This is a genomic window from Mesorhizobium sp. WSM4829, from assembly GCF_055811475.1.
Window position 1 is genome coordinate 4,187 of sequence record NZ_JBVVQJ010000008.1, and the last position, 57,073, is coordinate 61,259.

Sequence of the window (57,073 nt, forward strand, 5' to 3'; positions counted from 1 at the left end):
CGGGGGGGGGGCCCCCCCCCCCGGGGGGGGGGGGCCCCCCCCCCCCCCCCGCCCCAACCCCCCCCCCCCCCCCCCCCCCCCCCCCCCCCCCCCGCCCCCCCCCCCCCCGCCCCCCCCCCCCCAGGGGGGTGAGCGCCGACACCCATGAGACCTTCCCTCCTCGATCCGCTGTTTGTCCCGATCACCTCGCTTGCCGGCGTCGGGCCGAAGGTCGGCGCACTGATCGAGAAAATCGTGCCGGCCGATCTTGGTGATCGCCGCCCCGCACGTGCCGGCGATCTTCTGTTCGTGCTGCCGCATTCGGTGATCGACCGCCGCAACCGGCCGGGCATCGCCGGTTCGGCTGAAGGCGCGATCGTCACCCTGGAAGTGCGCATCGATCGCCACCAGCCGCCGCCGCGCGGCAACAGATCGGTGCCGTACCGGGTTTACGCCCATGACGACACCGGCGAGATCGCGCTGACCTTCTTCCATGCGCACGCTGCCTATCTCGAAAAAGCAATGCCCGAGGGCGAGCATGTCGTGGTCTCCGGCCGCATGGAATGGTTCAACGGCCGCCCGACCATGGTTCATCCCGACCACATCGCGCTGGCCAGCGAAGCGGAAAACCTGCCGCTGGTCGAGCCGGTCTATCCGCTCACCGCCGGGCTCTCGGGAAAAGTGCTGCGCCGGGCAATCGGCCAGGCGCTCGCTCGCTTGCCGGTGCTGCCGGAATGGCAGGAGGATGAGTTTCTGCGCCGCCGCAGCTTTCCCGCCTTCGGCGACGCGCTTGCCCGCATCCACAATCCCGCCGACCCGATCGACGTGTCCGTCGACGGCGCGGCCTGGCGGCGTCTCGCCTATGACGAGTTTCTGGCAGGCCAGGTGTCGCTGGCGCTGGTGCGCGCAAAAGTCCGCCGCCTGTCCGGCCGACCGCTGGTCGGCGACGGCCGCTTCGTCGAAAAGCTGCGCGCCGCCCTTCCCTATTCGCTGACCAATTCGCAGGAAATGGCGCTTGCCGAAATCAATGCCGATCTCGGTGACCCCGAACGCATGCTGCGCCTGCTGCAGGGTGATGTCGGCTCAGGCAAGACAGTTGTCGCGCTGCTCGCCATGGCGCGCGCTGTCGAGGCCGGCGGCCAGGCGGCATTGATGGCGCCGACCGAAATCCTGGCGCGCCAGCATCTTGCGACGATTGCGCCGTTGGCCGAACAAGCCGGCCTGCGCATCGCCATCCTCACCGGCCGCGAAAAGGGCCGCGAGCGCGCCGAGACGCTGACCGGCCTGGCCAGTGGCGATATCGACATCGTCGTCGGCACCCACGCGCTGTTCCAGCAAACGGTGACGTTCCACGACCTGGTCCTTGCCGTCATCGACGAGCAGCACCGGTTTGGCGTCCACCAGCGGCTGGCGATCACCGCGAAGGGCGACGCGCCCGACATGTTGGTGATGACGGCGACGCCGATCCCGCGCACGCTGGTGCTGACTGCTTTCGGCGACATGGATGTGTCGAAGCTGACGGAAAAGCCGGCCGGGCGCCAGCCGATCCGCACCGTCACCCTGCCGCTCGAGCGGCTCGACGAACTGGTCGGCCGCATGCGCGACGCCGTCGCCGACGGCCAGAAGATCTATTGGATCTGTCCGCTGGTCGAGGAATCCGAAGAGATCAAGCTGATGTCGGCGGAGGACCGTTTTGCCTCCTTGAAGCCGCTGTTCGGCGACCGGATCGGCCTGGTGCACGGCCGCATGAAGGGCGCCGAAAAAGACGAGGCTATGCGCGCCTTCAAGGCCGGCGAGACACGCATCCTGATCGCCACCACGGTCATCGAGGTCGGCGTCGATGTGCCGAATGCGACGATCATGGTCATCGAGCATGCCGAGCGCTTCGGCCTCGCTCAGTTGCACCAGTTGCGCGGCCGGGTCGGTCGCGGCGAAAAACCGTCGTCCTGCGTGCTGCTCTACAAGGATCCGCTCGGCGAGACGGCAACGCGCCGGCTGTCAGTGATGCGCGAGACCGAGGACGGGTTTCGCATCGCCGAGGAGGATCTGAAACTGCGTGGCGAAGGCGAGTTGCTCGGCACCCGCCAGTCCGGCACACCTGGCTTCCAGGTGGCGCGCATCGAGGCGCATGCCGACCTGCTCGAAGCCGCCCGCGACGACGCGCGGCTGATCCTGTCGCGCGATCCGGAACTGCAATCCGAACGCGGCGCGGCCCTTCGCATGCTGCTTTATTTGTTCGGCCGCGACGAGGCGGTGCGGCTCTTGCGCGCCGGCTGAGGCTCGGCGTCGACCGGCGGATTGCCGACCTGAACGCCGATCGGCTTGCCGTTCAACGTCACCATTTTCGTCTTGACCGCCGGTGCCACCAGGCCTGCCGAAACGATCAGCTTGGCGCCGTCCTCGATCGTCATGTCGAGCAGCACGATATCGGATTTCGGCACATACATCAGGAAGCCGGTGGTCGGGTTGGGCGTGCACGGCATGAACACCGCGATCAGCGGATCACCCTCCTGGTCGAGCTTCTGGTTGATCTCGGTCTCCTTCTCGCCGGCGACGAACACCAGCGACCAGACGCCCTTGCGCGGGTATTCGACCAGCCCGACCTGGCGAAACATGTCGCCCTTGTTCGACAGCACGGTCTCGAAGATCTGCTTCAGCGACCCATAGATGCCGCGCACCAGCGGCATGCGGCCGAGCAGCCGCTCACCGAACAAGACGATAGCCCGGCCAACGATATTGGCGGTCAGGAACCCGATCAGGGTGATCAGGATCAAGGCGACGATCAGCCCGAATCCCGGAACCGGCGCCGGCAGATAGCTATCGGGGTTGTAACGCGCCGGAATATAGGGTTTCACCCAGGAATCGACCCAGCCGATGAACGACCAGGCGATGTAGGCGGTGATCGCCAGCGGCGCGCAGACGACAAAGCCTGTCAGAAAGTAATTCCGCAGCCGGGTCATGCCTGAGGTCTTGGAAGCATCGGACATGGTTCACCGCAGCGCTGATTGCGGCGCGACATTAATGAACCGCATCCGGCTTTGGAACTGCGAATTTTTTAAATGATCAACTATGCCGCGACTTCCAGCGGCTCGATCTTCTCGAGCTCAGGCGCGAGTTTCCGTGCCTCGGTTTCGAGCTCATAGGCCTGCTGAAAATTCATCCAGAATTCCGGCGTGGTGTTGAAGAACCTGGCGAGGCGAAGCGCGGTATCGGGAGTCAAGCCGATCTCTTCCTTGGCAATGCGTTCGATACGAGTGCGCGGAAGATTAAGCTTCTTCGCCAGCGCGCCAGCGCTCATGCCAAGCGGGAGGAGATATTCCTCGCGCAGGAATTCTCCGGGGTGAATTGGACGTGCGAACTTGAGCATGGTTCAGGAACCTCGAAGGATTAGGGCAAGTGCCCACTCAATGGTAGTCGACGATCTCCACATCCTCGGCGCCAGCATCAGTCCATCTGAAGCAGATGCGCCATTGGTCGTTGATACGGATAGAATGCTGCCCAGCTCTACTCCCTTTCAGGGCTTCAAGGTGGTTTCCGGGTGGCGATCTAAGGTCATTCAATTGGGCGGCATTGGCGATAGCACGAAGACGACGTTCGCCACGGGCAACCAGATCGGGTGGAAAACCCTTCGGGCCTTCCCCTCGGCAACCGCTTCCACCGCCTTGCCTTTGAACGAAACGATCAATTTCTGCCCCTCGTCACGTATCATAAATTGATACACGAGGGCGTGCAAGAAATATGTATCAATAACTGATACTAACCGTCACCGGACCTATCGGCAGCTGGTCGAAACTTGCCAGCCCTTACTCCACCGTCACCGATTTCGCCAGGTTGCGCGGCTGGTCGACGTCGGTACCCATGAACACCGCGGTGAAATAGGCCAGCATCTGGATTGGCAGCGCGTAGATGATCGGCGAGATGATTTCCGGCACGTCCGGCAGCACGATCGTCTCCATCGTCTTCACCGTGGCGTGCGCGGCACCCTTGCTGTCGGTGATCAGGATGATCTTGCCGCCGCGCGCCGCCACTTCCTGCATGTTCGACACGGTTTTTTCAAAAATCCGGTCATGCGGGGCAATGACGATCACCGGCATGTTCTCGTCGATCAGCGCGATCGGCCCGTGCTTCAGCTCGCCGGCAGCATAGCCCTCGGCATGGATATAGGAGATTTCCTTGAGCTTCAGCGCGCCTTCCATGGCCAGCGGGAAATTGGTATCGCGGCCAAGATAGAGCACGTTCTTGTAGTGCGAGAGGTCGCGCGCGACCTTTTCGATCTGGCCGTCGAGTTTCAGGACCTGGTTGGCATAGCGCGGCGCTTCCGACAGTTGGCGGACCAGCGTCGTTTCCTGTTCCTGCGAAATCGTACCGCGCGCCACGCCGGCCCGCACGGCAAGCGAGGCCAGCACCGACAATTGACAGGTGAAGGCCTTGGTCGAGGCGACGCCGATCTCCGGCCCGGCCAGCGTCGGCAGGATGACGTCGGATTCGCGCGCCATCGTCGATTCGCGGACATTGACGACCGCGCCGATCTTCATGCCGGCTTTGCGGCAATAGCGCAGCGAGGCCAGCGTGTCGGCGGTCTCGCCCGATTGCGAGATGAAGAAGGCGGCGTCTGTCTTCGACAGCGGCATTTCACGGTAACGGAATTCCGAAGCGACATCGATGTCGACCGGCAGCAGCGCATAGCGCTCGAACCAGTATTTGCTGATCAGGCCGGCCAGATAGGCAGTGCCGCAGGCCGAAATCGCCAGCCGGTCGATTTTGGCGAAATCGAACGGCAGGTCGAGCGGCTTCGAGACGCCGCCAACGAAATCCACATAATGCGCCAGCGTGTGCGAGATCACCTCGGGCTGTTCATGGATTTCCTTCTCCATGAAATGGCGCCGGTTGCCCTTGTCGACCATGAAGCTGGTGCTAAGCGACTGCTGGCGCTTGCGGTCGACCTTGTTGCCGTCCATGTCGAAGATGGCGACGTCGTTACGGCGCACCACCGCCCAGTCGCCGTCCTCCAGATAGGTGATCGAATTGGTGAAGGGGGCAAGCGCGATGGCGTCGGAGCCCAAAAACATCTCGCCATCGCCATGGCCTACGGCCAGCGGCGGGCCGTTGCGCGCGCCAACGATGAGATCCTCGTCTCCCCTGAACATGATGGCCAGCGCAAAGGCGCCTTCCAGCCGCTTCAGCGCCTGGTGCGCGGCCTCGACCGGCTGCAGGCCCCTGGCCAGTTCGCGCCCCACCAGATGTGCGACGACCTCGGTATCGGTCTGCGATGAAAATGTGTAGCCGTCGCGCATCAGCTCGTCGCGCAATTCGGCGAAATTCTCGATGATCCCGTTGTGGACGATGGCGACGCCATCGGAAAAATGCGGATGCGCATTGGTCTCGTTGGGCACGCCATGCGTCGCCCAGCGCGTGTGGCCGATGCCGATCATGCCGTCGAGCGGTTCGTCCTTCAGCCGGCGTTCGAGATTAATCAGCTTGCCCTCGGCGCGGCGACGCGCCAGCTGGCCGTGCTCGACGGTGGCGACGCCGGCCGAATCATAGCCGCGATACTCGAGCCTTTTCAGCGCATCGACGATGAGCGGCGCGACCGGCGAGTGACTGACAATTCCGACGATACCGCACATAGACGTTGCCCCCGATTCCGGCTGAAAACCCGGCGCCATTTAGGGTTGGCCGGGCAGCCGCGAAAATCACTTTGCGTTTCGTTCCGTATCAGCCGGAACGGTTCTGCACAGATGCACCATGACCGAGTGCGCTTGCAATCCGATTACCGCAGCCAGGCTAGCCTTTTTTCCGGGCAGCCGCAGCCGAAGCAAAACGCTCGCGCAATTCCTTGCCTTTGCCGGGCAGCGTCCTCTGGCGGGCGCGGCCGAAGGCGAGCGCATCGTCGGGCACGCTTTCGGTGATCACGCTGCCCGAAGCGACGTAGCCGCCCTTGCCGATTGTGACAGGCGCCACCAGCGACGAATTCGAGCCGACGAAGGCGCCTTCGCCGATGTCGGTGAAGAATTTCGAGTAGCCGTCATAATTGCAGGTGATGGTTCCAGCGCCAATATTGGCGCCGGCGCCGACGCGGGCATCGCCGATATAGGTCAGGTGATTGACCTTGGCGCCCTCCTCGACCGTCGCCTGCTTGACCTCGCAGAAATTGCCGACCTTGGCTTTTTGCTTGAGATCGGAACCCGGCCGCAGCCGCGCAAACGGACCGACAGCGCAATTCGAAGCGATCGTGGCGCCTTCAATATGGCTGAAGGCATGGATCCTGGCACCGGTGGCGATTGTCACGCTCGGCCCGAACCAGACATTGGGCTCGACGATCGTGTCGGCGCCGATCTCGGTATCGTATGAAAAGAAGACGGTTTCGGGCGCGATCAGGGAAACCCCGGAGAGCATGGCCTCGCGCCGCCGGCGCGCCTGCCAGATGCCTTCGGCCGCAGCGAGTTCGGCACGGTTGTTGATGCCGAGCACATTCTCGAAGCCGGCTTCTGCCGCGATGACATTAAGGCCTTGCCCGCCCGCGATCTCGACGATGTCGGTGAGATAGTATTCGCCCTTGGCGTTGTCGTTGCCGACCTGGTCGAGCAGCTGCAGCGCGTGCTTGCCGGCAACCGCCATCAGACCGCCATTGCAGAAGGTGATTTTCTTCTCCTCGTCGGTGCAGTCCTTTTCCTCGCGGATGGCGATGAGCTTGCCGCCTTTTTCGATCAGCCGGCCATAGCCGGACGGATTTGACGTGCGGAAGCCGACCACAACGACGGCAGCGCCTTCGGCCAGTTTCAGACGCGCAGCACTCAGCACCTCCGGGTCGATCAGCGGCGTGTCGCCGAACATGACGAGGATGTCGTCGTAACCGTTTGAGATCGCGTCGCGAGCCGCCAGAACGGCATGCGCCGTGCCGAGCCGCTTGTCCTGGACGAAGGTCTCCGCCTTCGGCGCGAATTTTTGCGTGGCCTTGCGCATCTCGTCGGCGCCATGGCCGATCACCAGCGCCAGATCACCGCTGCCTGCGGCTTCCGCAGCCTTGACGACATGGGCGACCATCGGCAGGCCGGCGATCGGGTGCAGCACTTTTGGCACAGCGCTTTTCATGCGCGTGCCCTCGCCGGCGGCGAGGATGACGGACAGGCAGGTTCTCTGGCTCATGGAATGCGACCATATGAAAAGGGTTGGGAATCAAGGCATGGATTGGCGCCATGCTGCACCAATGCGGTTAAATTCCGGTGAGACTTGCGGCAGTCCAATTTTCGAACTCGGCGCTGCCCCTCATCCGCCTGCCGGCACCTTCTCCCCGTATAGTGACGGGGAGAAGAGGGCTGGCCGCAACCTTGGCGCTCTTTCTGCAGCGTTGGAGATTGGCGAAATCCTCTGCGAAGGCGTCCCTTCTCCCCGTCACTATACGTCACTATACGGGGAGAAGTGCCCGGCAGGGCGATGAGGGGCAGCGCAGACCTGAAGCGATTGCGGGCCGGCAACACCAATTTGCGACAGCATTGATCCAATTTCACCCCAACTGCCCCAGCACCGGGAAATTCTCCAGCAGCCAGTAGGACGCGGCCTGCACGCCTCCGGTCAGGAAAAACACGCCGGCGACGACCAGCAGCCCGCCCATCGCCTTTTCGACGCGGCCGAGATGGACGCGGAATTTTGCGAGAAAGCGCATGAAAGCGCCGGAAAACAGCGCCGCGATCAAGAACGGTATGCCGAGGCCGAGCGAATAGGCGGCAAGCAGAGCCGCTCCCTCGCCCACCGTCTCGCGGCCGCCGGCCAGCGTCAGGATCGGCCCCAGCACCGGTCCGATACAGGGTGTCCAGCCGAAGGCGAAGGCCAGTCCCATGACATAAGCGGCAACGATACTGGCCGGCTTGCCCTGTGACTGGAAGCGCGCCTCACGCGACAGCAGCGGGATGCGCAATATGCCGAGAAAATTCAGCCCCATCAGGATGATGAGCACGCCAGCCGCCATCGCCAGCGGCTCCTGCCAGACGCGCAGCAGCCGGCCGATGGTCGAGGCGCCGGCGCCCAGCGCCACGAAGACGGTCGAGAAGCCGAGAACGAAGGCGATCGAGGCAAAAAGCAGCGCGCCGCGTGCGTCGGCCCTGGCGGTGACGCCGGCATTGCCGCGGAAATCATCGACCGACACGCCGGCCATATAGCAGAGATAGGGCGGCACCAGCGGCAGCACGCAAGGCGACAGGAACGAGATCGCCCCCGCCCCGACTGCGCTGACATAGCCGATATCCAACGCCATTCCCGAACTCCTGATGGTTTGCGCTGCCATATAGCCGCGACCGCGCCGATCCGCCAATCACCATCGCGTGGCAAGTCGCACGGCCGCTTGCCACGCCTGTCTCGCCCGTCAACGTCGCATCATGCCTGCCGTCTCTTCAAACCAGGGCTGGCGCGTGATCGATGTTTCTCTTATATCGGCGGAAGTATTTGTCCCGTTCTCCCGGATTCATTGCCGGTTTGTCCAACGATCAGGGCAGCCGCTCTCACTATCCAGGATTGCGGATATCACATGACGCACCCCTCAATGCAGGACTGCATTTTGGGCGCTTGCCCTTGACCGGATGCAAAAGCACGGCCATGTGAGCGACAATTATACGAGATTTCGTCGCGCGCAGCGGAATTCTTCTGCCGCACCACAGCTGATATGAGACCTCATGGACGTCGTCGTCGTCGAATCGCCGGCCAAAGCGAAGACAATCAACAAGTATCTCGGAAAGAACTACAAGGTCCTGGCCTCGTTCGGCCACGTCCGCGATCTGCCGGCCAAGGATGGCTCGGTGCGTCCGGACGAGGATTTTGCCATGTCCTGGGCTGTCGACACCGCCTCGAGCAAACGTCTTGCCGACATCGCCAAGGCGGTCAAGGACGCCGACGGCCTGATCCTCGCCACCGATCCGGACCGTGAGGGCGAAGCCATTTCCTGGCACGTTCTGGAAGTGCTGAAGCAGAAGCGCGCGCTGAAGGACAAGCCGGTCAGCCGCGTCGTCTTCAACGCCATCACCAAATCGTCGGTGCTGGAAGCGATGGCCAATCCGCGCCAGATCGATGCGCCGCTGGTCGACGCCTATCTCGCCCGCCGCGCGCTCGACTATCTCGTCGGCTTCACGCTGTCGCCCGTGCTGTGGCGCAAGCTGCCGGGCGCCCGCTCCGCCGGCCGCGTCCAGTCGGTGGCGCTGCGCCTCGTCTGCGACCGCGAATTGGAAATCGAGCGCTTCATCCGCGAGGAATACTGGCAGATCGCCGCCATTCTCGGCACGCCGCGCAAGGATAATTTCGAGGCGCGGCTGACTGCCTTCGATCGCAAGAAACTGCAAAAGCTCGACATTTCGAACAAGGCGCAGGCCGACGACATCAAGGCGATGCTGGATGGCGCGACCTTCAAGGCGCTGTCGGTCGAAGCCAAGCCGACCAGGCGCAATCCAGGCCCGCCCTTCACCACCTCGACGCTGCAGCAGGCCGCCTCCTCGCGCCTCGGTTTTTCGGCAAGCCGCACCATGCAGGTGGCGCAGCGGCTCTATGAAGGCATGGACATCGGCGGCGAGACCACCGGCCTGATCACCTATATGCGAACCGACGGCGTGCAGATGGCGCCCGAGGCGATATCAGCCGCGCGCGATGCGATCGCAAAAGAGTTCGGCCCAAAATACCTGCCCGAAAAGCCGCGCAACTACACCACCAAGGCCAAGAACGCCCAGGAAGCGCACGAAGCGATCCGCCCGACCGATTTCATGCGCACGCCGGCTTCGGTCAGGCAATATCTCGATGCCGACCAGGCGCGGCTTTACGAGATTGTCTGGAAACGCGCCATCGCCAGCCAGATGCAGCCAGCCGAGATCGAGCGCACCACGGTCGAGATCGAGGCGGTCAACGGCGCCCGCAGCGCGGAGCTTCGCGCCGTCGGTTCGGTCGTTCGCTTCGATGGCTTCATTGCCGCCTACACCGACCAGAAGGACGAGGATGCGGAAGACGAGGAAGACCGCCGTCTGCCCGAGATCCGTGCCGGCGAACAACTCGAGCGCGAGGCGATCAACGCCACCCAGCACACCACAGAACCGCCGCCGCGCTATTCGGAAGCCTCGCTGATCAAGAAGCTGGAAGAGCTCGGCATCGGCCGGCCGTCGACCTACACGGCGATTCTGAAGACGCTGGAGGACCGCGACTACGTCAGTATGGACAAGCGCAAGCTGTTGCCGCAGGCCAAGGGCCGGTTGTTGTCGGCCTTCCTCGAAAGCTTCTTCGAGCGCTATGTCGAATATGATTTTACCGCCTCGCTCGAGGAAAAACTCGACGAGATTTCCGACGGCAAGCTCGCCTGGAAGGATGTGCTGCGCGATTTCTGGAAGGATTTTTCAGGCGCCGTCGCCGATATCAAGGAATTGCGCGTCACCGATGTGCTCGACGCCCTCAACGAGGAACTGGCGCCGCTGGTGTTTCCGGCGCGGGAAGACGGTTCGAACCCGCGCATCTGCCCGAAATGCGGCACCGGCAACCTGTCGCTGAAGCTCGGCAAATTCGGCGCCTTTGTCGGCTGCTCGAACTATCCCGAATGCTCCTTCACCCGCCAGCTCGGCGACGCCGCCAACCCGAATGCCGAAAACGGCAATGGCGAGGACGGCACCAAGGTGCTGGGCAAGGACCCCTACACGGCGGAGGAAATCACGCTGCGCAGCGGTCGTTTCGGGCCCTATGTCCAGCGCGGCGACGGCAAGGAAGCCAAGCGCTCCAGCCTGCCCAAGGGCTGGACCGTCGATTCGATCGACCACGAAAAAGCCCTCGCCCTGCTGTCGCTGCCGCGCGACGTCGGCAAGCATCCGGAATCCGGCAAGATGATCTCGGCCGGGCTGGGGCGCTACGGTCCGTTCGTGTTGCACGACGGCACCTACGCCAATCTCGACAATATCGAGGACGTGTTCTCGATCGGTCTCAACCGCGCCGTGTCGGTGATCGCCGAGAAGCAATTGAAGGGCCCCGGCGGTCGCAATGGCGGCACGCCCGCCGCCTTGAAGGAACTTGGCGAGCATCCGGCGGGCGGCGGCAAGATCGTCGTGCGTGACGGCAAATACGGGCCCTATGTCAATTTCGGCAAGGTCAATGCGACGCTGCCGAAGGGCAAGGACCCGCAGTCGGTGACGATCGAGGAGGCGGTGGCGCTGATTGCCGAGAAGGAAGCCAAGGGCGGCAACGGCAGAAAGCCCTTCCGCAAAGCGGCCGCACCTGCCAAAAAGCCTGCGGCCAAGAAACCGGCGGCCAAGAAAGTGGCCAACAGAAAGGGATAGTGCATCGTGGCGCGCAGGGTATCCGGAAGAAGTCATGGCGATCTGCGCACCGCCGACACCCGGGCCAAGGTCAAGGATGATTACCGGCCGTCCCGCGACGAAATCCTGCGCTATATCGCCGAAAATCCGGATCGCTCAGGCAAACGCGACATCGCCAAGGCGTTTGCGCTGCGCGGCGAAGACCGTATCTGGCTGAAGGATGTTTTGCGCGACTTGCAGGATGAGGGCCTGCTGACCAAGGAGCGCAAGCGGCTCGCCCGCGTCGGCGCCCTCGCCCATGTTGCCGTGCTCGACATCTTTGGCCGCGACGCCGACGGCTTGCTTTTGGCGCACCCGACCGAAGCCGTGGGCAACGGCGAGCCTCCTGTCATAGCGATCCGCGTGTCGCGCGGCGGTGGCAGCCCGACACCGGGCATTGGCGACCGCGTGCTGGCCAAGACCTTTCCAACCGATGACCCGACCGGCCCTGCCTATACCGGGCGGGTGATGAAGATCTTCGAGAAGCGCACCGATGCCGTTCTCGGCGTTTTTCGCGTGCTGCAGGACGGTACCTTCCGCATCGAGCCTGTCGAACGACGCCAGCCGGAGCTGGTCGTCGACAAGGAATTCCAGAACGGCGCCAAGAACGGCGATCTGGTCGAGGTCGAGCCGGCGCGGGCCTCCCGCTACGGGCTGCCCAGGGCCAAGGTGCTGGCGGTGCTGGGTTCGCTGACCAGCGAAAAGGCGGTCTCGATGATCGCCATCCACGCGCACGACATTCCGCATATTTTCCCGGCAGACGTCATCGCCGAGGCGGAGGCGGTCAAACCGGCGACGTTGGCCGGCCGTGAAGACTGGCGCGAGCTGCCGCTGGTCACCATCGATCCGGCCGACGCCAAGGACCATGACGACGCCGTGTTCGCGACAGCAGATCCGGACGAGAAGAACCCCGGCGGCGTGGTCGTTACCGTGGCGATTGCCGATGTCGCCGCTTATGTGCGCTATGGCACCGCGCTCGACCGCGAGGCGCTGAAGCGCGGCAACTCGGTCTATTTCCCGGATCGCGTCGTGCCGATGCTGCCGGAGCGCATCTCCAACGACCTTTGTTCGCTGCGCGAAGGCCAGGACCGCCCGGCGCTGGCGGTCCGCATGACCTTTTCGGCCGATGGCCGCAAGCTCAGGCATTCGTTCCACCGCATCATGATGAAATCGGCGGCAAAACTCGCCTATCGCCAGGCGCAGGCCGCGATCGACGGCGCGCCGGACGACAAGACCGGCCCGATTCTCGACACGGTGATGAAGCCGCTGTGGGATGCTTATGCCGTGGTGAAGCGCGGTCGTGAGACGCGCCAGCCGCTCGAGCTCGAACTGCCGGAGCGGAAAATCCTGCTCAAGGAGGACGGCACCGTCGACCGCGTCGTCGTGCCGGAGCGGCTCGACGCGCACAAGCTGATCGAAGAATTCATGATCCAGGCCAATGTCGCGGCGGCCGAGACGCTGGAGGCGAAACGACAGGCGCTGGTCTACCGCATCCATGACGCACCTTCGCTCGCCAAGCAGGAATCGCTGCGTGAATTCCTGCAAACGCTTGGCCTGTCGCTGGCGCGCGGCGCCCAGATGCGGCCCAACCAGTTCAACGGCATTCTGGATCGCGTCCGCGGTGCCGACCATGAGGGGCTGGTCAACGAGGTGGTGCTGCGCACGCAGATGCAGGCCGAATATTCGCCAAGCAATATCGGCCATTTCGGCCTCAACCTGAAACGCTATGCGCACTTCACCTCGCCGATCCGCAGATATGCCGACTTGATCGTGCATCGCGGGCTGATTGCCGCGCTCGGCTTCGGTGCAGGCGGACTGACGCAGGATGAAGCGGAGCGGCTGGAAGAAGTTTCTGCGCTGATCTCAGCCACCGAGCGCCGCGCCATGGCGGCCGAGCGCGACACGATCGACCGGCTGATCGCCGCGTATCTGGCAGAGCGTGTCGACGATCGCTTCGATGCACGCATTTCGGGCGTCACCAAATCGGGACTATTTGTCCAATTGCCGCAGTATGGCGCAGATGGTTTCATTCCGGTGTCAAGTCTGGGCGGCGATTACTATATATACGACGAAACTGCCCGATCGCTTTTCGGAGAACGCACCGGCAAGGGCTATCAGCTTGCCGACCGCGTCGAGGTTCGCCTGATCGAGGTGGCGCCTATGGCCGGCGCGATGCGTTTCGAGATGCTGACCGACCCAAAGCCGCTGCCCGGCTCCAAACGGTCGTTTCACAAGGCCAAGGGCCGCGCCCGTGCGTCGCAATCGCGTCCAGGCTCGCGCGGCAGGAGACGGTAATGCCAAGCGATCTGAAAATGAACGAACAGGTTTTCGGCGGCGAACAGCACTCGGGCCGGATCGCCCGCCCGCTATGGACGGCGATGAAGCGTGGCGCGTTTGGCCGCTGCCCGCATTGCGGCGAGGGAAAGCTGTTTCGTGCCTTCGTCAAGACCGTCGATACATGCGACCATTGCGGTGAGGCGCTTCATCACCACCGCGCCGACGACCTGCCGGCCTATCTGGTGGTGGCCATCGTCGGCCACGTCGTGCTCGGCGCCTTCATGGGTGTCGAAGCGACCTCCACTCTGTCCACATGGCAGCACGTTGCCATCTGGGTGCCGCTGACCATCCTCATGGCGATCGTCTTGCTGCAACCGGTCAAGGGCGCCGTCATCGGCCTGCAATGGGCGTTCTATATGCACGGCTTCGGCGGGGAAGAAGATCTGATCGAGTCGCATCCCGAGGCTTGAAACCGAGGCTGGCGCAAATCGGCATGGCTGGACGCCACTTTCGCATCGAAGAAGATTCCGCTAGGTCGTGCGCATGGACGTTATGATCAAGGCGGAAGTCGACAAGGTTGAGCCGATCGCGCTCGACGCCAGTCCTATACGCCCGCGCGACGCCGCGACGCTGATCCTGCTCGACCGCAAGGGCGCCGAGTTCCTGGTGCTGATGGGCAGGCGCCACGCCCGTCACGCCTTCATGCCGGGGAAATTCGTCTTTCCCGGTGGCCGTACCGATCCGGCCGACAGCCGAATTCCCGTTGCCACAGCGCTGCACCCTGAGGAGCAGGCGAGGCTGACCGCCGGCGTCGGCCGCACCAGCCCGGCCCGCGCCCGCGCCATCGCGCTGTCGGCGATTCGCGAGACCTATGAAGAAGCCGGCCTGCTGATCGGCCAGAAGGGCGCCTTCGCCACGGCCTGCCGCGATTGGCAGGGTTTTGCCGAGCACGGCGTAAGGCCGTCGCTGGAAGCGCTGCGCTTCATCGCGCGCGCCATCACCCCGCCGAACCGGGTGCGGCGCTTCGACACGCGCTTCTTCAGCGCCTGGCGTGAAGACGTTGCGGTGGAGCTGCCGGACGGCGGTCCGACCAACGAGCTGGAGGAACTGGTCTGGCTGCCGCTCGCCAAGGCCAGAGAAGCTGATGTGCCCGACATCACCAGGGCCATCCTGGGGGAGCTGGAAAAGCGGCTCGTCGACGATCCGCTGCTGCGCCCCGGTGGTTCCGTGCCATTCTACCGGCTTGTCGGCAATCGCTTCGTTCGCGAAATTCTGTAGAACATAGAGCATTCACATCCCATGACAGTCGATACCCAGCAAGAGGTCGAAGAACGCGTCCATTGGCTGCCAATGATCGCGGCGATCTCGTCGATCAGCGTCGTCGGCATCGCCATCGGCCTCGGCATGCCGCTGCTCAGCGTCATTCTCGAAACGCGTGGCCATTCGGCGTCGATGATCGGCTTCAACACCGCAGTCGCCGGCCTCGCCTCGATCGCCGGCGCACCGCTCGCCACCCCGCTGGCGATGCGGTTCGGCGTAGCCAGGACGATGCTCGCCATGATCGCCACGGGAGTGCTGGCCTTTGTCGGCTTTCATTTCGCACCGGACTTCTGGATGTGGTTTCCGCTGCGCGTCCTGCTGCACATCGCGCTGACGGTGCTTTTCATCCTGTCGGAATTCTGGATCAGCACGTCGGCGCCGCCGCACCGGCGCGGTCTCGTCCTCGGCATCTACGCCACCGTGCTGTCGCTCGGCTTTGCCGCCGGGCCGTGGCTGTTCGCCCAACTCGGCAGCGCTGGCTTCCTGCCCTTCGGCGTCATCATGGCGCTGGTGACGCTGGCCGCCATTCCAGTTCTGGCGGCCCGCAACGAGAGCCCGACGATCGTATCCAACGGCGAAACCAGCAACTTCCTGCGCTACATCTGGTTGGTGCCAACGGCGACCGCTGCGGTGCTGGTGTTCGGCGCGGTCGAGACCGGTGGCTTTGCGCTGTTTCCCGTCTATGGCAACCGCATCGGCTACTCCGAGGCCGATGCCGCCCTGCTGCTCACCATGATCGGCCTCGGCAACGTGCTGTTGCAGATCCCGCTCGGCATGATCAGCGACCGGGTCAGCGACCGCCGTTATCTGCTTCTGGCCTGTGCAACCATCGGGCTTGCCGGCACCATCTTCATGCCGCACTTTGCGCAGAACTGGCATCTAATGGCGGCGCTTCTGTTCGTCTGGGGCGGCGTCGTCGCGGCCATGTACACGATCGGCCTGGCCCATCTCGGCTCGCAACTTTCCGGCCACGACCTGGCCTCGGCCAACGCTGCCTTCGTGCTCTGCTACGGTGTCGGCATGGTGCTCGGCCCGCAGGCGATCGGCATCGGCATGGACCTTTTCGGCCCCTCCGGTTTCGGCTGGGCGCTCGGCTTGTTCTTCGCCTTCTATATCGCGCTGGTCGGCGCCAGGCTCATCCGAAAAATCCTGTAAAAGACCCGATCGATGCCTCAGGTGGCGCAAAGCTGCTGACATAACCGTGTCAGCAGCACCTGGGTAGATTGTCAGCAACACGCCACGAGTTTGAGGATGCCGCCATGATCGACTCCGGGTTTGAAACGAAATCGCTGCGGATGGAATTGCTGCTGCTTGTGACCTTCCAGGCGCCGGCTTCCGATGTCGACCGTATCATGGAAGCGGTGGTCGCGATCGCCCCGCTCACCACGGGCAAATACGACAGCAATGCCTACCAGTCGGCGCACGGCATCGAGCGCTACCGGGCGCTCGAAGGTGCTGCCGCCGGCGGCGAGACCGAATTGCGCAGACGGCATGGCACGGTGGAAGTGTCGTTCGAGCTGCCCGACGACCAGGCGTTGGCCGCCCGCATCGTCGAGGCGATCTTCCAGGTCCACAGCTATCAGGAGCCGGTGATCCGCATCCAGCCGATCCTCGCCAGCCGCTCCAAGGGATTGGACGACCGCTCGAACCCGAACCGCTGGTGGAACACCACGGGAGACTGGAAGAAGGCCGCTCCAGTTAAAGAAGATGCGTAGAATCGGAACGCGGCCGGATGAGGGGTGCTCCGGTTTGGCACCGACAGCACTCCGTCCAACACCCCTCTTCCGTCTCGGCGCTACGCGCCGATCCACCTTCTCCCACAAGGGGAGAAGGAAGAGGTCGCCTCACAGGGTTGACTTTCCGGGCGCGTTGTTTATGTGTCGCGCCAAGTTTCCCGCGTCCGGGTGGTTTTCCCGTGCTCCAGCGGCCAAGACTCCACGAACATAATGGACTGATACAATGGCCAAAGCCGCAAACATCAAGATCAAGCTTCTGTCGACCGCCGACACCGGTTTCTTCTACGTGACCAGCAAGAACAGCCGCACCAAGACCGACAAGCTGTCGTTCCGCAAATACGATCCGGTCGCCAAGAAGCACGTCGAGTTCAAGGAAACCAAGATCAAGTAATCTGCTTTCCTGCCTAGACAAAAACGCCGCCCCGTGGGCGGCTTTTTTGTTTTCAAAGCTCGAAAAGTCCAGAATTTCCAATGCTTGGCGCAGAGACTTGATGTCATTTTGAGAATGGGGGCCGGCCGGCGTTTGGCAGCGGTACGAGGAGGCCACTATGTGCCAGCGCCGGCCGGCCGACCCCACGGACCCAGGAGATGCGGCGGACCTGAATCATGGGGTATTCTTCGGATCGATCCGGCGATCTACCCTGGCGCCGGTCCCGTCATCGGCCTGCACATTTGCGCAACAGCCTGCGAAAATCAACAATTTCTTAACCAAGCCCGCCGAATCGCTTGCGTTAAGGTAAATTCGTAACCCTGTCACATTGACAGGATAATCGGACTTTACGCCGCCTTGGCGACGACCCGGTTGCGGCCGGCGCTCTTGGCTTCGTAGAGCGCGAGGTCGGCCCGCTTCATCAGCCCGGCAACCGAGTCGACACCCTTCAGCACCGACGACACGCCGACGCTGACGGTAACCTCGATCGTCTTGCCGTCCTGACCGACGGCAAACGGCATCTGGGCGATTTCGGCGCGAATACGCTCCGCGACCTTTTCGGCGACCGCGCCGTCCGTGTCCGGCATCACCACGACGAACTCCTCGCCACCGAAGCGGCAGGCGAGATCGATGCCGCGCACATTCTTGCGCAGCCGCCGCGCGAATTCGCGCAGCACCTCGTCGCCGCCGTCATGGCCATGCGTGTCGTTGACGGTCTTGAAGCGGTCGAGATCGGTGATCATCACCGACAGCGGCCGCCGCCGCGCCACGGCGCGGTCGAACAGTGTCTGCAGATGGCTGTCGAGGTAACGGCGATTGTGCAATCCCGTCAGCGGGTCGGTCACCGCCATCTCGATGGTCTGGGTGACGCTGGCGCGCAACTGGTCGTTGTAGCGCTTGCGGCGCACCTGCGTGCGCAGCCGCGCGGTCAATTCATGCTGGTCGATCGGACGCATCAGATAATCGTTGATGCCAAGCTCGAGGCCGCGGACGATGCGTCCCTCCTCACCCTGCTCCGCCAGAAGGATGATCGGCACGAAACGGGTGCGATCGAGCGAACGCAGTTGCGAGCAGAGCCTGAGCGGATCGAAATCGGCAAAACCCGTCGAGATCATCACGCATTCATAGGGCGTCTCGGCGGCCTGGAAGAAGCCGGCATGCGGATCGGTGGCGATGTCCAGGTCGGCACTGCTGCGCAGCATCTTCTGGACGCGCTCAATGGAGGATTTGCGCTCGTCGATCAGCAGAACCTTCGGCGTGGTGTCCGCGGACGCGAAGTTGCGGCTCAACAGCTCCTCGATGCCGATATTGCGCGTGGTCGAGGCGCGCAGGCGCAGCTCATCGGTCAAAGTCTTCAGCCGGACCAGGCTTTTGACGCGGGTCATCAATTGCAGATCGTTGACCGGCTTGGTCAGAAAATCGTCCGCACCGGCCTCGAGGCCGCGCACCCGGTCCGAAACCTGGTCGAGCGCGGTGATCATGACAACCGGGATGTGCGACGTCGCCGGATCGCTCTTCAGCCGGCGGCAGACTTCGAACCCGTCCATGTCAGGCATCATCACGTCGAGCAATACGACATCGACCTTGCCGTTTTCACAGGTCTCGATCGCGTCCGGCCCGTTGGTGGCGGTCAGCACCTCGAAATATTCGGCAAGCAGCCGGATCTCGAGCAGCCTGACATTGGCAGGGATGTCGTCGACGACGAGGATCCGTGCAGTCATCTCATAAAGCTCCGGCTCGGCTGGAAGGGCGCATCAGGCGTCGCCCAGGTAGGATTTGATGGTTTCGATGAAACGCGGCACCGAGATCGGCTTGGAAATATAGGCTTCGCAGCCACCCTGGCGGATACGCTCCTCATCGCCTTTCATCGCGAATGCGGTGACGGCAATGACCGGGATGACATGGAGGTCGTCGTCCTCCTTCAGCCATTTGGTCACTTCCAGCCCCGACACTTCGGGCAGCTGGATGTCCATCAAAATGAGGTCCGGCTTGTGCAGTCGCGCCAGATCCAGCGCTTCCAGACCGTTGCGCGTGCGTACCGTCTCGTAACCGCTCGCTTCAATGAGGTCGCGAAAGAGCTTCATGTTGAGCTCGTTGTCCTCGACGATCATGACCTTCTTAGGCATCAAATTCCCGTCCCGGCCTGCCTTCCGCTCGAAGGATGCCGCCATGCGCCCTCGCCGGTACGCACCAAACCCTGCTCAACTCTACCGCGAGATAATTGACGAAACGGAAACCGGCTGCCGGAAAAGCTTCGGATTTCACCGCGAACTCCGCATTGCAGAGACAGATGGCTTGCCGCAGGCGACGCTTGCGATTACTGCCAAAAACAGACTCATTCAACCCACAAGAAGGTAGTGATGGCAAACCCAGGGTCAATGCGCGAGGAAGCGGAAACCATTGCCGTGAAGGCATTGGGCTTCGTCGCCGCCGATCCGGAACTTCTGCCCCGCTTCCTGGCGATCACCGGCATCGAGGCGCATTCGATCCGCCAGGCCGCCGGCGAGCCGGGATTCCTGGCCGGCGTGCTGCAATTCATCCTCGCCCACGAGCCGACGCTCATGCGGTTCGCGGCGGAAACCGGCACGCCGCCGGCTTCCGTCGGCAAGGCGCTGCGGGCGCTGCCGCTGGGCGACGACGACCATGAGCATTCGATATAAGCGACGATCGGATCGCGAAAACGCCTACGGCGTCGCTTCTTCTTCGCCGTCGTCGCCTTCATCATTCCCAACCGGATCGGCCGGCTTCACCATGACACCATTGACGGTGACCGAACCGTCCGGCTTGCCGTTGACGACCCATTCGATGCGGCCGTCCGGCAGCGTCTTGCCGAATCCCTTGATCGCAAGCGCCACCGGCACATATTGCGCGGCTTCCGGCTCCGACTTCGCTGCCGCCTGCAGGCTTTCCACGATCCTGTCATAGCCTGCGATATCGATGGTCACATTGGCCTCCGGCTTCATGCCGGCGAACGTCATCTCGCCTTCCATCGCGATTTCCATATCGCCGTTTTTCACCGTGCTGTGGCCGATGACAAATTTCGGCATCTTGGCCATGAAATCAGCGGTCAAGGTATCGCCGAAGTCGGCCGGCAGCGGTGGATTCTTGTTCAGATCAAAGGCTTCGATCGCCTTCTTCGCCATGCTGTCGAGATCGATATTGGCGCCGCCGAAACTCAGATTGACATCGGTCGGCAGCAGCGCCGTGCTCCAGGCGGGCGCGAGATTGTTAGGGATCTTCAGTCCCGCGGCCCTGATCGAGTAGTTGATTGCTCCGTTCTGGGCGATGCCGTCGGTCCCGAAGCCTGTGTCCAGCTCAGTCGCCCCGAAAAGCCCGACCGGGCTTTCGACGGTGAGATCCTTGAACCCGTAGGTTCCGTCGATCCGCTCCCACAGAGGCAGCGCGGCGAGCAGGAGCGATTTGAGCTGCGCCTGGTTGGCCTTCAGTCTGGCCTCGTCTTCATTGGCGACGGCAAATGCCAGCAGATCGAGAAGCGGCCTGGTCCGCACGCCTTTGCCGGTCGCGTTCACCGACAGGTTTGGCGATTTGATCGTGAGCGGGAATTTCAGCCCGCTCTTGGGATCGTCAAAGTCGAGCGCTTCGGCGAAATCGGCGAGCGTCTGCGTCGCGGTGAAATCGACGCCGCCATTCGCAGCTTTGCTTGCGTTCATGGTGGCCGTACCGGCGCCGGTGCTCACCTTGGCGCGCTGCACGGCGTCCCGGGAATTCATCGTCATCCCGGCTATCGACTGTGTGGCGCTGGTGAAAGCCGCCAGTTCGGGATCGTAGACGCCGGAAAACTTGCCGTCTGTAATCGAGAACTGCATGCTTTGCGGGCCCTCTGGCCCCTTGAACTCGAAGGACCCGCTTTGCGACACGTCCGCCGAGACGCTCCATGTCCCGTTGCTGCCTGGCTTGACGAGCAATGCGTAGGGGCTGAAGTCGAACTTGAAGGAATTCTGCGCCGCCAGCAGGTCCACGACAGGTTTGAAATCGACGGCGAGTTTGTAGGCGTCGCCTTCCACCGAAACCTTCAGGAAACCGCTGTCGATCGCCTTGCTGCCGAAATAGCGGGACAGATTTTCGGAGAGCTGCTTGGCACCCTCGCCGTCGACGGTCTGGCCGAAGGCAGGCGCGCTGAGCGCGAGGACAAAGACGGCCGGCAGAACACGATTCACGCAGAATCTCCGTTGCTGTTTCTGTGGTAAAAACTCCAGCCGCAACCGTAATCGGAAACCGTCGGGGTGCAATCCCCTCGTTGGGGCTGGAAGCCGGTCTATAACCAGCCTTCGCCCTCCGCGCTATCCTCCGGCATCGACAGTGGAGCTTCAGGTCGCCTTCTTCGACGTGACGAGGCAAGCGGCACTGGCATTGAGCAGGCCCCAGCCGAAGACGTCGTCCTTGCCCGGCGCGCCGAGATCTTCCGCCGACTTGCCGAGCGCGTCTTGAATGTCGGCTGCGGTGGCGTTGCCGTTTGCAGATTTCATCAAGGCAGCGGCTGCGGTGACGAAGGGCGCCGCGAAGGAGGTGCCGGTCTTCGGCCGTGCGCCGCTGACCGACGCGGCCGTCCACACTTGGACGCCGGGAGCGGCCAGATCGATATGCTCGCCGCGGCCGGCGCGCCTGTAGGGGCGTTTCATGCGGTCGACCGCCGTCACCGCGATCACTTCAGCATAGGCCGCCGGATAGGCAGGCCCGGCTTTTGGGCCGCCATTGCCGGCGGCGGCGACGATCACCATGCCGCGTTCGGAGAGTCTTCGGACAACCTGCTCGAGAAGCGCATTCGCAGGACCCGACAGGCTCATATTCGTCACCTGCACGCCGCGCGCCGAAAGAAGATCGAGCGCGCGAAGCAGATCGTAGGCGTCCGAGCGGTCATCCTGGCGATCGCCCCGATGAAACGCATCGACCGCGATGAGCCTGGCATGCGGCAGCAGGCCGGGAGTACGGCTGTCGGCGCCGCCGACAAGCAGGGCCGCGACGGCGGTGCCGTGCTGGCGGCCGGACTCGGGAACGCCGTCGTCCGACAGGCGAAGAACTTCGACCCGGCCTTTCGAGAAGGCGTCATGCGCAGGATTGATCGCGGTGTCGATAAGGCCGATCGTGACATTGCCACCGCAGCCGGCTGGCAGTCCGCTACCGGCCGGCCAGCCGATCAGGCCCGCGGCGGCACAGTGCGGCCCGGCACATTCAGCTTCCTGTCCGGGCCGGTAGTAATGCACGAAATCTGCCGTCGACTGCGGAGCGGCATCGATGACAAGATCGCGCGCAGCCTCCAGCGGCATGTTGGGTGGAATGCGCAGCCGAACCAGCTCCGATCCAAGAAGCTGAATGTCGGCACGGTCCAGTACGGTGAAGCCGGTTGCCTGAAGCCGACCGATCTCAGCCGAACTCAGCCCGGTCGCCACGATCTGGTCCGGCGCCCGAGACGGCAAAGGGACGGCTGGCCGTTGCACACGCCTGCCGCTGCGCCTTGGCGGGCGCGGACGAAACCGATCCGTCAGCGCGCGAAACAGGTTCGGTCCGGTCGATCGGCCCGACGACGTTCTCGATCCACCAGACGAAGCGCCGGACTGACCGCCGTCATCACCACCGCCATCGTCGCCACCATCGTCACCGCCACCGTCGTGATCGGCCAACGCTGATCTTGGTCCGAACTCGCCGAGCGCCAGCTGGCCGCCCGGCGCCTGAGGATCGACGAGCAATGCGACGGCGACCCAGAAAAGCAGCAGGGCTTTTGGTCTCAACCAGGAGGTGGCGCGCATGGTCTCCCTCACATTTCCGGCCGTCGCCGATTATCAACATCGCAAGGCTAGCGGAGCTGTCCGGCAATAAGCTAGCCTTGCGAGGAACGGGCGCGGGGCCGCTTTATTCCAGAACCTGGAGCAACATGCCGGAAAAAGCCGACCGCGTCCAAGATCAGCTTGTCGCTTTTCTGCCGAATCTGCGCCGGTTCGCGATTGCGCTGTGCCGGTCCCGCGACATCGCGGACGATCTTGTCCAGCGTGCCTGCGAACGGGCGCTCGCCAACGAGCAGCGTTTCGAGCCAGGGACGCGCTTCGACGCGTGGATGTTCAAGATCCTGAGAAATCTGTGGATCGACGACATCCGCAAGCGCAAGGTCGCCGGCCCGCAGGACGATATCGACGGGCGCCATGACATCGCCGGCGTTTCCGGTGAGCGCGAGATGGAGGCGCGGCTGGCGCTGAACAGCGTGGCGCAAGCCATAGGCGATCTCGCCGCCGACCAGCGCGACGTGCTGCTTCTGGTCTGTGTCGAAGAGCTTTCCTACAAGGAGGCCGCGGAAGTCCTTGCCGTGCCGATCGGGACGGTGATGAGCAGGCTGGCCCGAGCGAGGAGGAATCTGGCGGAGGCGACTGGAATATCTTCGGCGCCCACCCGTTCTCCGGTCACAAAAGGGGCTGCAAAATGACCGAAGAGACTTTTTCGGACGAAATCCTGATGCGGTTCGCCGACGGTGAGCTTGATCCGGACATGGTCGCCAGGATCGAGCAGGCGATGGAAACGGACGACCGTCTGGTGGCCAGGATTGCTGTGTTCATCGAAACCAGAGCGCAGGCGCAGGCCGCGCTGAAGCCGCTGCTCGACGAGCCGGTTCCCGAAAAACTTGTCGCGGCCGTCGAGCAGATGATCGAGGCCAGGCGTGCCGGCGAGAAAGCGGCGACGGCATCGATACTGCCCTTCGGCAACAGGCGCTTGGCAGGGCCTTCTTCGAGGTCTCGATGGATGCTGCCAATTGCCGCCTCTCTCGCGGCGGCAATTGGCGGCGGGCTCGCCGGCTATTGGGCAGCAGGCAGCAACGAACGCACGCAGGGCGGCTTGTGGGTTGCCGGCGTCATCAGGCCGGGCCTGGCCCAGGCCCTTGAAACGGTCGAGTCCGGCAAGGAGATCAAGCTCGCCGGGATCAGCGACCGGTTCCGGGCCATCGCTACGTTCCGTAACGATTCGCAGGATTTGTGCCGCGAGTTCGAGGTTGACTCGCAGGACCGCTCCACGGTGATGTCGGTCGCCTGCCGTTCCGGCGACGAATGGCGCGTCAGCTTCGCGGTCGTGGCGCCGGGCGACGCCGGAGGCTATGCCCCGGCCTCGTCGACCGAAGCCCTCGACGCCTATCTTTCGGCGATCGAAGCAGGCGCTCCGATGTCAGCCGAGGAGGAAGTCAAGGCGCTGGACGAGATCCGTCAGAAGGACCGGAAGTGAAACTGCGACGGCCCGGCCCGCTCTGACCCGGCTTGCTCTGGCCCGGCTTGCCCTGAAATGGAATCCAACTTTCTTTGAATGGAATAAAGCCGGCGATCGCCCGTTACTCCGCCGGGCCGCAACTGCCGGTCCAGTCTGAAACAAGGAGTAACTACAATGACAAGACACTGGAAGCTCAAGTCAACACTGGTCGCAGGAATGGCAGCGCTCGCAAGCACCACGGCGCAGGCGAAGGAGTCTCCCGCGGGGGCGCCGGAAACCGAGCGTCCGCCGGCGGCAATGTCCAGCCAAAGCGACGGTTCCTTCATCGTCGCTGGCAACAGCTCTTCAAATTCGAGCTCCAATTCGTCGTCCAACGGTTCGTCGAATTCCAGCTCTAATTCGTCGAGCAATTCGAATTCGAACTCGTCTTCGAACTCCAGCTCCAATTCCTCGAGCAACTCGAATTCGAACTCATCGTCGAACAGTTCCTCCAACTCGAACTCGAACGGTTCGGATCGCGGCTGGTCGCGCAACTGGCGGCGTTGACATCGGCCGGACGATAGAGCGCGCAATCCACCGAGAAACGGGGGCCAGTTGGCCCCCGTTTCGCATTCGCTGGCGATTGGCGCAGAACCTGTGATGGCGGAGCGAGGCGCCCCCCTCTGTCCTGCCGGACATCTCCCCCACTTTGGGGGGAGATTGGCTTGTCCCCTCGGCTTTCGCCAATTTTCAACGTTGAAAAAAGGGCGCCGTCGTCGAAGCTGCCGATCTCCCCCCTTGTGGGGGAGATGTCCGGCAGGACAGAGGGGGGCGCGAAGGATCGCTACAGATCAGCATTAGGGGTCTGCGCCGCGTCGCTTCGCGCCGCTGGCAACCCATGCGAAACGGGGCCTAGCGGCCCCGTTTCGCATTGTTCTCCGGGAAAAGTCTAGCGGGCCGCGCGGGCCCATTTGCGATACCAGCCTTCGCTGGCAATCGTGTTGCGGTAGACCGCTTCGCGCTCGGTCGCCTCGGCTCCGGTCTCCGCCTGGATCTCGGCCTTGAGCGCCGCATCTTCGCGGCGAAACGGTATGACCTGGACCAGCGGCGTTCCCTTTTCGATGACGTAGAGGCCATCCGGCGCCGTCGCAAAGAACGGAAAATGGATGTGGGCTGCGTAGGTGTCGGTATCGACGATGCCGGCGACGCATTCAAAAGGCTGAGCCGGCCGATTGAGCGGCGGCAGGAACAGGCAACTCCAGCCCGGCGGGGTACGGATCGACCAGTAATTGTGAAACTTGCATGGCGGTGCCGGTTCCTTCGGATTGCCGGCGACCTGATGCGCGCCATGATTGCTCACCATCACCCTGTCGAACTCCCAGCCGGCATCGACGGCGCTGCCGCCATCCTTGATCTCAAGGCGGACGGTCGCCGCGAGCGGCAGGATCCAGCCGGTTGTCATCGCGTCGAGAAACGGCATGCAGCGCTTGACGGTCAGGCCATTGTTGGTGGCCGAGGCTTGCTGCGCATCGACCGGCGGCAGTTTGCGGAACCAGTCCGGCAGGACCGTCTTGGCCGCCACTGGCGGCGCGATGACGCCATGATCTTCCGGCCGACAGGCAAACCGGATCGAGCGAGAGGTCTTCTGAGAAGTCTGGGAAAAATGAAACATCGATGGCCTCCATGGAAAAATCCGAGGAGGAACGGGCCGCAGCCGGATTTATTCCCGGATGGGCGTCTGATATGCAAACCGACGACGATAGTTCGGCCACCGCGGCGCGCACAGCAGCGTTGGCTAAAGCACCAATCGCATCAGCGGCCGGCCCGCCTTGCGCTCGACCAGCCTCTCGAAGCCGGCTTTCTCGAAGACCCGCGACGAGCCGACGAACAGCCCGATCGAACGCGAATCTCTCGACAGGTCGATCGGACATGCCTCGACCAGCCGCGCGCCATTCTGGCGAGCAAATTCGATCCCGCCTTCGACCAGCCGGTGCGTCACGCCCCTGCCGCGCGCCTTGACGCGGATGAAGAAGCAGGAAATCGCCCAGACGCCCGGATCGGTGGCGTCGGCGGGATCGACCGGCGCCGACCCCCTGCCCTTGTTGTTCCATTCGGGCACGTCGGCGCGCGGGCCGATCTGCATCCAGCCGACCGCCTTGCCATCCTCGAACGCCAGCACGCCCGGTGGCGGCCCGGCCTCGATCCGCGCCTTGATGTGGTCCTTGTTGCGTTCCCGGTTGCTGGCGCGGCGCGCGGCCGGCGACAGCCGGAAATGCGTGCACCAACAGCCGTAGCAGGCACCCTGCTTACCGAAAAGATCTTCAAAATCCGCCCAAAGCTCGGGCACCAGCGGCGCTATGGTCGTATTCACGAACTCTCTCCCGGCCCACCGCCTTGTCGTGGCGTCCGTCCTGACGTACCATTGCTTTTGTTCTCTTTATGTTCGCAGCGATGGCGGTTCCTGTCAACAATCCCGATCACGGTTTTTGCCGCGACTGCCTGACCTTTCAGCGCGGTGAGGCACGGCGCTGTGAGCGCTGCGGCAGTCCACGGCTGGCCCGCCATCCGGAGCTCTACCGGCTGCATCTCGCCCACATCGACTGCGACGCGTTTTATGCGGCGGTCGAAAAGCGCGACAACCCGGCGCTGAAGGACCGGCCGTTGATCATCGGCGGCGGCAAGCGCGGCGTCGTCTCCACCGCTTGCTACATCGCCCGCGTCCACGGGGTCCGCTCGGCGATGCCGATGTTCAAGGCGCTCGAAGCCTGTCCGGAAGCGGTCGTCATCCCGCCGGACATGGAAAAATATGGGCGCGTCGGCCGCGAGGTGCGCGCCATGATGCAGGCGCTGACGCCGCTGGTCGAGCCGATCTCCATCGACGAAGCGTTTCTGGACCTTGCCGGCACCGAGCGCCTGCATGGCTTGCCGCCGGCGGTGGTGCTGGCACGCTTCGCGCTCGAGGTGGAGAAGGAGATCGGCATCACCGTTTCATCAGGCCTTTCCTACTGCAAGTTCCTGGCCAAGGTGGCGTCGGACTTTCGCAAGCCGCGCGGCTTTTCGGTGATCGGCCAAGCCGAGGCGACCGGCTTTCTGGCCGAGCAGCCGGTGACGCTGATCTGGGGTGTGGGAAAAGCCTTCGCCGCCACGCTTGAGCGCGACGGCATCCGCACTATCGGCCAGTTGCAGCGCATGGAGCGCGGTGACCTGATGCGCCGCTACGGCGTGATGGGCGACCGGCTGTACTATCTTTCACGCGGCGAGGACGACCGCCGCGTTCACCCCGACCAGGATGCGAAAAGCGTCTCGGCAGAGACCACTTTCGACACCGACATCGCCTCCCCCGAGCAACTGGTTTCGGTGCTGAGAGCGCTGTCGGAAAAAGTCTCGGGGCGGCTGAAGAAGTCCGGCATTGCCGGGCGCACCGTCGTGCTGAAGCTGAAGACGCAGGATTTCAAGACCCGCACGCGCAACCGGCAGCTCGGCGACCCGACACGGCTGGCCGACCGCATATTCTCGACCGGGCTCGAGTTGCTGCGCAAGGAGGCGGACGGCACCAGATACCGGCTGCTCGGCATCGGCGTCAGCGACCTCTCGAATGACGAAAAGGCCGATCCGCCCGACCTGGTCGATATCCAGTCACGCAAGCGTGCCATGGCCGAAGGCGCCATCGACAGGTTGCGCGACAAGTTCGGCCGCAAGGCGGTGGAGACCGGCTACACCTTCGGCAAGGGCCGCAACGCCCACCCGCCAGAGCCGATCGAGGATTAGTTTAAGCATGACCCCGAACCGAATGTCCGCGCAAGCGAAAAGCGGATCCAGTTCTCGGAAAGATCACGCTCAAACAAGACAAGGTAAAGCGGGCCGCTTCAGGTGCGTCGCAAATCGATCCGGCTGGTCATCACGCGCTCGCCGGTTTTCGGGTCGACGTCGATAACGGTCAGCCGCATGCCGTCCTCGCCGTTCTTCTCGACGGTCATTTGCGCCGTGCGATCGCCGTTGACCTCCTTCGCCCAGCGGATGCCGAGATTGATCGCATTGCCCGAGCGCCTGCCGCTGAGCTGCGCCGGCCCGGTGCGGGATCCGACATAGGTGCCGGTGTACTTCGTCCCGCTGGACTTCAGGTCGGCACTGATGGCGCGCGTCACCACGACGAGACCGCGGCAGGTGCCGTCCAGCGACAGTGAACTCGATGTCGCGTCGGAATTGAAGCGGCAGGAGACGTTCACCGTCGGCGCCTCGGTGGTTACCTTGACGGTGCCCTTGCCGGCAAAATTCCCCTCGAACGAGCGAAGAAAATCGGCCTCATCGGCATGAGCCGCGCCGGCGGCAGCCGCCAGGCAGCCGGCAAGTGCAAATCGTGCACATGATTTCATTGGATCTCTCCCCTTGATCTGGCTGTTGGACCAACGCTCGCCGTGACGGCAGGTTCCGCCCTCAACATGACCGTTTTGCAACGTGCCGCTCTGGCCCAGCCGAATGCGTCGACTAGCGGTTGCGGTGAAAGTCCCGACTTGCGACATAGCGCGCATGGCACCCTCGCCCTCGATCCCCAAGGCCGCGTTCTGGATGGCGCTGTCGATCGCATCGTTTCTGACGATGTCGGTCGCCGGCCGCGCCACGACCGCCGAGCTCAACGTCTTCCAGGTGCTGGAGCTGCGCTCGGTGATCGGCCTGTTCATCCTCCTGCCGCTGGTGATGATGTCAGGCGGTTTTGCGGCAATGCGCAGCAAACGCCCCGCCGCCCATATCGCCCGAAACGTCGTCCATTTTGTCGGCCAGGCGGCATGGCTCTACGCCTTGACATTGATCCCGCTGGCCGTGCTGATCTCCATCGAATTCACGACGCCGATCTGGACGGCCATTCTGGCGGTCGGCTTTCTTGGTGAAAGACTAAGCCGGCCCAGACTTGCAGCGATCGTGCTCGGGCTGATCGGTGTGCTGATCATCGTCCGTCCGGGCGTCGGCTCGGTCGATCCGGGACATGTTGTCGTGCTGGGTGCCGCGGTCTGCTTCGGCATATCCGTGGTCCTGGTCAAATCGTTGACGCGGACGGACAGCGTCGTGTCCATCATCTTCTGGATGCTGGTCATCCAGTCGGTGCTCGGGCTGATCCCGGCGCTCTACGAATGGCGCAACCCGCCGCTCGAACTGTGGCCGTGGATCCTGCTGATCGCCTTCACCGGCATGTCGTCGCATTTCTGCATGGCGCGTGCACTCGCCTATGCCGACGCCACCGTCATCTCGCCGATGGACTTTTTGCGCGTGCCGCTGTCGGCGCTGATCGGCTGGCTGCTGTATCAGGAGCAGATCGACGCCTTCACCGCCGGGGGCGCCTTGCTGATCCTGCTGAGCAATCTGCTTAATCTGCAGAAAAAGGCGACCAAACCAGCGGAAGTGGCAGCGTCTTAGCATTTTGCAGCCAAACGTCTTCGTTTGGCGTCCGACAAAATGCGTCAAAGCAAAGAGCTACCGCGCGGTTTTGTTTCCACAAAACCGCGCTTAGCCTCGCATTTCAGTCGCCTTCGTCGGGTATGTTGAGGAGATGCCCGCAGGCCTTGCAGTGGACGGCGTCGGCTTCATGCCGCTGAAGGCCACATTGCGGGCACGGGAAGAAGACCTTGTTGGGACGGAAGAGCGCCTGTGCCAGCCTGACGAACAGCGATATGCCGATGATCATGGTAACGATGGCGGTGAGCTTGCCGGCTATCCCCGGCAGGACGATGTCGCCGAAGCCGGTCGTGGTCACCGTGGCGACGGTGAAATACAGCGCATCGACATAGCCTTCGAGGCCGGCCCCGGTGCGGAAGAAGAAGGTGTAGACGAAACCGGTGACGACAAACAGGAATGTCAGGAGATTGATGACTGCGTGGCTCGCCTCGCGCCATTTTTTGAGGCCGCGCATCTCGAAAAACCGCCACAGCGCGCCGCTGCGCGACAGCGACCACAGCCGCAATATGCGCAGAAAACCCAGATTGGCCAGCGCCGAAGGCATCAGCAGCGTCAGCAGGATGAAGCCGTCGACCCACGACGTCGGCTGCTTCATCAGGCGCAGCATGTTGTTTGACGCCAGCAGCCGGGCAATCATGTCGGCGGCGACAAGCGCTGCCACTGAATAATCGAGCCACAGGAACGAGGACGATTCCTGGATCACCGGTGTGGCGATGAAGAAGGCGATGATGGCAAGGTCGATGATTACAGCCGCCAGCTGAAACCGGAAAGCCGCAGGCGTGCGCCCGTGATAGAGTTTGCGCAATGTGTCGCGCAGCCGCGCCAAGGCTGAAAAATCCTGCACTCCGTCCCTTTTCGGCGCCTTCATGACAATTGCGATAACGCTCGCTGCGACAGCCGTCCAGTGGGCAGAGCAGAGGCAAGCCGCTGCGGCTTGAGAACATCCGCAGCGTTCCAGGCCCGGAAAGCAATCAGACCGGTTCCGCCTCGATAATGCTGATACGAGGTCCGGCTTCAACGATATTGGCGACCCGAAAATCCGACGCCGCAAGCAGCAACCTGAATTCTTCCGCCGTGCGCTCCTGCCCGCCCGGCATGACCAGCATGTTCAGATCGCCGAATTTTGCGACGGCGCCTTCATTGGGCGGCGCCAGAATGCTCTCGAGCACCAGCAGTTTGCCTTCCGGGCGAATCGCCCGGCGGCAGGTTTTCAGGATCCGGATGTTTGTGTCGTCGTCCCAGTCATGCAAGATCCATTTAAGCACAATCGCATCGGCTCCTTCGGGCACCGAGACGAAGAAATCGCCGGCGACGATGTCGCAGCGATCAGCCACAGCCGCAGCGTCAAAGACCGGGCCGGCCTTCGCCACGACCTGCGGCTGATCGAATAGAATGCCGCGCTGGCCGGGATTGCGGCGGAGGATTTCGGCAAGCAGCGCGCCCTGCCCGCCGCCTACATCCATAACGACAGAGAACCGCCGGAAGTCATAGGCCGCGAGCACCGCAGCGGCGACGCCACGCGACATCGCCGTCATCGCCCGGTCGAAAACGACGGACTCTTCCGGATGCTCCGCCCGGTATTCCCAAACGCCCTTGCCATAAGCATGGCGAAAGGCGTTTTCGCCGGTGCTGACACTGTGCAGCAGATCGCTCCATGCCTGACGGAAATACGGCCGTCCGGCCAGAATTGCCCACGACGCGACCGAATGCTGAACGTCGGATCGCAACGCGCCGCCAACCGGGGTCAGCGAGAAGGATCGGTCTTCCGCTTCATGGAACACGCCGACCGACGCAAGGGCGCGCAGCAGCCGGTAGAGCGCCTGCGGATGGGTATTGGTCAGCACGGCCAGTTCGCCGCTGGTGCGTTTTCCGTCCTTGAGATGGTCTGCAATGCCCAGCGTGGCGGCGACGCATATCGCCTGAGATACCTGGAAGCCATTGACCATTTTCTGGAGTTCGGCAGCGGCATCCCGCTCATCCATGACGCGCTCCCCCCGGGCCGCCGAAAGACCCAGGCCGCCGAGCCCACAATACCAGCGGCATCGTCACCGGGCAATGCGACCTGGCGGAATACGGTCGTTAGCTCACACCAACTCCACCTCCACCACGCCCGGCACCGCCCGCATGGCCGAGGCGATCTGTGGCGAGACGCGGTAACGGTTGGGCAGTTCGATCTCGACCTCGCCCTGCGCCTCGTCCTTGATGACGATAATGCTCACCAGGCTGTCGCCGCGCTGGGTAAGCTGCGATTGAATCGCCGACGCCGGCCGGTCATCCCTGACAAAGATGCGCAAGGCTTTTTGGATGCGGCTTGCCTCGTCCTCCAGCGACTGCACCGTCTGGATGCGCAGATTGACGCCTTCGGGCCTGTCCTCGGCCGAAACTGTGACCACCACCGAACGGCCGGGCTCGAGCAGGTCGCGATATTGCGCCAGACCTTCGGAAAACAGCACTGCTTCATACTGGCCCGACGTGTCGGAGAACTGCACGACGCCCATCTTGTTGCCGGTGCGCGTCTTGCGCTCCTGCTTGGTGGTGACGGTGCCGGCAAGCCGCCCGGCGGCAGCGCCGCGTTTGACGGCGCCCGAGAACTCGGCCCAGGTCTGCACCCGCATCTTCTGCAGCGCCGCCTTGTATTCGTCCAGCGGGTGCGCCGAGAGATAGAAGCCGACCACCTGGAATTCACGGTGCAGGCGGTCGGCGGCAAGCCACGGGTCGGTCGCCGGCAGGTTGAGCGCCTGCGACTGCGCCCCGAGCGAGGCGCCGAAAATGTCGTGCTGGCCCGACATTGCATTCTGCTGCGCAAGCGACGCCAGCCCCATCATCCGCTCGACGCCCGCCATCATCGCGGCGCGGTCGTGACCGAAGCAGTCGAGCGCACCGGCCATGATCAGGCTTTCGAAGACGCGCTTGCCGACGATCTTCGGGTCGACCCTTTCGCAAAAATCGGCGAGGTTCTTGAACGGTTTTTCGCCGCGCATGGCGACGATATGCTCGACCGCCGCGTCGCCGACGCCCTTGAGCGCGGCCAGCGAATAGAAGATCCGGTTCTCGGCGACTTCGAAGGCGCGGAAGCTTGATATCACCGACGGCGCCACGACATCGATGCCGAGGCGCAGCGCATCCTGGCGGAAATCGGCGAGTTTATCGGTGTTGCCCATGTCGAGCGTCATCGACGCGGCCAGGAATTCGACCGGGTAGTGCGCTTTCAGATAGGCCGTCTGGTAGGAGACGACCGCATAGGCGGCGGCATGCGACTTGTTGAAACCATAGTCGGCGAACTTTGCCAGCAGGTCGAAGATGAAGTCGGCTTGCGGCTTGCCGACGCCGCGCTCGATCGCGCCCGAGACGAAGCGCTCGCGCTGCTTGTCCATTTCGGCACGGATCTTCTTGCCCATGGCGCGGCGCAGCAGGTCGGCTTCGCCCAGCGAATAGCCGGCAAGCTCCTGCGCGATCTGCATCACCTGTTCCTGGTAGACGATGACGCCTTGCGTCTCCTTCACCAGATGGTCGATCTTCGGATGGATCGATGCCATCTCCTCCTCGCCGTGCTTTCTGGCGTTGTAGGTCGGGATGTTCTCCATCGGGCCCGGCCGGTAAAGCGCGACCAGCGCAATGATGTCCTCGATGCAGTCGGGCCGCATGCCGATCAGCGCCTTGCGCATGCCGGCACTTTCCACCTGGAACACGCCGACCACTTCGCCGCGTGACAGCATGGCATAGGTGTCGGGGTCGTCGAGCGGAATGTGGGCAAGATCGATCTCGATGCCGCGGCGGCGGATCAGCTTGACCGCGGTCTCCAGCACCGTCAGCGTCTTCAGGCCGAGGAAGTCGAACTTCACCAGGCCGGCCTGCTCGACATACTTCATGTTGAACTGGGTGACCGGCATGTCCGAGCGCGGATCGCGGTACATCGGCACCAGCTCCCACAGCGGCCGGTCGCCGATGACGATGCCGGCGGCATGCGTCGAGGCGTGGCGGTAGAGCCCTTCCAGCTTCTGCGCCATGTCGAGCAGCGTCTGCACGATCGGCTCGCGCTCCGCCTCCTCGGCGAAGCGCGGCTCGTTGGCGATGGCGTCGGCGAGCTTGACGGGATTGGCCGGGTTCGACGGCACCATTTTGCTGAGCTTGTCGACCTGGCCATAGGGCATCTGCAGCACGCGGCCGACATCGCGCAGCACCGCGCGGGCCTGCAGCGTGCCGAAGGTGATGATCTGGCCGACCTGGTCGCGTCCGTATTTCTGCTGGACGTAGCGGATGACCTCCTCGCGCCGGTCCTGGCAGAAATCGATGTCGAAGTCGGGCATCGACACGCGGTCGGGATTGAGGAAGCGCTCGAACAGCAGCGAGAAGCGCAGCGGGTCGATGTCGGTGATGGTCGTCGAATATGCGACCAGCGAGCCGGCGCCCGAGCCGCGCCCCGGCCCGACCGGAATGCCCTGCGCCTTCGCCCATTTGATGAAGTCGGCGACGATCAGGAAGTAGCCGGGGAATTTCATCTTCTCGATAATGCCGAGCTCGAATTCCAGCCGTTCGCGATATTGCTCGACCGTATAGCCAGGGGCCAGGCCGTGCGCGGCGAGCCGCGCCTCCAGCCCTTCATGCGCCTGCCTGGAAAGCTCCTGCGCCTCCGCCTTCACCGCCGCGTCGGCGTCGGCGACATCGCCGCCGGCAAAGCGCGGCAGGATCGGGTTGCGGGTCTTGGGATAGTAGGAGCAGCGCAGCGCGATCTCGACGGTGTTGTCGATCGCCTCCGGCAGATCGGCGAACAGCCTCGCCATCTCGGCCTGGCTTCTCAGAAAATTGTCGGGCGACAGCCGCCGGCGATTGTCGACGGCGACGACCGACCCTTCGGCGATGGCGATCAGCGCATCATGCGCCTCATAGTCGTCGCGCGAGGAGAAAAACGCCTCGTTGGTGGCAACCAGCGGCAAGTCATTGATATAGGCGAGGTCGACTGACGATTTCTCGATGGCCCGGTCATAGCCGGAAACCCGTTCCAGCTCGACATAGAGCCGGTCGCCGAACAGCGCCTTGAGCGCTAGAAGCCGCGTCTCGGCGAGGTCGCGGCGGTCCTCTTTCAGCGCGTTGCCGATCGGGCCGCGCGGGCCGCCGCTGAGACAGATCAGGCCGTCGCAATGGCCTTGCAGCATGTCGGTCGTCAGATGCACGGCCTCGCCGGGCGGCGTTTCCAGATAGACCCGGCTGACCAGCCTGACCAGATTGCTGTAGCCGGCCTCGGTCGCCGCGATCAAAACCACCGGCCGCATCTCCGGACCTTGCCGCCTGCGGTCGCGCTGGCTGTCGCTGGCTTCACCGGAAAAAGCGAGAGCGGTCTGGCAGCCGATGATCGGCTGGATGCCCTCCTTCACCGCCTTTTGCGCAAATTCGAGCGCGCCGAACAGATTGTTGGTGTCGGTGACGGCAATGGCCGGGGCGTCATCTTTGACCGCATGGCCGACAACCGTGCCGAGCTGCAAGGCGCCTTCGAGCAGCGAATAGGCCGAATGCACGCGCAGATGAATGAACGGCCGCGCCGGCGCTTCCGGCCGCGACGCCTTCACAAAGGCCTCGCGCCGCAACGGATCGCGGGGAAGTGTCTCATTCGCCATTTTTTTATCGCCGTTTGAGAGGACTCAGTCGATGAGGATGTATTGTCCGGCACCGGACGATGCGAGTCCAGCAATTGAGGAAGTTGCGAGCTCGCGATCAGTGCTAATGACGGTGCAGGGCAGATCGCTTCGGGTCTCCGCTGCTCATCGCCACGGCAGGCGCCGTCGACGAAGCTGCCAATCTCCCCCGCAAGGGGGGAGATTGGCCGTCATCGCGGCTTTCACCAATCTCCAAACTCCCAGACCGGCGTCGAGCATGATTTTTCAGCCTCACGCAAATTCCATGATCACCGCGTCGACGGCAAGACTGTCGCCCGGTTTTGCCTTGAGTTTCGACACGGTGAGATCGCGCTCGGCGCGCAGCACGTTTTCCATCTTCATCGCCTCGACGACCGCCAGCGTCTCGCCGGCCTTGACCTCCTGCCCTTCGGCAACGGCGATCGACACGACAAGGCCGGGCATCGGGCAGAGCAGCATCTTCGACGTATCCGGCGCCACTTTTTCCGGCATCAGCCTTTCGAGTTCGGCGGTGCGCGGCAGCATGGCGCGGGCGCTCACCGACATGCCTTTCCAGGCGACGCGAAGCCCGTTCAGCACCGGCCTGACCTGCGCAGCGATCCTTCGGCCGCCGACCGTGCCGCGCCAGACGAGATCGCCCGGACGCCAGTCGGAGGCTACCGTCAGCGCCTTGCCGCCGTCGATCGACAGACCGAACTCCATCGGAATGGAGATCATGCCTTCGAGCACCGAGGCTGAAAGATAGTCCTTGCCGATCTTGACCACCCAGTCGCGTTTCAGGACACCCGAATGCGGCGCCAGCCGCCCGCCGAGCCGGTCGAGCCGGTCGCGGCGCAGCAGTTCGACCGCGGCGGCGATCGCTGCGAGAACGGCCTTTTCCTCGCTATCAGGCACGATCGGCGCGAAACCGTCGGGATATTCCTCTGATATGAAGGCGGTCGATATCCGCCCTTCCCGCCAGCGCGGATGCTGCATAAGTGCTGCCAGAAACGGCATGTTGTGCTCGATGCCGTCGACGACAAAACTGTCGAGCGCTTCGGACATGGCGTCTATCGCTGCGAGCCGCGTCGGCGCCCAGGTGCACAGCTTGGCGACCATCGGGTCATAGAACATCGAGATTTCCGAACCCTCGGTAACCCCGGTATCGTTGCGGACGACGACGTCGCCGAACTGTCCCTCTTGCGGCGGCCGGTATCTCGTCAGCCGGCCGATCGACGGCAGGAAATTGCGATACGGGTCCTCGGCGTAGAGCCGGCTTTCCACCGCCCAGCCGTTCAGCTTGACGTCGCTTTGTTTGATGGCGAGCTTTTCGCCGGCTGCTATGCGGATCATCTGCTCGACCAGGTCAATGCCGGTGACGAGCTCGGTCACCGGGTGCTCGACCTGCAATCGTGTATTCATTTCAAGGAAATAGAAGTTCTTTTCACTATCTACGATGAACTCGACCGTGCCGGCGCTCTGGTAGTCGACCGCGCTGGCCAGCGCCACCGCCTGCTCGCCCATGGCTTTCCGGGTCCTGGCGTCGAGGAAAGGTGAAGGCGCCTCTTCGACGACCTTCTGGTTGCGGCGCTGGATCGAGCATTCGCGCTCGCCGAGATAAAGCGCATTGCCATGCGCGTCGGCCAGCACCTGGATCTCGATGTGGCGCGGATCGACCACGAACTTTTCGATGAAGACGCGGTCGTCACCGAACGAGCTTTTGGCCTCCGACCGCGCCCGGTCGAACCCGTCGCGCACCTCGGCCTTGCTCCAGGCGATGCGCATGCCCTTGCCGCCGCCGCCGGCCGAGGCCTTGATCATCACGGGATAGCCGATCTCGCCGGCTATTTTCTCGGCATGACCGGCATTCTCGATGACGCCGAGCCAGCCGGGCACCGTGCTGACCCTGGCTGCATTGGCGAATTTCTTCGATTCGATCTTGTCGCCCATCGCCCTGATCGCTCCGGGTTTCGGGCCGATGAAGACGATGCCTTCGTTCTCCAGCGCTTCACAGAAGGAGGCGCGTTCGGATAAAAACCCGTAGCCGGGGTGCACGGCTTCAGCACCCGTCGCCTTGCAGGCGGCAATGATCTTCTCCGGCACCAGATAGCTCTCAGACGCCGGGGAAGGCCCGATATGGACAGCCTCGTCAGCCATCTCGACATGCACGGCGTCACGATCGGCGTCCGAATAGACCGCGACGGTGGCGATGCCCATCTTGCGCGCCGTCTTGATGACGCGGCAGGCGATCTCGCCACGATTGGCGATCAGGATTTTTGTGAACATACGGGTTTTGTTCCCTCGGCTGCCTTTCTTTTATGGGCTTGGCCCGGCCGGTCAAGGCACGTAGGCGCATATCCGGGCGTAAGTCGCCTGGTGCCGACCAAAACCCGGCACCGAACTGTCAATTCGTCCCATAGTCCAGAACCTGCAGATACGCTAAAGCTCGCCTCGATTGCCGATTTGGCTTGAGAGGAGAGCCCCGATGAAAACCCGTGCCGCTGTCGCTGTCGCCGCCGGAAAGCCGCTGGAAATCCTGGAGGTCGACCTCGACGGCCCGCGAGCCGGCGAGGTGCTGGTCGAGATCAAGGCGACCGGCATCTGCCACACCGACGAGTTCACGCTGTCGGGCGCCGATCCCGAAGGCATTTTTCCGGCGATCCTCGGCCATGAGGGCGCCGGCATCGTCGTCGATGTCGGCAAGGGCGTCACCTCGGTCAAGAAGGGTGACCACGTCATCCCGCTCTACACGCCGGAATGCCGGCAATGCCCGTCCTGCCTGTCCAGAAAGACCAATCTGTGCACCGCGATCCGTGCCACGCAGGGGCAAGGGCTGATGCCGGACGGTTCGTCGCGCTTCTCGATCGGCAAGGACAAGATCTTCCACTATATGGGCTGCTCGACCTTCTCCAACTTCACCGTGCTGCCCGAGATTGCGGTGGCCAAGGTCAATCCCGACGCGCCCTTCGACAAGATCTGCTACATCGGCTGCGGCGTCACCACCGGCATCGGCGCGGTGATCAACACAGCCAAGGTCGAGATCGGCGCCACGGCCGCCGTCTTCGGCCTCGGCGGCATCGGCCTCAACGTCATCCAGGGGCTGCGCCTGGCCGGCGCCGACATGATCATCGGCGTCGACCTGAACAACGACAAGAAGGAATGGGGCGAGAAATTCGGCATGACGCATTTCGTCAATCCGAAGGAGATCGACGGCGATATCGTGCCCTATCTCGTCAACATGACAAAACGCGGCGCCGACCAGATCGGCGGCGCCGACTATACGTTCGACTGCACCGGCAGCACCAAGGTGATGCGCCAGGCCCTAGAAGCATCGCACCGCGGCTGGGGCAAGTCGGTGGTCATCGGCGTTGCCGGCGCCGGCCAGGAGATCTCGACGCGGCCGTTCCAGCTGGTCACCGGCCGCACCTGGATGGGCACCGCCTTCGGCGGAGCGCGCGGCCGCACCGACGTGCCGAAGATCGTCGACTGGTACATGGACGGCAAGATCGAGATCGACCCGATGATCACCCACACGCTGAAGCTGGAGGACATCAACAAGGGTTTTGACCTGATGCATGAGGGCAAGAGCATCAGGAGCGTGGTGGTCTATTGAGAATTTGCGACGTGGCCGGGAGGAAGCAAGGCAATCGCTTTAGGTCTGCGCCGCCCCTCATTGCCCTGCCGGGCATTTCTCCCCGTACAGTGACGGGGAGAAAGACGCCTTCGCAAAGGGATTTCGCCAATCTGCAGCGTGGCGGAAAGCGTGCCTAGGTTGCGGCCAGCCCCTTCGCCCCGTCACTATACGGGGAGAAGGTGCCGGCAGGCGGATGAGGGGCAGCGCCGACCTTTGACCGCTCGAACATCAATCCAGGCACATTCGCCCGGCTTCATACGCTTGGAACGAACCATGCCCGCACCCGCCATTTACGTCGATGCCGATGCCTGTCCGGTGAAGGCCGAGGTCGAGAAGGTCGCCGAGCGCCATGGCGTCGTCGTCACCTTTGTCTCCAATGGCGGGCTGCGCCCGTCGCGCGACCCGATGATCCGCAACGTCGTCGTGTCCAAGGGCGCCGACGCGGCGGACGACTGGATCGTCGACAATGCCAAGCCCAACGACATCGTCGTGACATCAGACATCCCGCTTGCCGCCCGCACGGTGGCGCTCGGCGCCTATGTGCTTGGGCCGACCGGACGCCCGTTCACGCCGGAAACGATCGGCATGGCGGTAGCGATGCGCGACCTCAAGCAGCATCTGCGCGAGACCGGCGAAAGCAAGGGCTACAATGCCAGTTTCGCGCCGCAGGACCGCTCGCGATTTCTCGGCGAGCTCGACCGCATCTTGCGGCGTGCGCTGAAATCCGCCGCGCCGGGCTAGCGCTTTCACCTCTGATCGGAGGTCAACGCAGCAAAACCGGAATATCATGCGCACAATCAAAAGTGTTATAATGTCCGAGTCTTAAAAGACGAGCGGCGGTGTAGAAGACGGACCGCCATCAGAGGCCGGGCCATGACGACCGAGACGCCCCTGAAGACACCACTGCACCGCCACATGCAGTTCGCGGTGTCGGCCTGCATCGGTGTAGTGGCACTGGCGATCGCGCTGGTCTTGCGCACTTCGCTCGCCTTTTCGATCGGCGCCAATGCGTTTTTCGCCGCCTACACCGTCATCGTCCTCGTCCAGATGCCGCTGCTCACCGGCCGCTTTTTGAGCAAGAACGCGCGGGCCACCGACCAGCCGGTGCTGGTCATCTTTGCGGTGACGCTGATTGTCGTCACCGTTGCCATCATCTCGCTGTTCCAATTGATTAATCGCGAGGGCAGCGCGCATCCTGTCGAACTCACCTTCGCGCTGCTGTCGATCCCCCTCGGCTGGTTCACCATCCACGCCATGACGGCGCTGCACTACGCCCATGTTTACTGGGTCAACGATGAAGAGACCGAACCCGGCAGCAAAGCGAAACAGAAAAAGCCGGTCGGCGGCCTCGTATTTGCCGGTAAGGAACGGCCGGACGGCTGGGATTTTCTCTATTTCTCGACCACCGTCGGCATGACCTCACAGACCTCCGATACCGCGGTCTCGACCACGCAAATGCGTCACATCGTGCTTTTGCATTCGATCCTGTCGTTCTTTTTCAATACGGTGATCGTCGCCGCCGCGGTCAACCTCGCCGTCAGTCTCGGGAGCCGGTAGCACCGGGCAGTCTGTAATAATTCTGTGATCGGATGAAACATCGCTTTGGCTGGCAACGTATTGGGAGGAGAACGATCGGAAAGGCCGGCTGAGCGGCCGGAAGGACGCGAAAAAATGCAATCGGTTGCCAGGAGCCAATCCACTGTCGGGCCTGATACTGCCGCGCCGAAAGATGCAACGCTGATCTACCGGCAGTCGCGCTGGACGCGGCTGACGCACTGGCTTTGGGCCATTTCGCTGTTCTTCATGCTGCTTTCCGGCCTGCAGATCTTCAACGCCCGCCCCCAGCTCTATATCGGCAAGGAATCGGGATTCGCATATAACAACACCATCTTCGCTATCGGCGCCGAGAACACCGCAAACGGCCCGCGCGGCTACACCGAAATGTTCGGCAAGCGCTTCGACACAACCGGTGTGCTCGGCTGGTCGGGGCCGGCGGGTCGCGAGACGTCCCGCGCCTTCCCGTCCTGGGCGACAATCCCCTCCTATTACGACCTCGGCACCGCCCGCGTCGTCCATTTCTTCTTCGCGTGGATACTGACCACGACCCTGGTCGTGTGGCTGGTCGCCAGCCTGATCAACGGTCATCTGCGCCGCGATCTTGTCCCTCGCATCGACGATCTCAGGCGTTTGCCGCGAGACATCGTCGATCATGCCAAATTCAAGTTCCATCACACGCGCGAATACAACACGCTGCAGAAGATGGCCTATGGCGGCGTGATATTCGTGCTGCTGCCGCTGATGATCATCACCGGCCTTGCCATGTCGCCGAGCATGAATGCGGCGCTGCCGTTCCTCAACGATTTGCTTGGCGGCAGGCAGACGGCGCGGACAATCCATTTCGTCGTGATGCTGCTGCTCGTCGCCTTCTTCATCATCCATATGCTGATGATCTTCGCTGCCGGCCCGATCAACGAGCTGCGTTCCATCATCACCGGCTGGTACCGAACCGATCCGCCGGCGCATGGCAGCAAGACGCCGCAGAGGGGTGCGTGAGATGGCGAAGTTTGTGATCAGCCGCAGAAAATTCCTGACCTCGGCCAGCCTCGGCGTCACCGGCATCATGCTGTCGGGTTGCGATGCATTCGACAGCCAGCTTCGTGTCGGCGACGGCCTGCGCAGTTTCCTCGAAGGCGCCAACGGCCTGACCTGGCGCGCGCAGCGCCTGCTCGCCGGCGATTCGCTGGCGCCGGAATTCACCGAAGCCGACATTCGCCAGCCGCAGCGGCCGAACGGCGTCACCGCGCCGGACGACGATGTCTACAAAAGCCTGCTCGCCAACAATTTCGCCGACTGGCGGCTCGATGTCTCAGGCCTCGTCGAAAAGCCGCTGTCGCTGACCCGCGAGCAATTGATGAACATGCCAAGCCGCACCCAGATCACCCGCCACGACTGCGTCGAAGGCTGGAGTTGCATCGCCAAATGGACCGGCACGCCGCTGTCGCTGGTGCTTGATCAGGCGGTGGTCAAGCCACAGGCGCGCTACGTCATGTTCCATTGCCTCGACACGATCGACCGCAGCCTGTCCGGCGACATCAAATATTACGGCTCGATCGACCTGATCGATGCCCGTCACCCGCAGACGATCCTTGCCTATGGCCTGAACGGCAAGCCGCTGCCGGTCGAGAACGGCGCGCCGCTGCGCGTCCGCGTCGAGCGCCAGATCGGCTACAAGATGCCAAAGTATCTCCGCCGGATCGAACTGGTCGACAGTTTCGCCGCTATCGGCGGCGGCAGGGGCGGCTACTGGGAGGACAATGGCTACGACTGGTACGGCGGCATTTGAAGCCATAGCTCCGCCATTTCCGATCAGTGTTTGGTGCTTTGCTCAGGCGACCTTGTCGATCAGCGGCTTGAGCACCGGATGGATTTCCGGCGAGGCGTGCTTGATCAGTGTCAGCAGCGCGCGCTCGTTCTCATGCAGCGGCCGGTCGCTGCCGATGCGCTCGGCCAGCCATTTCGCCTCGCACGCGTCGATCGTTTCGGCGCGGCGTGCCAATGCTTCGGCTGCCTTGTTCTTCGATTCCCATTCGGATTCGATATCGCCCGGCGCGCAGTAGGCTTTCATGATGCCGGCGAGGCCACCCGAAACCATGCGGCCGAAGAAACCGCCGATCTCTGGATCGGCCTGCTCCAGGAAAGCATCTTGCCGCAGCGCCACGTCGCGCACCGGAGCTTCGTAGCCGGCCGAGCACATGACGTAATTGGCGAGCGCCTTGACGAACAGATCATTCCACGATGGATCGTTGTTGGCTGCCGCGGTCCGCTCGTTGATCTTGAACAGCACCTCTGCCTCGGCGCGGGTGATGGCAATGTTGCCGTCGCCGCCATAGGCATAGAGGATGCGGCGCAGAAGCTCGACTTCAGCCTTGGCGATCAGCCCGGGAAACAGCTTACCGCCGTGCATCAGCGGCCCTTTGCCGTCGATGATGGCATGGGCGACCTGCTCCAGCGCATAGGCGCAAAGCCCGTTCGGCGAGGATTTCGCCTTTTCCAGCACATGCACGAGCAGTTCGAGTTCGGTCAGGCTGTCGACCATGCCGTCACGCGAAATCGCTTGGACCAGCCAGTCGGCATTGTCCTGCGAGATATAGCCCGCCGGCTTTTCCTGATGAACGATGAGGTCGGTGATGGCTTCGATGAAAAAATCCGGCCATTCCGCGCATTTGTCCCCTTCTATCGCGTCGAGCGCAAACAGCGCCTCGGCCTCGCTCCGCGTCACCACCCCGTCGCCGAACACCTCGCGGCGCAGCATGACCACGTCTTCCGCTGTGACTCGATTTTTCGAGGCCAACTCGGCCACCGGAACGCTCTTCAATTCGCCCATTTCGTTTCCCATCCATACGTCACTTGGACCCAACATATCGGCAGTTCCTTGAGAAACCGGCAAACCGCGTGGTTAGCGAAGACTTGTCGGTAAGCTGTCGCTAGCAGGTGACAAGGTGTCGCCGACAGGCTATGGATGACGAGTCGAGGGCTCAAATTGAGTCCTACCTGTTTGCGGGAGAGAGCAGCGAGAGCTGCCGCCGAAGGGGAAATCGCCCGAAATCTCTCAGGCAAAAAGAACCGTAGACGGGAAAGACACTCTGGAAAGTCGGGGCTTTTTTCGCCCCGCGCCGAAGGTGTAAGCGCTGCCGACAGAGTTACGGGGCGCGAGTCTCTCAGGCTTCAGACAGAGGGGCACGGACTGGTCGCCATTCGCGGCCGATTGCGTGCGACTCTGGAGACGACATGACGGGCGACGACACCAAACACCTTCCCCTCGAAGACCTGCACGTGGCCGCCGGTGCGCGCTTTGGCGCGTTCGCCGGCTGGTCGATGCCGCTCACCTATCCGGCCGGCGTGATGAAGGAGCACCTTCATACCCGCGAACATGCCGGCCTGTTCGACATCTCACACATGAAGCTGTTCGAGATCAGTGGCTTGGGCGCTGAAGCACTGCTCAATCGGGCCTGCCCGTTCGACGCCGGCGCGCTTGAGATTTCCCAGTCCAAATACACGTTCTTTCTCAATGAAGCCGCCGGGATCATCGACGATCTGATCGTCACCAGGCTCGGCCGGCAACGCTTCATGGTCGTCGCCAATGCCGGCAATGCTGAAGCCGACGAAAAACACCTTCGTGAGCTTGCCGACTTTGATGCCAAGGCGGACTTTGACGCCAAGATTGAAGCACTCGACCGCGTCTTCCTGGCAATCCAGGGTCCCGAAGCCTGGGCCGCCCTGTCGCGCGCCGGCATCGAAACCGGATCGCTGCTGTTCATGCACGGCTTCGAGCCGCGCGAAAACTGGTTCATGAGCCGCTCGGGCTATACCGGCGAGGACGGCTTCGAGGTCGGCCTGCCGGAAGCGGATGCGCGAAATCTCGTCGCCAAACTGCTCGAGGACGAGCGCGTGATGTGGGTTGGGCTGGCCGCCCGCGACAGCCTGCGGCTCGAAGCAGGGCTGTGCCTGCACGGACTGGACATCACGCCTGAGATGGACCCGGCCGGCGCCGGGCTGATGTGGGCGATCCCGAAGGAGGTTCGCGCCTCTGGCGCTTTCATCGGCGCCGACGCCTTGCGTTCAATCCTGGAGCGCGGCCCGACGCAAAAACGCGTCGGCCTGAAGCCGGAAGGCCGCCAGCCGGTGCGTCCCGGTGCTGCCCTGTTCGATGCCGACGGCAATCCCGCCGGCCACGTCACCTCCGGCGGCTTCGGCCCCTCGGCCGGCCATCCGGTCGCCATGGGCTACGTCCAGGCGTCGCTGGCCAAACCCGGCGCAAAACTCTTCGCCGACGTTCGCGGGACCAAAATCCCGGTCAATATCAATCCCCTGCCCTTCACGCCGCATCGCTACCGCAAAGGATGAACTTCATGGCAAAGACCTATTTCACTGAAGATCACGAATGGCTCCGCGTCGAAGGCGGTATCGCCACCATCGGCATCACCGACTACGCGCAGGAACAGCTCGGCGATCTCGTCTTCGTCGAATTGCCGGAGCCTGGGAAAAAGCTGGCCAAGGGCGATACCGCCGTCGTGGTCGAATCGGTCAAGGCGGCATCGGACGTCTATGCGCCGGTCGACGGCGAGATCACCGAGGCCAACACCGCGCTTTCGTCTGATCCGTCCCTGGTCAATTCGGCGGCGGCCAGCGACGGCTGGCTGTGGAAGATGAAGCTGGCCGATGAAAGCCAACTCGAAGGTCTCCTGGATGAGGCCGCCTACAAAGCCCATATTGGTTGAGAGAGCAGGACCAGGAAAGATGACCGTAGCACCCTACTCCTTCTCGGCCCGCCATATTGGCCCCGGCCTCAATGATGTCAGAGCCATGCTGGCGACGATCGGCGTTCCGTCGGTCGAGACGCTGATCAGCCAGGCTGTGCCGAAATCGATCCGGCTCGACCGGCCGCTGGCCTTGCCGGCCCCGGCGAGCGAAGCCGAGGCGCTGGCCGAGCTGTCAGCGACAATGGCGAAAAATACAGTTTTGAAGAGCTTCATCGGCGCCGGCTATCACGGCGTCCACGTGCCGCCGGTCATCCAGCGCAACCTGTTCGAGAACCCGGCCTGGTATACGGCTTACACGCCCTACCAGGCCGAGATCAGCCAGGGCCGGCTCGAAATGCTGTTCAATTTCCAGACCTTGGTCACCGAACTGACCGGGCTGCCGGTCGCGTCGGCCTCGTTGCTCGACGAGGCGACGGCGGTGGCCGAAGCAGTCGGCATCGCGTTACGCCACCACCGCGACAAGCGGACCAAGGTGGCGCTGGCCGGCACGCCGCATCCGCAGACGCTTGACGTCGTGCGCACCCGCGCCGAGCCGCTCGGCATCGAGGTCGATGGTGACACGATCGACGACAACACAGCCGCTCTGCTGGTCTCCTGGCCCGATACGTTTGGCGTCTATGGCGACCACAGGGCGGCAATCGAGAAAGCTCGCGCCACCGGCGCGCTGGTCGTCTTCATTGCCGATCCGCTCGCCCTGACGCTGACCGACGCGCCGGCTGCGCTTGGCGCCGACATCGCCGTCGGCCCGATGCAGCGCTTCGGCGTGCCGATGGGCTTTGGCGGGCCGCATGCCGCTTATTGCGCCGTTTCCGACAGGCTGACGCGGCTGATGCCCGGCCGCCTGGTCGGCCAGTCCACCGACAGCAAGGGCCGGCCCGGCTATCGCCTCGCCTTGCAGACGCGTGAACAGCATATCCGCCGCGACAAGGCGACCTCCAACATCTGCACCGCGCAGGCGCTGCTCGCCAACATGGCGACCGCCTATGCGATCTGGCACGGCCCTGCCGGGCTGCAGGCGATTGCCGGCCGAATCCATGCATTGGCCAACCGGCTGGCTGCCGGTCTCGAGGCAGCAGGAATTTCGGTGCTTGGCGCAAGCCGCTTCGACACCGTGGCGGTGGAAGTGAAAGGCAGAGCCGGGGCGATTGGCGCCGCAGCCGAAAAGACCGGCCGATTGCTGCGCGTCATCGACGCCGACCGCATCGGCATCAGCTTCGACGAAACCTCGACCGAGGCCGATCTGGAGGCGATCGCGGCGCTGTTCGGCGCCAAGCCGGGCGCAGCCGTCGGCAGCACCATGCCCGGAAAACCGCGCGGCAAGGCGTTTCTCACGCAGCCTGTCTTCCGCGAAAACCACTCGGAAACCGACATGATGCGCTTCCTGCGCCGGCTGGCCGACAAGGACCTGGCGCTCGACCGCGCCATGATCCCGCTCGGCTCCTGCACGATGAAACTCAATGCCGCCGCCGAGATGATGCCGGTAAGCTGGCCTGATATCGCCAATTTGCATCCCTTCGCCCCGGCAAGCCATTCGGCCGGCTACCGCGCCATGATCGACGAACTGGAAGCCTGGCTGGCGGAGATCACCGGGTTCGACGCGGTGACCCTGCAGCCCAACGCCGGCAGCCAGGGCGAGTATGCCGGGCTGCTCGCCATTCGCGGCTATCACCGCTCACGCGGCGAAGCTCACCGCACGGTCTGCCTGATCCCGTCATCGGCGCATGGCACCAATCCGGCGAGTGCGGCGATGGCCGGCATGAACGTCGTCGTCGTGCGCTGCACCGAAGACGGCAACATCGACGTCGATGACCTGAAAGCCAAGGCGGACGAGCATGCGCAAGACCTTGCGGCGCTGATGTTCACCTATCCCTCGACGCACGGCGTTTTCGAGGAAGGCGCGCGCGACCTCTGCGCCCTTGTCCATGAGCATGGCGGCCAGGTCTATTTCGACGGCGCCAACCTCAACGCGCTGGTCGGTCTCGCCCGCCCCGGCGACATCGGCGCCGACGTCTGCCACATGAACCTGCACAAGACGTTCTGCATCCCGCATGGCGGCGGCGGTCCCGGCGTCGGCCCGATCGGCGTCAAGGCGCATCTGCAACCCTATCTGCCCGGCCACGTCGTCGAAGGCTCGGGCCATGCCGTGTCGGCTGCACCGTTCGGCAGCGCTTCGATCCTGCCGATCACCTGGATGTATATCCGGATGATGGGCGCTTCGGGCCTGAAGCAGGCGACCGAGACGGCGATCATTTCCGCCAATTATGTGGCGACGCGGCTCGGAGCGCATTTCCCGGTGCTCTACAAGGGCAGGCACGAGCGCGTCGCGCATGAATGCATCCTCGATACCCGCGTGCTCAAGGACAGTGCCGGCATCAGCGTCGACGACGTCGCCAAGCGGCTGATCGACTATGGTTTCCATGCGCCGACCATGTCGTTTCCGGTCGCCGGCACGCTGATGGTCGAGCCGACCGAGTCCGAGCCCAAGCGCGAGCTCGATCGCTTCTGCGAGGCGATGATCGCGATATCAGGCGAGGCAGCCAAGGTGGCGAAAGGCGAATGGCCCCTGGCCGACAATCCACTGGTCAATGCGCCGCATACCGCCGCCGAGGCGCTGGCCGGCCAGTGGACCCATCCCTATTCGCGCCTGGAGGCGGCCTACCCCGCCGGCGATGCCGACACGTCAGCCAAATACTGGCCGCCGGTGTCGCGCATCGACAATGTCGCCGGCGACCGCAACCTCGTCTGCTCCTGCCCGCCGCTGTCGGAATATCTGGGGGCGGCGGAGTAGATCATGATCCCGAAAAGTGGAATCCGGTTTTCGGACAAGATCATGGTCTAACAAGAAGATAGACCATGATCCCGAAAAGTGGAATCCGGTTTTCGGACAAGAATCATGGTCTAACAAGAAGATAGAAGCCTCAATCAGGCAGAACGCAAGGCCGGCGCGTCGGCCTTGCTCGCCTTGTTCTGGGCGACGACGCGATTTCGCCCGGCGCGCTTTGCCGCATAGAGTGCGGCGTCGGCTTCGGCCAGCACATTGTCGAGACTGGTGCCATCCGTCCCGCCAAAGCCGATGCCGCCACTGACTGTGCTGCGCAACGGACCAAGCTGGGTGGCGACAACCTCCGTGCCGAAGGCGACGCTGATCTTGCTCGCAATGTCGTAAGCCTTCTCTTCAGTCATCCGCGACATGACGAGGACGAATTCCTCGCCGCCCAGCCGGAAGGCGTCGACGCCGGTCCTGGAGTATTTTCTGACGACAGCGGCGAAGCGGCGCAGAACCTGATCGCCGACCGGATGACCGAATACATCGTTCGTCTTCTTGAAATGGTCGAGGTCGAACATGGCGACGGACATGAACGGGCCGAAAATCCGCTCGCCGTAGAATGCCGTCAACGCCCGCCGGTTCATCAGCCCGGTCAATGGGTCGGTCATGGTCTCGGCCTTCAGTTCGATCTGCGCCTGCAAATGGTGCAGGGAGAGCGTCAATGCGCCGAGCCCCGTCATGCAGGCGACCGCCACGGCGGAATTCAACCGTTCGGCCCAGTTGTCGGGCGCAACGCCGAGCACCCATTGGCCCTTGACCAGCAGGACCGCGCCGCAAAGTCCAAAGGACAGCGCGCAGACGCCGCTCAGGAACGAAACGACCAGCAATATCCGGCGATCATGACCACCTTTGATCCAGAACATCACCCCGATAAGCGAGAGCAGCGCCGTTACCGTCGCGTAGGTGACGATGAAGCCGACGCCGTCAAAGCCCAGCGACGTCGCGCCTGCGCAAACCGCCATCGCAGCCAGGGTCGGCAAGATGGCGCGCCTGTAGTCGTGGACGCCGAGATACTGCATGGCCGACAGGCAGAGGGTCAGAAGGCCCAGGCTGAGAAGCGCAAGTACAATCTGGCAAAGCCAGGGGCTGGGATGCTTGGCATAGTGCCAGAACAAGACCACATGTGCGACGAGCACGAGAATGCCGCACGCCACCGTCAGCACAAAGCGTGCCTGTGGCGCGGTGCACCAGATCGCAAACAGGGTGATGCTGAGGCACGTGCCCGACAGCGCTGCCGCAAGCAGGAGCGAACTGTAATCCAACATGCGTAAGCGACAGCCTCTTCTCGGGTTCTGCCGCATTCTAGGTCAGCAGCAATCCGCGAATACCCTTTTTCGGCCAACCTTCCGGCGTAACCTCCGGACAAGGTTTACAAAGCGTCGATGCCCTCGGCCCATTTCCGCCGCTTGGTTGTCGGATGGTTTTGCAGTAAGAGGCTCTATCCTCGAACGGAACGGGAACCTCCGTCGCCTGCCCGCAAAAAGCGTGGCAGTATCGGGTGGTGATTCGCAGCATCGCAATCCAGGACCAGCATGAACGACAGCAACGATCTTTTCGGCAATTTGGACAAGCAGCCGCAACCGGTTCGCGCCACCGCGCGCCCGGCCGACCCGCTGGTGCAGGCGGCGAAGCGCCCGGCATCCCGCGACGGCAGCGAGAGCTACAGTGCCGCCGACATCGAGGTTCTGGAAGGGCTGGAGCCGGTGCGGCGGCGGCCCGGCATGTATATCGGCGGCACCGACGACAAGGCGATGCACCATTTGTTCGCCGAGGTCATCGACAATTCGATGGACGAGGCGGTCGCCGGCCACGCGACTTTCATCGATGTCGAGCTTTCGGCCGACGGATATCTGGCGGTGACCGACAATGGCCGCGGCATTCCGGTCGATCCGCATCCGAAATTCAAGAAGCCTGCGCTCGAAGTCATCATGACGACACTGCATTCCGGCGGCAAGTTCGACAGCAAGGTCTACGAGACCTCGGGCGGCCTGCACGGCGTCGGCGTCTCCGTCGTCAACGCGCTGTCGGACCATCTCGAGGTCGAGGTCGCGCGCGGCCGCCAGCTCTATCGCCAGCGCTTTTCGCGCGGCGTTCCGGTGACCGGCCTGGAGCAGCTCGGCGAGGTGCATAACCGCCGCGGCACCAGAATACGCTTCCATCCCGATGAGCAGATCTTCGGCAAGGGTGCGGCATTCGAGCCGGCGCGGCTCTATCGGATGACGCGCTCGAAGGCCTATCTGTTCGGCGGCGTCGAGATCCGCTGGACCTGCGACCCCTCGCTGATCAAGGAGAAGGACACGACGCCCGCCAAGGCCGAGTTCCATTTTCCCGGCGGCCTCAAGGACTATCTGAAAGCCTCGCTCGGCGACGAATTCCAGGTCACCCGCGAAATCTTTGCCGGCAAAAGCGACAGGCAAGGCGGCCACGGCTCGCTCGAATGGGCGGTGACCTGGTTCGGCGGCGACGGGTTCCTCAACTCCTACTGCAACACCATCCCGACCGGCGAAGGCGGCACCCACGAGGCTGGCTTCCGCAACGTCTTGACGCGCGGCCTGCGCGCCTATGCCGAGCTGGTCGGCAACAAGCGCGCTTCGATCGTCACCTCGGAAGACGTCATGATCTCGGCGGCGGGCATGCTGTCGGTGTTCATCCGCGAGCCGGAATTCGTCGGCCAGACCAAGGACCGGCTGGCGACGATCGAGGCGATCAGGATCGTCGAGGCCGCGATCCGCGACCCCTTCGACCACTGGCTGGCCGACAACCCGCAGGAAGCTTCGAAGCTGCTTGAATGGGTGATCGCGCGTGCTGACGAGCGGGTGCGCCGCCGCCAGGAAAAGGAAGTCTCGCGCAAGAGCGCGGTGCGCAAGCTGCGCCTGCCCGGCAAGCTCGCCGACTGCACGCAGAATGCAGCGGCCGGCGCCGAGCTCTTCATCGTCGAGGGCGATTCGGCCGGCGGCTCGGCGAAACAGGCGCGCGACCGCGCCAGCCAGGCAGTGCTGCCGCTACGCGGCAAGATTCTCAACGTCGCCAGCGCCGGCAACGACAAGCTGGCTGGCAACCAGCAGATTTCCGACCTGATCCAGGCGCTTGGCTGTGGCACGCGGTCAAAATACCGCGATCAGGATCTGCGCTACGACCGGGTCATCATCATGACCGACGCCGACGTCGACGGCGCCCATATCGCTTCGTTGCTGATCACCTTCTTCTACCAGGAGATGCCGAGCCTGGTCCGCGACGGCCATCTCTACCTGGCGGTGCCGCCGCTCTACTCGATCCGCCAGGGCGGCAAGGTCGCCTATGCCCGCGACGATGCGCATAAGGAAGAACTTCTGCGCACCGAGTTCACCGGGCGCGGCAAGGTCGAAATCGGCCGCTTCAAGGGGTTGGGCGAAATGATGGCCGCCCAGCTCAAGGAAACCACCATGGACCCGAGAAAGCGCACGCTGCTCAGGGTCGACGTGATCGATGCCGAGGCGGCGACCAAGGATGCGGTCGACGCGCTGATGGGCACCAAGCCGGAAGCCCGCTTCCGCTTCATCCAGGAACGCGCGGAGTTTGCCGAGACGGAAGTGCTGGATATCTGAATTTCTTCGGCTCGGCGAACCGCAACGGCAGGTAGTGTCTCAGTTTGAAATTTCAAAGGCGATAGTCGAACTCCCAGCGCCCTAGTCTGGTGAGTTGCGCGCCGATGGCCTGCCAAGTTTCCCCCTCGGTCGCAGCACAACGATCCCTGAGAAACTTTTCGAGCTCGACGTAGTCGAAACGCGGCATGAAAATCACACTTTCCGCCGCAAATACCTTACCGCCCTGAGATCGAAGGAACCAATTGGGAGAGCAGACAGTCGCTGTAAATGCGTCGGCGCTGTTATCTCCTTCTGGACCGGCATAGAAATCAATAGTGACGGAGAAGTCAGTGGGATCGCGCGGGTTCCACGCATCGAGGGCAAAAGCCCCGGCATCGGTGTCTAGAATTCGGTGACCCTTGTACTGTGCTCTCATGAAGGCGTGCATCCGTGATGCACCCATTCGCCAACCGAAGGGCACTGGCCATGGTCCGGTGGGTCACATCCAGTTGGCGCCCGTCCCGCGCAACGTCGTACGCGATCGTATTCCGCGAACCCCAGCTTGCCGCCAATTCACTCGACGTGGTCGAGAGGATTGTGGCAGGAATTCCGACTTCATGCTGAATCGTCCAACCGACGAGCGGATCGAGCAGTTCCGGCGTGGCGTCGTCGGGCAAAGCAACGAGAATATCCCAGTCGCTGTCAGGTCGATTGTCGCCCCGCGCTCGGCTGCCGAACAGCCATATAGAATCGGGGCTCAACCGAAGCCTGATCTCATCGATCAACGGCTTGATCTCTGCCGGAACCTTAAGTCGTTTCGAAGCAAAATCGTGCATGGCCCTAAAATAGTAGCAGTTTTTTGCGCCTACAACGCAACGCAATCGCGGCTACCAAACCCAAGCTAGTGGTGAAGACCTGACGCTTGGACCCATGTGATGCTATGCCGGCAATCGGATCCGCACTTCAAGGAAACCGCGGACCTGCCGCCAGACACGATAAAGCCTGCTACCCCAGCGCCGTCACGATCGCCAACAGCCTCTGCGGCTGTCGAAAGGCCGACCGCCTAGCATTTCGTTTTAAACGCATGAGGTATCCCCCGACACCATTGGCGGATCATGCCGTGATTGGCCCTTGTTCTCGAATCCGCCCAGCGAGCGGCCGAATGCGATGCTTTGCTAAGGCCCCGCGATTAGCAACAGCGCTGCTCGTGAGCCGCCTTCGCCAAGGCCGCTTCTTCAACGGCCACATCCGCAATCACTTCCGCTACCTCGTTGGCCCCGCGGTCGACTGAGCAGCATCAGCGGACGATCTCTTTTTTGGCAGGGATGCGGCTCAGTCGTCGCGGCCGTCCGGCCAGCTTTTGCGAGGGCAAGGTCGGACATCGGAACGAAAGGCGGATTCGCGAATTTCTACTGCTAGATAATCGGAATCCTCGCCCATGAGGCTCGCGACCCTCCACCTTGAAACTGCCAGATACGGCGATCTATATCGCGCGGAAAGGCTCGCGCGGTTGAGGCAGCAAATGATCCGGCACATCAAGCGCACAGACGCCTCGGCTCAAAAAGTCGAGCAAGCGCTGGCTAGTTTGGCCGAAGCAAACGCACGCATGGACCGGCTCGCGCGGCATCAGTAGGGCCGCGCTCATGCGCGCCTCCGCATCGGCACGACGTGCGGCGGCTTCGGTTGCTGCATGTGGCGCTCTCACCACATCCGTTTCGTGATGCCTGTCCTTAGCCCCCTGGGGCCGCAGAATTGTAGACATGTGGACACGACCGCACGTCCACATGTCATCATCCATCGGTGTTGCGGGCACTCAAGCGTCCGCTGTTAGACTAGTCGACACCTTGTAGATTGGAACGACACCCTGGAGATTCTAAACATGGCGCTCAAGCGGATGGACAACGTAGGGATCGTCGTCGAAGACCTCGGAGGGACGATCGAGTTCTTTCGCGAACTCGGCCTCGAGCTCGAAGGGCGGGCCACGATCGAGGGAGAATGGGCCGGACGTGTCACTGGACTGGGCGATCAGCGTGTCGAGATTGCCATGATGCGCACACCGGACGGCCACAGCCGGCTCGAGCTCTCCTGCTTCCTCACGCCGCCTGTCGTCGCAGATCACCGGAACGCCCCGGTCAACGCCTTCGGCTACCTCCGCGTCATGTTCGCCGTGGACGACATCGACGAGACGCTTGAAAGGCTCCGCAATCGCGGCGCGCAGCTCGAAGGCGAAGTAGTCCAGTATAAAGACGCGTATCGGCTCTGCTACATCCGTGGGCCTGAAGGGCTCCTCATCGGACTCGCCCAAGAACTCAGCTGAGCGCAATACTAAGGCAAATGGCCAAGAGTGACGAATGCCAGCGAGCGCGTCCGAGGCCGACGGGCAGCCGCGGTTCCGGATGGTGCGATGTCCAGTCTGTTGCGCGAACAGTGAGACTTGGGTCCTGTCTGAGATCGGCCCGAAGCTCCCAGCCAAAGGAACTTTTGCAGCTGCTGCGGGTTCGGTGAGTATCGCGCGTGACGATGCTGTTCGGCGCGAGAGGACTCACATAGGAGGCAACTATGAAAATGCGACTTTCCACTGCAGCCGCGGGATTTCTGCTGCTGGCAGGTATCGGCGCTGCTGCCGCTCAGGACGTAGTCATCGAGCCTGAACAGGAGACCGTCATCAGGGAATATGTGAAGAAGCAGCCGCTCGCATCGGTGAAGGTCCCTGGGATAGAGCTCAATATCGGCTCAACGCTGCCCGAGACGGTCGAGCTTCATGAAGTTCCCGACACCAAATACAGTTACGTGATGGTCGACAACCGGACCGTTGTCGTTGATCCAGGCACACGCAAGATCATCAAAGTCATCGAGTGACCTAAGCGACTGGGAGCACAGCCCGCGGTGCCGAAAGGTATAGCAGGACACTAAATCTGGAAGTCGGTCTGATCCAACAGACCATTGCCTGTCCTCTCCCGTAGGCAATGGTCTGTCGGCTCATCCGGTAACTTGCGGCCCAACCCAACGCATTGGGGCTGCAACGGTTTCGCGCGGCTATGCCGGGTCTCGTTATCGGTCAATCTCTTCAGGTTCCTCTTTGTCGATCTTGACCGTCTCGGTATCAGCCTTGCCGACCGCGCGAAGCAGTTCGTCCGTCTTGGCGTTCATGGCCTGAGTATCGCGACGTTCGGCGCACTGGATGAAAAGAATCATGGCCCCGTGTCGCTAGCGTCGCAATCGAATGCCAATCGAGGCTGCGTGCGTCATATAAGGCGCCGAAGGCGCATTTGGGATGGTCAATCTGCTGGAGCTCAAGCTGAACGAGCGGCGGCAAAAGCAAAGGGGTTTCGCAAGGTCTCTACCGACAGCTTTTACCAGTCCGTAGCGCGTAAAAGGATGAAATGTGAGCTTTGGAGCGCGCAGCAGTGGGAACCCAAGGTGTTTGTCCATCACCTCGTATAGAATGCCCAGCCGACTCCCCGTTCATGGCGATCGCCGCGTTGTGGAAAGAAGGCGCCGGCAACAAGCCGCCTACGTTCACCATGCTCACGACTGCGCCGGGGCCGGACGTGGCTCCTTACCACAACCGACAAGTCGTTGTGCTCCAGCCGGCGGACTGGGCAGCCTGGATCCACCTAACAAAGCCCGAAGCTGAACTTTTGCGACCATTGCCGAGAGGGTCACTCGCGGTCGAGACGGTGCGGCGGGGGAGCCAATAGCTGCTTAGCGCCCAGGAGCGGTCGTTAAAACGATCAAGGTCGATCGGCCGAAGCCGACCCATTGAAGACCTTGCCGGTCAGCGCATAAGCTCGGTCGATAAGAAGTCTGAGGGACTGGAGCCGAGATGCACGCCCGCTGGATCGAGACCTTTGGCCCACCAGCCTTCCTTCGAAATGCAGCCAGACTGATCTTCTGCGGTATCATCAGTTGTCTTGGAATTTTTCATTCGAATGCCGACCAGTTGGTGAAGTTCAAAAGCGCCTCATTCCAGCCGACACCGTTTCAGACGCGCATGGCGCGGCAGCGTGGCGAAGAACCAAAAGTTTTTTCCGGCGCGCCGATACAGGGATTCCTGACACGCCCAGCAGGGGATGGACCGTTCCCGGCTGTCGTCCTGCTTCATGGCTGTGCCGGCCTTGGCCTCCGAGAAAGAGAGGCCTGGTCAAGAAGATTGTCGTCCTGGGGGTATGTCGTATTAGCCGTCGACAGTTTCACGACGCGCGGCATCCGGCATACCTGCGACCGGCTGTTTTACGATCGGGTCAACGACGCCTACGGCGCCTTGGAATTCCTCACGACGCTCGGCTTCGTCGACTCTCGACGCGTCGCGGTAATGGGGTTGTCCGCTGGCGGAATCGCTGTGCTGCAAGCCGTCCAGCTTGGCGCTGCGGAAGCGCTTATGAAGCAGAAATTCCAAGCTGCGACTGCCTACTACCCCTCATGCTCGGTGACGAGTGGTGAGATGGCCGTTCCGACCTTGATCCTAGTCGGCGAACGCGACGATTGGACCCCGGCGGCGGCCTGCCGGAAAATGATGGAGCAACGCAGCGGCAAAGGGAGCCCCGTCAAACTCATCGTCTACCCGGACGCCACGCACGCATTCGACGCCGAGAACCTGAAAACGGGCATCTCGTCCTTCGGCCACTTCCTGCAATACAATGAACTCGCCGCCAATCGCTCGTTTCAGGATTCACACGTTTTCCTCAGTGAAACGCTTGAACACTGATCCAGACAGACACTTGTGCCGCAAGGCCGCTTTCCATCACCCCGTTGCGGACCTTAGACGTTGTCGCGATGGGCCACTTCTGCGACGGTACAAAATCGATACGAAACCGTCGATTTTAATCTGGATGTTGCTAAGGGAAGAACATTGGTGCCTGCTATTAGAATCGCTGTCGCTGGCGCGCAGGGCCACATGGGCAGAGCATTACTCGCTGCTGTGGCCGCAGCACCTGCCTTTTCGCTCGTAGGAGGCTTCGGACGCCCCGAAAAAGTCGTCGACGGATTGATTGATGTTGACGCAGCGCTCCGCGCTGCGGATGTCGTAGTGGATTTCACGACCGGCCAAGCATCGGCGGCGCTTGCAGAAAAGTGCGCCGCGATGGGTCGACCAGCAATGGTGATCGGCGCAACAGGGTTTGAGGACACTCATCTCGCTCGGATCGCCGAGGCGGCACGTAAAATAGCGATCGTGCGTTCAGGCAACTTCTCCCTTGGCGTGAACATGCTTGTGGGCCTGGTTGAGCGCGCCGCGCGCTCTTTCCCCGCTGAGGTTTGGGATATCGAGGTCCATGAAGCTCACCATCGCCGGAAGATCGATGCACCATCTGGAACGGCGCTGATGCTAGGCGAAGCAGCGGCCAGTGGTCGGGGCGTTCCGCTTGCTCCCGTCGAACGGCGCGGGCGCGATGGTATTATTGGCGAGCGAGCGCTTGGTGAAATCGGGTTTTCCGTATTGCG

48 protein-coding genes, 2 pseudogenes and 1 riboswitch (1 of these 51 only partly in view) are annotated in these 57,073 nt (G+C 62.9%); of the genes and pseudogenes, 27 read left to right on the forward strand and 23 right to left on the reverse strand.

What is annotated here, in order from left to right; translation table 11 throughout:
• Positions 1-144 precede the first annotated feature (144 nt).
• Positions 145-2,256 (forward strand): ATP-dependent DNA helicase RecG, encoded by a 2,112-nt coding sequence (recG, locus tag AC0L17_RS09930; RefSeq protein WP_473515691.1) that lies wholly within the window; start codon positions 145-147, stop codon positions 2,254-2,256.
• Here recG and AC0L17_RS09935 read toward each other — a convergent pair.
• The 6 genes and pseudogenes from AC0L17_RS09935 to AC0L17_RS09960 form a co-directional block, all read right to left on the reverse strand.
• On the reverse strand, positions 2,208-2,966 hold the full coding sequence (locus AC0L17_RS09935) for a DUF502 domain-containing protein (protein WP_473515692.1): 759 nt from the start codon (positions 2,964-2,966) through the stop codon (positions 2,208-2,210). The genes recG and AC0L17_RS09935 overlap by 49 nt on opposite strands.
• Before the next feature lie 80 nt (positions 2,967-3,046).
• Positions 3,047-3,346: a HigA family addiction module antitoxin gene (locus tag AC0L17_RS09940; protein WP_077383967.1), complete on the reverse strand. Its 300-nt coding sequence runs from the start codon at positions 3,344-3,346 to the stop codon at positions 3,047-3,049.
• A 37-nt stretch (positions 3,347-3,383) separates the two neighbouring features.
• Positions 3,384-3,664: pseudogene (locus AC0L17_RS09945) on the reverse strand (type II toxin-antitoxin system RelE/ParE family toxin).
• Between the two features lie 118 nt (positions 3,665-3,782).
• Positions 3,783-5,606, reverse strand: coding sequence for a glutamine--fructose-6-phosphate transaminase (isomerizing) (glmS, locus tag AC0L17_RS09950; RefSeq protein ID WP_473515693.1), 1,824 nt, complete (start codon positions 5,604-5,606; stop codon positions 3,783-3,785).
• 157 nt (positions 5,607-5,763) lie between these two features.
• Complete coding sequence (glmU, locus tag AC0L17_RS09955; RefSeq protein ID WP_473515694.1) at positions 5,764-7,125, reverse strand: bifunctional UDP-N-acetylglucosamine diphosphorylase/glucosamine-1-phosphate N-acetyltransferase GlmU; 1,362 nt, start codon at positions 7,123-7,125, stop codon at positions 5,764-5,766.
• Between the two features lie 358 nt (positions 7,126-7,483).
• Positions 7,484-8,230 (reverse strand): cytochrome c biogenesis CcdA family protein, encoded by a 747-nt coding sequence (locus tag AC0L17_RS09960; protein ID WP_473515695.1) that lies wholly within the window; start codon positions 8,228-8,230, stop codon positions 7,484-7,486.
• Positions 8,231-8,645: 415 nt separating this feature from the next.
• Here AC0L17_RS09960 and topA point away from each other — a divergent pair, with 415 nt between their 5' ends.
• The 7 genes from topA to rpmG all read left to right on the forward strand — a co-directional run bounded on the left by topA (position 8,646) and on the right by rpmG (position 17,009).
• On the forward strand, positions 8,646-11,267 hold the full coding sequence (gene topA, locus AC0L17_RS09965) for a type I DNA topoisomerase (RefSeq protein ID WP_473515696.1): 2,622 nt from the start codon (positions 8,646-8,648) through the stop codon (positions 11,265-11,267).
• Between the two features lie 6 nt (positions 11,268-11,273).
• Positions 11,274-13,580, forward strand: a complete 2,307-nt coding sequence (gene rnr, locus AC0L17_RS09970; protein WP_473515697.1) for a ribonuclease R — start codon at positions 11,274-11,276, stop codon at positions 13,578-13,580.
• Positions 13,580-14,032: a DUF983 domain-containing protein gene (locus AC0L17_RS09975; RefSeq protein WP_473515698.1), complete on the forward strand. Its 453-nt coding sequence runs from the start codon at positions 13,580-13,582 to the stop codon at positions 14,030-14,032. The genes rnr and AC0L17_RS09975 overlap by 1 nt, the downstream gene beginning before the upstream one ends.
• Positions 14,033-14,105: 73 nt before the next feature.
• Complete coding sequence (locus AC0L17_RS09980; protein WP_473515699.1) at positions 14,106-14,840, forward strand: NUDIX hydrolase; 735 nt, start codon at positions 14,106-14,108, stop codon at positions 14,838-14,840.
• A gap of 21 nt (positions 14,841-14,861) precedes the next feature.
• Positions 14,862-16,037, forward strand: coding sequence for an MFS transporter (locus AC0L17_RS09985; protein WP_023801086.1), 1,176 nt, complete (start codon positions 14,862-14,864; stop codon positions 16,035-16,037).
• 104 nt (positions 16,038-16,141) lie between these two features.
• A complete protein-coding gene (locus tag AC0L17_RS09990; protein ID WP_473515700.1) occupies positions 16,142-16,597 on the forward strand; it encodes a YqfO family protein in 456 nt (151 codons plus the stop codon).
• 244 nt (positions 16,598-16,841) lie between these two features.
• On the forward strand, positions 16,842-17,009 hold the full coding sequence (rpmG, locus tag AC0L17_RS09995; RefSeq protein ID WP_006201775.1) for a 50S ribosomal protein L33: 168 nt from the start codon (positions 16,842-16,844) through the stop codon (positions 17,007-17,009).
• 386 nt (positions 17,010-17,395) lie between these two features.
• On the opposite strand, the gene AC0L17_RS10000 is transcribed toward rpmG, so the two are convergent.
• Positions 17,396-18,769, reverse strand: a complete 1,374-nt coding sequence (locus AC0L17_RS10000; protein WP_473515701.1) for a PleD family two-component system response regulator — start codon at positions 18,767-18,769, stop codon at positions 17,396-17,398.
• A 33-nt stretch (positions 18,770-18,802) separates the two neighbouring features.
• Positions 18,803-19,159, reverse strand: a complete 357-nt coding sequence (locus tag AC0L17_RS10005) for a response regulator (protein WP_287247952.1) — start codon at positions 19,157-19,159, stop codon at positions 18,803-18,805.
• A 249-nt stretch (positions 19,160-19,408) separates the two neighbouring features.
• Here AC0L17_RS10005 and AC0L17_RS10010 point away from each other — a divergent pair, with 249 nt between their 5' ends.
• Positions 19,409-19,708 carry a DUF3572 domain-containing protein gene (locus tag AC0L17_RS10010; RefSeq protein WP_027156292.1) on the forward strand — a complete coding sequence of 100 codons (300 nt, stop codon included), beginning with the start codon at positions 19,409-19,411 and terminating at the stop codon, positions 19,706-19,708.
• Between the two features lie 24 nt (positions 19,709-19,732).
• Here AC0L17_RS10010 and AC0L17_RS10015 read toward each other — a convergent pair whose 3' ends face one another.
• Positions 19,733-21,226 carry a hypothetical protein gene (locus AC0L17_RS10015; protein ID WP_473515702.1) on the reverse strand — a complete coding sequence of 498 codons (1,494 nt, stop codon included), beginning with the start codon at positions 21,224-21,226 and terminating at the stop codon, positions 19,733-19,735.
• Between the two features lie 150 nt (positions 21,227-21,376).
• Entirely contained in the window at positions 21,377-22,813 is a 1,437-nt protein-coding gene (locus AC0L17_RS10020; protein ID WP_473515703.1) for a S8 family serine peptidase, read from the reverse strand.
• 125 nt (positions 22,814-22,938) lie between these two features.
• Here AC0L17_RS10020 and AC0L17_RS10025 point away from each other — a divergent pair, with 125 nt between their 5' ends.
• Positions 22,939-23,481: an RNA polymerase sigma factor gene (locus tag AC0L17_RS10025; RefSeq protein ID WP_473515704.1), complete on the forward strand. Its 543-nt coding sequence runs from the start codon at positions 22,939-22,941 to the stop codon at positions 23,479-23,481.
• Positions 23,478-24,269 carry an anti-sigma factor family protein gene (locus tag AC0L17_RS10030; RefSeq protein WP_473515705.1) on the forward strand — a complete coding sequence of 264 codons (792 nt, stop codon included), beginning with the start codon at positions 23,478-23,480 and terminating at the stop codon, positions 24,267-24,269. The genes AC0L17_RS10025 and AC0L17_RS10030 overlap by 4 nt, the downstream gene beginning before the upstream one ends.
• Here AC0L17_RS10030 and AC0L17_RS10035 read toward each other — a convergent pair.
• From AC0L17_RS10035 to AC0L17_RS10045, 3 genes are all read right to left on the reverse strand, one after another.
• Entirely contained in the window at positions 24,251-24,745 is a 495-nt protein-coding gene (locus tag AC0L17_RS10035) for a hypothetical protein (RefSeq protein ID WP_473515706.1), read from the reverse strand. The two genes, AC0L17_RS10030 and AC0L17_RS10035, sit on opposite strands and share 19 nt — an antisense overlap.
• Before the next feature lie 434 nt (positions 24,746-25,179).
• On the reverse strand, positions 25,180-25,902 hold the full coding sequence (locus AC0L17_RS10040; protein ID WP_473515707.1) for a DUF6065 family protein: 723 nt from the start codon (positions 25,900-25,902) through the stop codon (positions 25,180-25,182).
• A 123-nt stretch (positions 25,903-26,025) separates the two neighbouring features.
• Positions 26,026-26,601 carry a GNAT family N-acetyltransferase gene (locus tag AC0L17_RS10045; RefSeq protein WP_473515708.1) on the reverse strand — a complete coding sequence of 192 codons (576 nt, stop codon included), beginning with the start codon at positions 26,599-26,601 and terminating at the stop codon, positions 26,026-26,028.
• A 68-nt stretch (positions 26,602-26,669) separates the two neighbouring features.
• Here AC0L17_RS10045 and AC0L17_RS10050 point away from each other — a divergent pair, with 68 nt between their 5' ends.
• Positions 26,670-27,998, forward strand: a complete 1,329-nt coding sequence (locus AC0L17_RS10050; RefSeq protein WP_473515709.1) for a DNA polymerase IV — start codon at positions 26,670-26,672, stop codon at positions 27,996-27,998.
• Between the two features lie 98 nt (positions 27,999-28,096).
• Here the strand turns inward: AC0L17_RS10050 and AC0L17_RS10055 are convergent, their stop codons facing one another.
• Positions 28,097-28,603 carry a hypothetical protein gene (locus tag AC0L17_RS10055; RefSeq protein ID WP_473490309.1) on the reverse strand — a complete coding sequence of 169 codons (507 nt, stop codon included), beginning with the start codon at positions 28,601-28,603 and terminating at the stop codon, positions 28,097-28,099.
• A 154-nt stretch (positions 28,604-28,757) separates the two neighbouring features.
• Between AC0L17_RS10055 and AC0L17_RS10060 the strand changes: the two genes are divergently transcribed.
• Positions 28,758-29,639: a DMT family transporter gene (locus AC0L17_RS10060; RefSeq protein ID WP_473515710.1), complete on the forward strand. Its 882-nt coding sequence runs from the start codon at positions 28,758-28,760 to the stop codon at positions 29,637-29,639.
• Between the two features lie 103 nt (positions 29,640-29,742).
• Here AC0L17_RS10060 and AC0L17_RS10065 read toward each other — a convergent pair whose 3' ends face one another.
• The 4 genes from AC0L17_RS10065 to AC0L17_RS10080 all read right to left on the reverse strand — a co-directional run bounded on the left by AC0L17_RS10065 (position 29,743) and on the right by AC0L17_RS10080 (position 37,573).
• Entirely contained in the window at positions 29,743-30,546 is an 804-nt protein-coding gene (locus tag AC0L17_RS10065) for a potassium channel family protein (protein ID WP_473515711.1), read from the reverse strand.
• A 103-nt stretch (positions 30,547-30,649) separates the two neighbouring features.
• Complete coding sequence (locus tag AC0L17_RS10070) at positions 30,650-31,660, reverse strand: methyltransferase (RefSeq protein WP_473515712.1); 1,011 nt, start codon at positions 31,658-31,660, stop codon at positions 30,650-30,652.
• A 102-nt stretch (positions 31,661-31,762) separates the two neighbouring features.
• Complete coding sequence (dnaE, locus tag AC0L17_RS10075; RefSeq protein ID WP_473515713.1) at positions 31,763-35,290, reverse strand: DNA polymerase III subunit alpha; 3,528 nt, start codon at positions 35,288-35,290, stop codon at positions 31,763-31,765.
• Between the two features lie 270 nt (positions 35,291-35,560).
• A complete protein-coding gene (locus tag AC0L17_RS10080) occupies positions 35,561-37,573 on the reverse strand; it encodes an acetyl-CoA carboxylase biotin carboxylase subunit (RefSeq protein ID WP_473515714.1) in 2,013 nt (670 codons plus the stop codon).
• A gap of 199 nt (positions 37,574-37,772) precedes the next feature.
• Between AC0L17_RS10080 and AC0L17_RS10085 the strand changes: the two genes are divergently transcribed.
• The 5 genes from AC0L17_RS10085 (at position 37,773) to AC0L17_RS10105 (ending at position 42,264) form a co-directional block, all read left to right on the forward strand.
• Entirely contained in the window at positions 37,773-38,900 is a 1,128-nt protein-coding gene (locus AC0L17_RS10085) for an S-(hydroxymethyl)glutathione dehydrogenase/class III alcohol dehydrogenase (protein ID WP_091597176.1), read from the forward strand.
• Between the two features lie 294 nt (positions 38,901-39,194).
• Positions 39,195-39,662 (forward strand): YaiI/YqxD family protein, encoded by a 468-nt coding sequence (locus AC0L17_RS10090; RefSeq protein ID WP_473515715.1) that lies wholly within the window; start codon positions 39,195-39,197, stop codon positions 39,660-39,662.
• Between the two features lie 132 nt (positions 39,663-39,794).
• Positions 39,795-40,478, forward strand: a complete 684-nt coding sequence (locus AC0L17_RS10095) for a DUF1345 domain-containing protein (protein WP_473515716.1) — start codon at positions 39,795-39,797, stop codon at positions 40,476-40,478.
• A gap of 114 nt (positions 40,479-40,592) precedes the next feature.
• Positions 40,593-41,474 carry a cytochrome b/b6 domain-containing protein gene (locus AC0L17_RS10100; RefSeq protein ID WP_473515717.1) on the forward strand — a complete coding sequence of 294 codons (882 nt, stop codon included), beginning with the start codon at positions 40,593-40,595 and terminating at the stop codon, positions 41,472-41,474.
• 1 nt (position 41,475) lies between these two features.
• On the forward strand, positions 41,476-42,264 hold the full coding sequence (locus tag AC0L17_RS10105) for a molybdopterin-binding protein (RefSeq protein WP_473515718.1): 789 nt from the start codon (positions 41,476-41,478) through the stop codon (positions 42,262-42,264).
• Positions 42,265-42,306: 42 nt separating this feature from the next.
• On the opposite strand, the gene AC0L17_RS10110 is transcribed toward AC0L17_RS10105, so the two are convergent.
• Positions 42,307-43,305, reverse strand: coding sequence for a hypothetical protein (locus AC0L17_RS10110; protein ID WP_473515719.1), 999 nt, complete (start codon positions 43,303-43,305; stop codon positions 42,307-42,309).
• 164 nt (positions 43,306-43,469) lie between these two features.
• Positions 43,470-43,557, forward strand: a riboswitch (glycine riboswitch).
• Positions 43,558-43,709: 152 nt separating this feature from the next.
• On the opposite strand from AC0L17_RS10110, the gene gcvT reads away from it, so the two are divergent.
• The 3 genes from gcvT to gcvP are packed head-to-tail and all read left to right on the forward strand — an operon-like array spanning position 43,710 to position 48,029.
• A complete protein-coding gene (gene gcvT / locus AC0L17_RS10115) occupies positions 43,710-44,825 on the forward strand; it encodes a glycine cleavage system aminomethyltransferase GcvT (protein WP_473515720.1) in 1,116 nt (371 codons plus the stop codon).
• A 5-nt stretch (positions 44,826-44,830) separates the two neighbouring features.
• Positions 44,831-45,199, forward strand: coding sequence for a glycine cleavage system protein GcvH (gene gcvH, locus AC0L17_RS10120; RefSeq protein ID WP_027156276.1), 369 nt, complete (start codon positions 44,831-44,833; stop codon positions 45,197-45,199).
• Between the two features lie 19 nt (positions 45,200-45,218).
• Positions 45,219-48,029: an aminomethyl-transferring glycine dehydrogenase gene (gene gcvP / locus AC0L17_RS10125; protein ID WP_473515721.1), complete on the forward strand. Its 2,811-nt coding sequence runs from the start codon at positions 45,219-45,221 to the stop codon at positions 48,027-48,029.
• A gap of 134 nt (positions 48,030-48,163) precedes the next feature.
• On the opposite strand, the gene AC0L17_RS10130 is transcribed toward gcvP, so the two are convergent.
• Positions 48,164-49,333, reverse strand: coding sequence for a GGDEF domain-containing protein (locus AC0L17_RS10130; protein ID WP_027156274.1), 1,170 nt, complete (start codon positions 49,331-49,333; stop codon positions 48,164-48,166).
• A gap of 267 nt (positions 49,334-49,600) precedes the next feature.
• Here AC0L17_RS10130 and parE point away from each other — a divergent pair, with 267 nt between their 5' ends.
• Positions 49,601-51,652 (forward strand): DNA topoisomerase IV subunit B, encoded by a 2,052-nt coding sequence (parE, locus tag AC0L17_RS10135; protein WP_128168974.1) that lies wholly within the window; start codon positions 49,601-49,603, stop codon positions 51,650-51,652.
• Positions 51,653-51,704: 52 nt separating this feature from the next.
• Here the strand turns inward: parE and AC0L17_RS10140 are convergent, their stop codons facing one another.
• The gene (locus AC0L17_RS10140; protein ID WP_473515722.1) at positions 51,705-52,079 is read right to left on the reverse strand and encodes an Imm8 family immunity protein; all 375 of its coding nucleotides are present in this window, start codon (positions 52,077-52,079) and stop codon (positions 51,705-51,707) included.
• A complete protein-coding gene (locus tag AC0L17_RS10145) occupies positions 51,979-52,467 on the reverse strand; it encodes a nucleotidyltransferase family protein (protein WP_473515723.1) in 489 nt (162 codons plus the stop codon). The genes AC0L17_RS10140 and AC0L17_RS10145 overlap by 101 nt, the downstream gene beginning before the upstream one ends.
• 1,043 nt (positions 52,468-53,510) lie before the next feature.
• Here AC0L17_RS10145 and AC0L17_RS10150 point away from each other — a divergent pair.
• Together AC0L17_RS10150 and AC0L17_RS10155 are read left to right on the forward strand one after the other, a co-directional pair.
• Positions 53,511-53,948 carry a VOC family protein gene (locus tag AC0L17_RS10150; protein ID WP_473515724.1) on the forward strand — a complete coding sequence of 146 codons (438 nt, stop codon included), beginning with the start codon at positions 53,511-53,513 and terminating at the stop codon, positions 53,946-53,948.
• A gap of 242 nt (positions 53,949-54,190) precedes the next feature.
• Positions 54,191-54,490, forward strand: coding sequence for a DUF1236 domain-containing protein (locus AC0L17_RS10155; protein ID WP_091597134.1), 300 nt, complete (start codon positions 54,191-54,193; stop codon positions 54,488-54,490).
• 192 nt (positions 54,491-54,682) lie between these two features.
• Here AC0L17_RS10155 and AC0L17_RS10160 read toward each other — a convergent pair whose 3' ends face one another.
• Positions 54,683-54,826 carry a low affinity iron permease family protein gene (locus tag AC0L17_RS10160; RefSeq protein WP_473515725.1) on the reverse strand — a complete coding sequence of 48 codons (144 nt, stop codon included), beginning with the start codon at positions 54,824-54,826 and terminating at the stop codon, positions 54,683-54,685.
• Between the two features lie 260 nt (positions 54,827-55,086).
• On the opposite strand from AC0L17_RS10160, the pseudogene AC0L17_RS10165 reads away from it, so the two are divergent.
• From AC0L17_RS10165 to dapB, 3 genes and pseudogenes are all read left to right on the forward strand, one after another.
• Positions 55,087-55,332, forward strand: a pseudogene (locus AC0L17_RS10165) (SOS response-associated peptidase family protein); the annotation flags it as partial.
• 125 nt (positions 55,333-55,457) lie between these two features.
• Positions 55,458-56,339: a dienelactone hydrolase family protein gene (locus tag AC0L17_RS10170; RefSeq protein WP_473515726.1), complete on the forward strand. Its 882-nt coding sequence runs from the start codon at positions 55,458-55,460 to the stop codon at positions 56,337-56,339.
• 144 nt (positions 56,340-56,483) lie between these two features.
• Positions 56,484-57,073, forward strand: the 5' portion of a protein-coding gene (dapB, locus tag AC0L17_RS10175) for a 4-hydroxy-tetrahydrodipicolinate reductase (protein ID WP_473515825.1). It continues 193 nt past the right edge of the window; the window shows 590 of its 783 coding nt (coding positions 1-590); it begins with the start codon at positions 56,484-56,486; its stop codon lies off the right edge, out of view.

Excerpts from the sequence above, each read along its gene's own strand:
- AC0L17_RS10090 (WP_473515715.1), top strand. The coding sequence starts at position 39,195 with ATGCCCGCACCCGCCATTTACGTCGATGCCGATGCCTGTCCGGTGAAG.
- AC0L17_RS10025 (WP_473515704.1), top strand. The coding sequence starts at position 22,939 with ATGCCGGAAAAAGCCGACCGCGTCCAAGATCAGCTTGTCGCTTTTCTG.
- AC0L17_RS10105 (WP_473515718.1), top strand. The coding sequence starts at position 41,476 with ATGGCGAAGTTTGTGATCAGCCGCAGAAAATTCCTGACCTCGGCCAGC.
- AC0L17_RS10170 (WP_473515726.1), top strand. The coding sequence starts at position 55,458 with ATGCACGCCCGCTGGATCGAGACCTTTGGCCCACCAGCCTTCCTTCGA.
- gcvH (WP_027156276.1), top strand. The coding sequence starts at position 44,831 with ATGGCAAAGACCTATTTCACTGAAGATCACGAATGGCTCCGCGTCGAA.
- AC0L17_RS10110 (WP_473515719.1), bottom strand. The coding sequence starts at position 43,305 with ATGGGCGAATTGAAGAGCGTTCCGGTGGCCGAGTTGGCCTCGAAAAAT.
- AC0L17_RS10100 (WP_473515717.1), top strand. The coding sequence starts at position 40,593 with ATGCAATCGGTTGCCAGGAGCCAATCCACTGTCGGGCCTGATACTGCC.
- AC0L17_RS09940 (WP_077383967.1), bottom strand. The coding sequence starts at position 3,346 with ATGCTCAAGTTCGCACGTCCAATTCACCCCGGAGAATTCCTGCGCGAG.
- AC0L17_RS09975 (WP_473515698.1), top strand. The coding sequence starts at position 13,580 with ATGCCAAGCGATCTGAAAATGAACGAACAGGTTTTCGGCGGCGAACAG.
- gcvT (WP_473515720.1), top strand. The coding sequence starts at position 43,710 with ATGACGGGCGACGACACCAAACACCTTCCCCTCGAAGACCTGCACGTG.
- AC0L17_RS10140 (WP_473515722.1), bottom strand. The coding sequence starts at position 52,079 with ATGCACGCCTTCATGAGAGCACAGTACAAGGGTCACCGAATTCTAGAC.
- parE (WP_128168974.1), top strand. The coding sequence starts at position 49,601 with ATGAACGACAGCAACGATCTTTTCGGCAATTTGGACAAGCAGCCGCAA.
- AC0L17_RS10000 (WP_473515701.1), bottom strand. The coding sequence starts at position 18,769 with ATGACTGCACGGATCCTCGTCGTCGACGACATCCCTGCCAATGTCAGG.
- glmU (WP_473515694.1), bottom strand. The coding sequence starts at position 7,125 with ATGAGCCAGAGAACCTGCCTGTCCGTCATCCTCGCCGCCGGCGAGGGC.
- AC0L17_RS10160 (WP_473515725.1), bottom strand. The coding sequence starts at position 54,826 with ATGATTCTTTTCATCCAGTGCGCCGAACGTCGCGATACTCAGGCCATG.
- AC0L17_RS10040 (WP_473515707.1), bottom strand. The coding sequence starts at position 25,902 with ATGTTTCATTTTTCCCAGACTTCTCAGAAGACCTCTCGCTCGATCCGG.
- AC0L17_RS10005 (WP_287247952.1), bottom strand. The coding sequence starts at position 19,159 with ATGATCGTCGAGGACAACGAGCTCAACATGAAGCTCTTTCGCGACCTC.
- topA (WP_473515696.1), top strand. The coding sequence starts at position 8,646 with ATGGACGTCGTCGTCGTCGAATCGCCGGCCAAAGCGAAGACAATCAAC.
- rpmG (WP_006201775.1), top strand. The coding sequence starts at position 16,842 with ATGGCCAAAGCCGCAAACATCAAGATCAAGCTTCTGTCGACCGCCGAC.
- AC0L17_RS10020 (WP_473515703.1), bottom strand. The coding sequence starts at position 22,813 with ATGCGCGCCACCTCCTGGTTGAGACCAAAAGCCCTGCTGCTTTTCTGG.
- AC0L17_RS09990 (WP_473515700.1), top strand. The coding sequence starts at position 16,142 with ATGATCGACTCCGGGTTTGAAACGAAATCGCTGCGGATGGAATTGCTG.
- recG (WP_473515691.1), top strand. The coding sequence starts at position 145 with ATGAGACCTTCCCTCCTCGATCCGCTGTTTGTCCCGATCACCTCGCTT.
- AC0L17_RS10155 (WP_091597134.1), top strand. The coding sequence starts at position 54,191 with ATGAAAATGCGACTTTCCACTGCAGCCGCGGGATTTCTGCTGCTGGCA.
- AC0L17_RS09980 (WP_473515699.1), top strand. The coding sequence starts at position 14,106 with ATGGACGTTATGATCAAGGCGGAAGTCGACAAGGTTGAGCCGATCGCG.
- dnaE (WP_473515713.1), bottom strand. The coding sequence starts at position 35,290 with ATGGCGAATGAGACACTTCCCCGCGATCCGTTGCGGCGCGAGGCCTTT.
- AC0L17_RS09985 (WP_023801086.1), top strand. The coding sequence starts at position 14,862 with ATGACAGTCGATACCCAGCAAGAGGTCGAAGAACGCGTCCATTGGCTG.
- AC0L17_RS10060 (WP_473515710.1), top strand. The coding sequence starts at position 28,758 with ATGGCACCCTCGCCCTCGATCCCCAAGGCCGCGTTCTGGATGGCGCTG.
- AC0L17_RS10085 (WP_091597176.1), top strand. The coding sequence starts at position 37,773 with ATGAAAACCCGTGCCGCTGTCGCTGTCGCCGCCGGAAAGCCGCTGGAA.
- AC0L17_RS10050 (WP_473515709.1), top strand. The coding sequence starts at position 26,670 with ATGTTCGCAGCGATGGCGGTTCCTGTCAACAATCCCGATCACGGTTTT.
- AC0L17_RS10030 (WP_473515705.1), top strand. The coding sequence starts at position 23,478 with ATGACCGAAGAGACTTTTTCGGACGAAATCCTGATGCGGTTCGCCGAC.
- AC0L17_RS10070 (WP_473515712.1), bottom strand. The coding sequence starts at position 31,660 with ATGGATGAGCGGGATGCCGCTGCCGAACTCCAGAAAATGGTCAATGGC.
- AC0L17_RS10010 (WP_027156292.1), top strand. The coding sequence starts at position 19,409 with ATGGCAAACCCAGGGTCAATGCGCGAGGAAGCGGAAACCATTGCCGTG.
- AC0L17_RS10145 (WP_473515723.1), bottom strand. The coding sequence starts at position 52,467 with ATGCACGATTTTGCTTCGAAACGACTTAAGGTTCCGGCAGAGATCAAG.
- glmS (WP_473515693.1), bottom strand. The coding sequence starts at position 5,606 with ATGTGCGGTATCGTCGGAATTGTCAGTCACTCGCCGGTCGCGCCGCTC.
- AC0L17_RS10055 (WP_473490309.1), bottom strand. The coding sequence starts at position 28,603 with ATGAAATCATGTGCACGATTTGCACTTGCCGGCTGCCTGGCGGCTGCC.
- AC0L17_RS10065 (WP_473515711.1), bottom strand. The coding sequence starts at position 30,546 with ATGAAGGCGCCGAAAAGGGACGGAGTGCAGGATTTTTCAGCCTTGGCG.
- AC0L17_RS09935 (WP_473515692.1), bottom strand. The coding sequence starts at position 2,966 with ATGTCCGATGCTTCCAAGACCTCAGGCATGACCCGGCTGCGGAATTAC.
- AC0L17_RS10130 (WP_027156274.1), bottom strand. The coding sequence starts at position 49,333 with ATGTTGGATTACAGTTCGCTCCTGCTTGCGGCAGCGCTGTCGGGCACG.
- AC0L17_RS10150 (WP_473515724.1), top strand. The coding sequence starts at position 53,511 with ATGGCGCTCAAGCGGATGGACAACGTAGGGATCGTCGTCGAAGACCTC.
- AC0L17_RS09960 (WP_473515695.1), bottom strand. The coding sequence starts at position 8,230 with ATGGCGTTGGATATCGGCTATGTCAGCGCAGTCGGGGCGGGGGCGATC.
- AC0L17_RS10095 (WP_473515716.1), top strand. The coding sequence starts at position 39,795 with ATGACGACCGAGACGCCCCTGAAGACACCACTGCACCGCCACATGCAG.
- gcvP (WP_473515721.1), top strand. The coding sequence starts at position 45,219 with ATGACCGTAGCACCCTACTCCTTCTCGGCCCGCCATATTGGCCCCGGC.
- AC0L17_RS10080 (WP_473515714.1), bottom strand. The coding sequence starts at position 37,573 with ATGTTCACAAAAATCCTGATCGCCAATCGTGGCGAGATCGCCTGCCGC.